Here is a 57,671-nt window from a genome sequence, read left to right on the forward strand (position 1 = left end):
GGGGCGTGGGTTTGTGGGGGGTGGGGGGGGGGGAAGAAAAGGAAAACAGGCCCCTCCCCCCCCCGAAACCCGGGGGGGTGGGGGGGGCCCAGCACCCCTTGGGAGGATCAGGGAGCGGCAGGGGACGGTGAGGGGTCGGCGTCGTCCAGCTTCTCGGCTATGGGGGCAGGAGCGGTGGCCTGGGCCGTCACCGCCTCGGGGGCCTTGGCGTCGGCCCCGGGAGTGTCGTGGGCGTTGTCCTTCGCCGGGCCGTTGAAGATGAGGTTGAGCACGATGGCGGCCGTGGCGCCGAGGGTGACACCGCTGTTGAGCAGCGACGACAGGTCCGCGTCCATGTGCTTGGTGAAGAAGACGGGGACAGTCGCGGGGAGCAGGGCGAAGGCGAGGGAGATGCCGACGATCAGCGCGTTCTTCTCCTCCTTGAGGTCCACCTTGCCCAGGGTCTGGATGCCGGCCAGGGCGACCATGGCGAACATGACGGTCGCGGCGCCACCGAGGACCCCGTGAGGGACGGCCGCGACGATCGCGGCGGCCTTGGGTAGAAGACCGAGGATGATCATGAAGACACCGGCGGCGACGACCACGAACCGGCTCTTCACCTTCGTCATCCGCACCAGGCCGACGTTCTCGGCGAATGCGACGTACGGGAAGGAGTTGAGGACACCGCCAAGGGCAGTGGCGGCGCCGTCGGCGCGCAGGGCGCGGGCCACGGTCTCGCTGTCGACATCCTTGCCGACGATGTCGCCGATGGCGTAGGTGTCGCCGGTCGTCTCGACCATGGTGATCAGCATGACGATGAGCATCAGGACGATGGGGAACCACTCGAACTTCGGGACGCCGAAGTGGAAGGGGGTGGTGACACCGATCCAGTCGGACTTGGCCACGTCGCTGAACTTCGCATCGCCGAGCACGAAGGCCACGCCGGTGCCGAAGACCAGGCCCAGGAGGATCGCGATGCTGGAGAGGAACGGCCTGCCGAGCTTCATGAGGACAAGGATGAAGAGCATCGTGCCGCCGGCGTAGGCGAAGTTCTTCGGCTCGCCGAAGTCGGGGCTGCCGAGGCCGCCTGCCGCGTCGTTGAGGCCGACCGGGATCAGGACGATGCCCAGCACGGTGATCACCGTGCCTGTGACGACCGGCGGGAAGAGCCGCATGACCATCCGGAACGCCTTGGCGGGCAGCCAGGCGAAGGCGAAGGTGGCGACACCGGCGGTGATGACCGCACCGTAGATGACCAGCAGGGCGGCCGTTCCGCCGCCCGCGCCGAGGCCGATGGCGATCATCGGGGACACGGCTGTGAAGGTCACACCCTGGATCAGCGGCAGTCGCGCGCCGACTCGGCCGATGCCCCACGCCTGGATGATCGACGCTATGCCGCAGGTGAAGAGGTCCGCGTTGATCAGGTAGACCAACTGTTCAGGGCTCAGCTTGAGTGCGCTGCCCACGATGATCGGGACGATCACCGCGCCAGCATAGAAGGCGAGTACGTGTTGGAAGCCGTACAGCGCGAGCTTGGGGACGGGGAGCACCTCGTCGACCGGGTGCGTGCTCTGCTTTCCGTCGGTGGAAAGCCAGGCGGCGACACGTGCCATCTCAGCCTTGCCCTTCAAGGTAGGTAAGTGAGAGGGGATCTGGTTATCCCTGGGCGAAGTGGGTCGTTGACCCGTTGGTTCGCCAGGGTTTTCAGTACGTTCACGTGGGTCGAAGTCTCGCAGTGCGGCGCGGTGGCTTCTCGGCGTGTGACCGGAATTGAACGCCTGTGGGAGGCCTCACAGATAGCGTCGGCTTCTACAAACTGTAGACCCTCCGAGGATCCCGATTTGTAGATTTCTCCAGTGGTGGAGGATCCGGTTGCAGGGGTATAAGCCCCCTGTTTCGGAGGGGAGCGTTCCGGCTCTGCGAGTGCGCAGCGCACCGGCCGTGAGCTGCCACGACAGGCTTTGCGGTCCGGCGACGACGCCGAAAGGCGAGCCCGTTCCGGCGACCCTGCGGGCGGGCGGAACGAGCTGGTATTCGTCGACTCCCGCGCCGATCTGGTCGCCGAGGGCACCCGGACGGTCAACCGTCTGCGGGCCCTGCCGGCCAGGATGTTCCCGCCCTGGAGCGAGCCTTGGAGGTCACCAATGCCGGTCCGCTGGTCCTGCTGAGCGGCTACCGGACGGCCGTCGCCGGAGCGCAGGCCATCGCAGTCGTGGTGCACAGCCTCGTGCTGGAGGTGATGGCCTCAAGGAGAAGGTCGCGGAGATCGACAAGCGTGTCGAGGGCCGGTTTCGTGATCACCGCCTCGCCGCGGTGATCGAGTCCATGCCCGGCATGGGACCTGTGCCCGGTGCCGAGTTCCTCGCCGCAACGGGAGGTGACCTGGCCGCCCTTCCCGACCCCGGACTGTCTGGCGGCCTTCGCGGGGGTGGCGCCGGCACCCCGGGGCTCGGGGAGGGTCAGCGGCAACCTGCACCGGCCCAAGCGGTATCACCGCAGTCTGCAGCGGGTGTTCTTCCAGTCCGCGCTCATCGGCGTCCGCGGAGCAAAGGACCCAGAGCCCGCTCCAAGTGGTCGACCGGATCGGTGGCGCTGCTCGGCCATGTCGTCGTCCGTCGTCCGTCGTCCGTCGGCCGGGAGAGCCGGAGGTGTATGCCGACACCGCCGATCTGCACGAGCGGTTCTGTCCCGGGAACCCTGGCTGGGGTCATCCGCCGGTGGAGGGGACATGCAGTGGTTCACGGTCAAGGCGATGAAGTCCGCTTTCATCACCTTTGGTGAACGTCTCCCGATCATCAACGACGTGATCAAGTCCGGCTACGCGGAGCTGAAGGCCGAGTGGCTGTTCCGGCAGACCGAGGCCGCCACGAGCGGAGGGCGTTCACACGTCGAAGGCTGAGCAGACGAGGGTGAGGGCAGGGCGTCGTGGCACGCCCGGCCCTCTGCTGGAAAAGGCGGGTGAAACATTCAGCAGGGGGTGGCGCGTCGAACAGATGGAGGACGTCGCCAGCGACACAAGCGACACCATGGAGCATGAAGGGGGAGGGCATGAGATCGGCCCGCGCGGACGAGTTCAGGGACTTCGCGGTCAGCCGCGCCGGACATCTCTACCGCTCCGCATGCCTGTTGACCAGCGGCGACACCCATCTCGCCGAGGACCTCGTCCAGGAAACACTCGGCCGGATGTACGCGATGGGGAGCCGGATCGCCCGGATCGACAACCCCGCTGCCTATGCCCAGACCGTCCTCGTACGGACCTTCCTCAGCCACCGCAGGCTGCGCTCCACAGGGGAGAGGCCGCTGGCGGAACTGCCCGACACCGCCTCCGGCCACGGCGACGACCCAGCGCTGAGGATCGCGCTGCTCGCCGCGCTGGCGGAGCTCGCGCCCAAGGACCGCGCCGTGGTGGTGCTCCGGTACTGGGAGGACCGCACCATCGAAGAGACCGCTGACGCGATGCACGTCAGCTCCGCCGCGGTGCGCACCCGTTCGACCCGGGCCCTGGCCCGGTTGCGTGAGCGGCTGGGCGACAACTACTCCGAGTTGGTCGCGGCTCTCTAGCCGGTCCGTCGTCCCTTGACCCCTTTTCATGTTCGGCACAGATCAGGAGCTGGTGGTTCCGCATGCCCTTTGAAGACGAACTCGGCAAGGTGCTCCAGAACACCGGGGGCACGTTCACCGCAGACCATCGCGCCCTCGTGGCAGGGGGTCTGACCCGGGGCCGGCGCCGGGTGGCTCGCCGGCGCGCGGGCATCGCGGTCGGCAGCACCCTGGCCGTGGCGCTGATCGCCACCGGTGGGGTGTATCTGAGCGGTGGCGAACGCGCCGACGAGTCCGCAGCAACGCCCAGGCTCCCTCGGGACTACGGCCACTTCGCGATCACCGCCGAGGAGATCGGCGGCATCCTGGAGAACGCCATGAACAGGTCCGGGATCGCTGTCATGAAACCCGATGTCGAGAGCTCAGGCAGCACCGACGCGGCCAGACCCGCGACCGCGTCCATCGTCTTCGACACCAGCTTCGGCGAGGAGAAGGTGACGCTGTCCGTACGCCGCGCCGACCCCGCGGACGCCGGGGTGAAGAAGCTGCTCGTCTGCCCGGACGTGAAGGGCTCACCGTACGAGGAGTGCACCAACCAGCCAGGCGACCGTGCCGTGAAGGGCTACACGGAAGCGGGCAAGGCCGGCGGTGTCAAGAAGTGGGCGGTCACCACGGTCTCCCCGAACGGCTACGTCATCGAGACCAGCACTCAGAACGTGCAGGTGGCGGGTTCTGTCCCACCCCAGGGCCACAACCCGCGCATGAACCCCGGCAAGCTGCGCCATCTGGCGATGTTCGTCGACGGCTCCCTCACCTCCGCCGGAGAGGCGAACGCCTTCGGCACGGTGGCGCCGGGCTCCGAGGCCGAACCGGGCGACATCCTGCCCATCCTCAAGTACCTGTTGCCCCCGCGGCTGAAGGTGGGCTCGGAGGGCGCTTCCTCCAGCGCCGAGGGGCATGTCGTGGTGTCGGACGGAAGCGGCGGAGAGACCTATATCGACGCGACCCGGTGGGCGGTCGCCACCATGGTGGACGCCAACGTGCTGCCCGACGGGACCAAGATCAGCACCCGGAGCCGGCCGGGCAGCCAGCCGGGGGTCATCGAACTGCAGGTCGGCGTGAACCGGGTGAACGGTCTGAGCATGATCTTCACGGCGTACAACGCCCCGACCCCGAAGTCCGCGAAGCGAGGAGCCGCTCCACTCATCACCCTGGACGAGCTCAAGACCATCGCCCTCAGCCGGACCTGGCTCACGGCCCGTTGACCCGACGGCCGTCCGACGTAAGCGGGGACCCCGACGGGGGTGGGGTCCCCGCACCTCTTCTGCTCTTGTTCACTGACCTCTTCAGCGGCGCCACCGATCGAGTGACGTACAGATGATGTCGCGCTCGCAGACCCCCCGAAAGTCCGGAAGATCTGGGCAGACCAGGGCTTCGCCGGCCGCCTGGTCGACTGGGTCGCGCAGACCCTCAGCCGCGTGGTGGAGATCGTCCGCAAGGACCCGGACAAGCGCGGATTCCAGGTCCCAAAAACCGATCGAGGCAGAGACCAGAGTGAGTCTGACGTCGCTCAGTCATCCCGGGTACAGGGTTTCCGGGACTTCGGATCGACAGGGAGCAGATCCACCTCGCTGCGGGTGAGTTCCCGGTCGCCGATGATGTCGCACAGCTCGCGGTACCACCGATCCGGCGCCAGGTGGAGAGGTCCGCCGGTGCCGTCGGGGGCGACGTGGAGCACGGTGCTGCCGTCCGCCGAGGCGGCCAGGAACGAGTGCTGCCCGTCGAGCGCGCTTTCGCGCGGGCCGGTGAACGAGTAGAACGACTCGTAGCCGGGCTCGCCGATCCGGTAGACGCGTACGGTGTTGTTCGCGGCGACGAGGTAGCGGCCCTCGCCCTCCAGGAATTCGACGGCGAACGGCGTGCCCGCCGACTCGGCGAGGCTGCGCAGAGGGCCGATCTCCTTGTGCGGCGGGTCGCTACGCCGCCACAGTTCCAACACCGAGCCCCTGCGCAGGATCGCGAAGTACTCGCCCTTGGCGTCGAACTGGGTGGCCAGGATGTCGTCGCCGGTCTTCACCGTCTCGGTGATGCGCCCGGTGGTGACGTCGACGATATGGATGCCGGGCCGGTCCAGGACGATGACGGCGACCCGGTTCGCCACCGGGTAGGGGCCGATCGTCACCTCCGCGTCCTTGGCTCCTCCGGCTCGGGAGCGGACCGTCGCGGCGTCGAAGCGCGCGAGTCGCCGGCCGGTGCGCGGTTCCCATTGCTCGACGATGTTTCCCGAGGCCGTGATCAGTTTCCCGCCGCGGTCGAAGAAGTAGCCGAAATCGTCGTTCGGGTGCTTGCTGCTGCCCTCGTTGTCGTCGATCTCGATGTCCCCGATCGACGGGGTGGAGTCGTCGAGTCGGGGAGGTTCGGCGGTGGTGACGGTGGTGGTGCGGCGCAGCGTGGTGGCGTCGCGAACGGTGACGATGTTCGCGCCCTCGCGGTCGGCGACGAGCCGTCCGGTGCGGTCGAGGGCGAGGGGTTCGGAGGCTTCGGGTACCCAGTAGGGCTTGCGGCGCGGTACGTCGGCGAGCACGCGGGCGCTGTCCTCGCGCGCGTGGTGCCGTTGCATGCGCGAGCCGTCCGTCAGGACGGTGATCGTGTACTTGCCGTCGTGCGTGAGGAGTCCCTGGGCGACCTCGACGAACCAGTTTCCGGGGCGCAGTTGGACGAAACCGATCAACGACTCGTTGTGGCGGACGTAGTAGAGCCTGCCGCCGGACTCCGCGAGCCATGGGCTGCTCTTGGCGAGCGAGGAGGTCGAGCCGGGCAGGCCGTTGCGGGACAGGACCTTGCCGTCGCGCATGTCGACGACGGTGAGGCCCTTGAGGGAGCTGAGAGCGACACGGAGGCCGGAGCTGTCGAGGGACTGCACGGAGCAGATGGTGGATGCGAAATCCTTGTCCTTCTCCCTGTAGGCGTAGCCTTCTCGCGAGCCGTCGCGGACCCGGTGGACGGTGACCTCGGTGGTCTCGCCCCGCACGTGGCACAGGACGGCTCGGGTCCGGTCGCCGGAGATGCGGATCTGGTCGGCGTCGGCGCGTACCACGAGCCAGCTCCTGCCGGTCTTGAGGTCGAGGGCGAGCAGGCTGCCCTTCTCGCCCTGACCGAAGTCGCGGAACCGCTTGTAGACGGGGACCAGCAGTGTCCGGTCGTCGGGGGCCGGCCACATCTTGAACTCGAGGCCCTTGGGCGCCGGAAGGTTCCCGGCGAGGACGCCGTGCGGGCCGCTGTTCAGGTTCCACCAGATAATGCGTTTGCGCACGTGGGCGACCATGATCGTGCCGTCGAGGGACATCGCGGGGGTTACGGTGTCGCTCCAGTTCGTGCCGATGCCGGGGGCGTCGGGGAGCCGGTGCAGCGGCCCGACGGGCTGCTTCGCGTCGGGGCGCACCTCGAACCACACGGCCTTGCCGTCGTACTGAACGTAGGCGGCGCGTCTCCCGTCTGCGGACACCATGACGTACTGGACCTTGTCGGTGGATGGCACCCGCACGGTGCGCAGCGGTCCGGTCAGGGAGTGCACGAACAGGGTAGCGCCGGAGCGCTTGGCCGCCCCGAGGACCACGTCGCCGTCACGGCTCTTGTCGAAGACGGTGTCGCCGAGCTCGCCGGAGAGCACCCGGTCGTAATCCTTGTACTGAAGGTACTGGCGCAGCAGTTCGTTCTTGGCCTCCTGTGTGGGGGACATGTCGTAGGCGGCGAGGGAGAGCAACGCGGCGCGGGCCGGGTCGGTGACCGTCGACTCCGGCGCGGCCTGGGCGAGGGCACGGGAGGCACCGAGGGCGGCACGTTCCTGGCTGCTGCGGCGTTCGACGACATAGAGCATGCTGAGCACCAGGACGAACGCCAGGGCCGTGGCCAGACCGGAGAACAGGGCCCGCCGCCGTCGGGCGCGGGCGCGGCGGTGGGCCCGGCCAGCCCTCAGGTAGTCCCGCTCAGCCTCGCTCAGGACCGCGGCACGCTCCGGGAGCCACTGTTCGGCGCCGGCCACCGCCGTGGAGGTCGGCAGGTGGTCGGGGGAACGGTCCGCCTCCTGCCAGCGCACCATTTCGTGCTGCACGGTCTCCCGCCAGCCGAGGAAGGACCTGTCCTCGGCCACCCACGCGGCGAGCTTGTCCCACTCACCGATCAGCGCCTCGTGCGTGAACTCCACGGTCTCGGTGCCCTCGGCGCTGCGGTCGGTGACGAGCAGCCGGGTGTGCGCGGCGAGGCGCTGGGCGATGCGCCACTGGTCCTCGCTGAGGTCGCCGCGCCGAGCGAGGCGCCGGGTGGCCGCAGCGGCACCGAGCGGCAACCGGACGAGCTGGGTGAACAGCCGGCGGGCGGTTGCCTCGTCGTCCGGAAGCACGTGTTCGGCCCAGACCCGGTCGGCGTGGTTGCCGAGCGCGCCGCTGACCCCGCCGAGTTCATCGTACGCGCGGTGGGTGAGCACGCCGTCCTCCTGCCCCTGCCACAGCAGGTCGAGGGTGAGGGCGAGGAGCGGCAGCGCGCCTGGTTCGGTGCCAGTGTCGGCAAGGATGCGCTCGGCGAGATGGGGCTCGTAGGAGACGCCGGGGAGGCGTTCGACGGGGGTGGCGACAATGTCGCGCAGGCCGTCCTCGCCGAGCGGCCCGAGGGCGTGCAGGTGCCGACCGGTAACGGGTCCGAGGTGTGGGTGACCGAGGACGGGTTCGAGGAAGTCGGCGCGCAGGGTGGCGAGTACGCGGACGGCGGGCGGCAGGGCGTCGGCGGCGAACAACACGTCGGCCAGTTCGCGCACCGCGTCTGGGGGCTGCGACAGCAGCTCCTCCAACTGATCGACGATCACGAGCAGTCGACTGCCACCCTGGACCTCGAGCAGGCGGTCGGTCGTGTCCGCGAGGCCGTGGTGGCGCAGTTGGTCGGACAGCGCGGGCAGGCGTGCCAGTCGTCGGGTCTCGGGCAGGTCGGGTTCCAGCAGCGGCAGCAGTGCGGAGGCGAGGGCCGCGAGGGGGCTGCTCCCGGACGCGGGTCGCAGGACGACGATGCAGGCGTCACGCGCTCGCAGCTGTGGCGCCACACCGGCGAGCGCCAGCGACGACTTGCCGGAACCCGATGGGCCCACGACGGTGACCCATTGCCGGTCGTCGAGCGCCCGGGCGATCGCGTCGCTCTCGTTCCGCCTGCCGTGGAAGACCGCCGCGTCGGTCTCCTCGAAGGCGGCGAGCCCGCGGAACGGCGCGGGAGGCCGCACGAGTGGGCCCAGTTCGGGCCAGGCGGCCACCAGACCGCTGGTGGGAATCAGATAGCTGATGGGCGGCTGACCGGACTCCGCCACCGTGACCATGCCGACCACGCCCGACAGACCGTCGTCCCACACCGGCCCACCGCTGAAGCCCCGCGACACCGGGTAACCGTCACCGGCGAGATCGGCCTGCATCCAGCCGTCGGCCTGCCGCCCCCGCAGCACCCCCGCGTGCCATACCCCGCCGGGGCGCCCGGCCGGCAGTCCGAAGGCCCGCACCCGATGTCCCCAGAGCTCGTCCGCGGCATCGTCGACGGTTGCGTCGGCCGGCTCGTCCGCGTCAACCAACCGCACGGGTCCCGCACCGGGCAGCGGAGCCGCGAACCGCAACACGGCGACATCGGCGGGAGCGGATGCCGCACCGCCCGGCACCCGGGGCGGCACCCACAGTTCGACGGTCGCGTCCGCTTGCGGCACGGTGGGCACGAGAGGCAGGTCGACCGAGAGCCGAGCGCCGGGTTCCGGTGGTGCGTCGGCCGACGTGCCGAGGGCGGCGGAGACCACGTGCGCGCAGGTCAGGGCGACCGTGTCGGACACCAGGAAGCCCACGCCGACGGGTTGCCTGCGTGCGTCCAGGATGCGTAGCAGCGCTCTGTCCAGGACCTTCGGGCCGATTGCCGCCGACTGGCGTTCCGGTCCCCGCGCCGACATCATCGCGCCGTCCGGTCCGACGGACGACGCCAGGTCTGGGGCACCGTGCAGCCGGGCTGCGCGGTGGTCCGGGAGACCCTCAGGTCTGCGCCGGCGGCGAGGGTCAGGCCGCGCGGGGCGGCACCCCCGGCGCCACCGGGCGCGGACAGGGGTGGTTCGACCGGATAAGCCATGCGTCCCCCTCGCTCGGACCTCGTCGTTCCTGCTCGCCGGACAACATCCGGCGCTACGGGCACAGTTGCCATGTCTTCGCCTCCGCCGGGAGGTCGTCGCGTTCGTCCGCCGTGAACGCGCGGTCTCCGACGATGCGGCACAGCTCCCGCTTCCACAGCTCCGGGTCGAGGACGAGGGCGCTGGCGGTCCTGTCAGAGGCGGCGTGGAGCACGGTCCTGCCGTCCTCGGACACGTCCGGGAACGAGTAGTCCCCCGTCCTGAGGGTCGAATCGGCGAACACGTACGTGTCGCCGTAGCTCCGCTCGCCGATCCGGTATGTGCGTACGGCATTGTCCGCGGCGATCAGGAAGCGGCCGTCGTCGAGGAAGACGGCGCGGTACGGGGTGACGCTGCTCTCGCCGACGGTGCTCAGCGGGCCGATCACCTTGCGCCCGGGGTCTCCGCGCTGCCACACCTCGAGTCCCGTCTCACGGCGCATGACCGCGAAGTACCGTCCGTCGGAGCTGAATTCGGCGGAGAGGACGTCCCCGTCCGTGGGCACGCGGGTTGTGACGCGTCCGTCCGTGATGTCGACGACGCGGATGCCGCGCTGCCCCCGCACGATCACGGAGACCTGGTTGCGGTCCGGGTACGGGGCGATCGTCACGAGCGCGTTCGGGTCGTCGCCGGAGCGCAGCGCGCCGGCGTCGAAGCGGGCGGTCTGCCGGCCCGTTCGTGGATTCCACTGCTGGACGACGGTGCCGGAGACCGTCAGCAGGCGGCCGGTGTGGTCGAAGAAGTAGCGGAACTCGTACTGCTGGAAGTGCCAGCTGAGCGCCCCGCTGACGTCCAGGTCCCGGACCCCATGGGTGCCGGGCCGGGTCTTCGGCGGCCGGACGGCGGTCACGGTGGCCACCTTCCGCAGCGTCGACGTGTCCCGGACGACCACCGTGTCGGCGGACTCGCGGTCGGCGACGAACCTGCCGGTGCCGTCGAAGACGGGCAGGTCGGGCTGGTCGGGCACCCAGTACGGCTTCGCCCGGGACGACTCCGCGAGGACCTGCCCTCTCCGCCTCGGGTCGGCCGGGCGCAGTTCCATGCGGGAGCCGTCCTCGAGGACGGTGATCGTCCGCTTCCCGTCGGCGGTGAGCCGCTGCTGAGCGGCCTCGGGCAGTTGTCTGCCCGGTGTCAGTCCCAGGAAGGTGATCATCGACTCCTGTTGGCTCACGTAGTAGAGCCTGCCGTGCGATTCCGCGAGGAGGGGGGTGGGCGTGGACTGCGCGCCGGATCGCGGCAGCGGCGACCAGGAGATCGTCTCGCTCCTGTTCAGGTCCACGACGCGCAGTCCTTCACCTCTGGGGATCGAGACGCGCCGCCCGGTCGCGTCGACGGCATCCATAGTGCATATGTCAGTGACATATGCCTTGTCTCGCTCGCGGTAGGGGCGACCGACCCCGGCGCCGTCGGAGGTCCGGTGGCGGCTGACGACGGTGTGCTTGCCCTCCGCTCGGCACACGACCGCGGTGCGGCGGTCACCGGACACGAGGATCTCCTTGGCCCCGGACAGGAGTTCGATGATGCGGCCGGTGCCCATGTCCACGGACTGCAGCGCCTGCGCGCCCGACGCCGTGTAGACCTTCGTCAGCAGCGTCCGCCCGTCCGGGCCGAGCCACAGGGCGGTGTTCATGTCGCGGGGCGCGGGCACCTCACCGGCGAGGGTGCCACGGTCCAGGTTCCACCACACCAGGCGGCCCCGGACGCGCGCCGCGAGGACACGGCCGTCTGCCGACATCGCGGGGCGCGCCGAGGATTCCCAGCCGACGTCGCTGCCGCCCGGCGCGTCGGGCAGCCGGTGCATCGGGCCGATCAGGCCTCCGGCGCCGGTGTCCACCTCGAACCACACGGCCCGGCCGTCCGCCTGGACGTAGGCGCCGCGCCTGCCGTCCGCGGACACCGCGACTCCCTGGACCTGCCCGGTCGAGGGCACCTGGGCGCTGCGCACCGGGCCGGAGGCGGCGCCGACGTACAGGGCGGCCCGGCCCAGTTTCGAGGTGGCCAGCACGACGTCGCCGGTTGCACTGCTGGTGACCTCCCAGACCGTGCCCAGCACGCCGGACAGCACCCGGTCGTAGTCCTTGAAGCGCAGGTACTGCCGCAGGAGCGCGTTGCGGGCCTCCGGCGTCGGCGCCGTGCGGTAGGCGGCAAGTGCCTTCAGCACGCCGAGAGCGGGTTCCGTGCGTACGTCGTCCCCCGCGGCTACCGCGAGAGCGCGGGAGGTGGCCTCCGCCGCGCGTTCCCGACTCTCCTCCCGCGTGGCGTAGAGCGACGACAGTGCCACCAGGACCAGTGCCACGACGAGACCGACGGCCGAGAGCACCGTCCGCCGACGACGGACCCTCGCGCGCCGGTGGGCGCGGCCGGCATCCAGGTAGCGCCGTTCGGCATCGGTCAGTTCTTCGCCGCGTTCGCTCAGCCACTGTTCGGACCGGGCGAGCTGCAGGGGCGTCGGAAGCAACTGCGAGGGACGCCCGGCGTGCTCCCAGCGGTCCATGTCCTGCTGCAGAGCGGCCCGCCACTCCAGGAAGGCACGGTCCCCGGTGGTCCAGTCGGCCAGTTTGCCCCAGTCCCTGATCAGTGCCTCGTGCGCGAGTTCCACGGTCTCGGTGCCGTCGACATCGAGGCCGGTCACCAACAGCCTGGTCCCGGCGAGCCGTTGCGCGACCCTCCACTCCTCGGCGCGCAGTTCGGTGCGCAACGCCATCCGCCGGACGGGTGCGGGCGTGCCGACCGGGACCCGGACGAGCCGGGTGAACAGCCGCCTGGCCGTCTCTTCGTCCCCGGGCGGCACGCACGCTTCCCAGACCCGGTCGGCGTGTTCGCCCAACGCGCCGGTCACGCCACCGAGTTCCTCGTACGCCCGGTGCGTCAGCAGGCCGCCCTGCTGCCGCTGCCACAGCAGGTCGAGGGTGAGGCCGAGGAGCGCCAGCCGACCCGGCCCCGGGTCGGTGTCGGCGAGGATGCGCTCGGCGAGATGGGGTTCGTAGGACACTCCCGGGAAGGCCTCCACGGGCACGGTCACGATCTCGCGCAGGCATTCCGGGGCCGGTGGGGCGAGCGCGTGCAGGTTTCCGCCGATCTCCGGGCCGAACCGCGGATGGGCCAGCACCGGCTCCAGGAAGTCGGCGCGCAACGTGATCAGTACGCGGACGGTGCCGGGCAGCGTGTCGCCCGTGAGCAGGTCGGCCAGCTCGTCGACGGCGTCCGCTTCCAGTCCGAGAACCTCCTCGAACTGGTCGACCACGAGGAGCAGTCGGCTGCCGCGCCGCAGCTGGAGCAGCCGGGCCACGAGGTCTGCCGGGCCGTGGCGGCGCAGCACGTCGACGAGTTCCGTGATCCGCTGGGGGCGCTCGTCCTCGGGCAGGCCGGGCTCCAGCAGTGGCAGCACCGCCGCCGCGAAGGCAGTGAGCGGGCTGCTGCCGGGAGTTGGCCTCACCACCACCACCTGGGCGCCTTCCGCTCGGAGCCGGGGCGCCACGCCGGCCAGGGCCAGCGACGATTTGCCGGATCCCGACGGTCCTACGACGGTGACCAGGCCCTCGGCGGCCAGTGCCCGCGCCACGTCGTCGCTTTCGGCCCGCCTGCCGTGGAAGATCGCCGCGTCCGTTTCCTGGAATGCCGAGAGAGCCCGGAACGGCGACGGCGGCAGCGTGACCGCGCGCAGCTCGGGCCGGGCGGCCAGCAGTCCGCCGGTGGGTATCAGGTAACTGACGGGCGGCTGTCCGGACTCGGCCACCGTGACCATGCCGACGACACCTGACAGCCGGTCGTCCCATACGGGGCCGCCGCTGAAGCCCCGGGACACCGGATACCCGTTGCCGGCGAGATCGGCCTGCACCCAGCCGTCCGCCTGCCGACCCCGCAACACCCCCGCGTGCCAGACCCCGCCGGGACGACCGACGGGCAGCCCGAACGCCCGCATCGGGTGCCCCCACAACTCGTGCGCGTCCACCAAACGCACCGGTGCCGCTCCCGGAAGCGGCGTCTGCAGCCGAAGCACGGCCACGTCGGCGAGCTCGACGACATCGTCGCGCGCGGAGGGCACCGAGGATCCCCCGCCGGGTGCCCGCGGCGGCACCCAGTGCTCGACACCGGCCGTCGTCGCAGGCGTGCCGCCGTCGGGCTGCGGGGCAGGCACGAGGGGAAGGTCGACCTGGATCCGGGCGGAAGCGGGAGGCGCCGCGTCCCCCGTCGTGCCCAGGGCCGCATGAACCACGTGCGCGCAGGTCAGGGCGAGCGTGTCGGAGACCAGGAAGGCGACGCCGACGGGTTGCCCACGGCCGTCGAGGACACGCAGTACGGCCGCGTCCAGGGACTGCGGGCCCGTACCCACGGTACGCTCGGGCGGCAACGCGGGCACTGTCATCCCGCGGCGTCCGCTGCCGGATCGCCGGACGATTCATTGCGCCAGGTCAGCGTGACCTTGAAGTTGGCCTGTCCGGTCGTCCGGGAGATCACCACGTCCGCCTCGGCCGACAGGGACAGGCCGAACTCGACGCCGATCTCGTCGGGTTGCCGTGTCATGTCGCGGAATCCGTCGACGAAGTTCTCCGCGACCGGCCGGATCCCGGCGAGCATGTCGCTCAGCGACCGGGTCGCCCGCGCCACGACCTGCCCCGGACGCGCGACCTGCACCAGCCCGTCCGCGACCTCGTCGATCTGGACCTTGACGATGCCGGTCGCATCCGACGGAGCGGAGTCTTCCGCCTCGCCACCCGCTCCCGCGCCACCCGCCCCGGAAACGGGCAACTCGACCAGGTACGCCATGCTTCCCCCTTCGCGACACCTGCCACACCGGCTCCGTACACTACCGATTCGACGGCCTGTCGGAACCGGACCGTCTTGAACTCTCCACGCAGGCTGCAGATATGACGGTGCGTCAGTAGAGTCATCGATGCCCTGGTTCCGCTCCCGCGTCCCGGAGGAGGTGATCGCAGGCCCGTGCGAGGACCGCCGTCTGCCGCTCGACGGGCACACTCGTTGCCACCTGGCGCTGCGCCGACTTGGCCGGAGGCGAACCCCGACCCGCTGTACAGCGACAAGCGCCACGAGCCCGCGCCGAACGGCAGGCCGTCGGCTGATCCACTGCCCGCACCCACTCGCCGCTACCGAGCGTTGGCGTTCCCGAGTTCGACAGCCAGCGCGGCCATGTCCCGCAGGCGCTTGTAGTACTCGGACGCGCCGTCCTCGTCATCGATCGACGGCAGGACCTTCTCAACGGCCGCAAGGCAGACGAGCAGGATCTTGCGACGCTTCTCATCAAGAGGTCCTGACAGCGACGAGACGACACAGCCGGCGATGTCCGCGTCGAGCAACACCATGTCTTCGCCTTCGATCTCTCGACCACGCATGTGTGGTGGGAAGGGCGCGCGCATGTGCTCTTCCCACATCCGTGAGAGCAGGGCCACTTCTGATTCGCTCATGTTCGCGATCATCCCTTTGAGGGCGAGGTTCCGCGGGAGAGGTCTCCCACAGAGCCGTCGGATGACCGCTCGACCGATTCCTCGGTCACGACAAGTCGGCCTGCCGACGCACTGGTGCTGCCGGATCTCGACAACAATGTCCCGGCGTCAGGCCGCCGTCTGCTCTCGCGATCCGGTTCCGGCACAGATCTTGGGGAGCCGTCGCGGAGCGTTGCCTCAGTGTTCGATTGTGGGAAGTCTGGCTCGTGCGAGACGGCGTACGCCTTGTCACCTGACAGCCGGAAGTGACGCTCCCTCAGGTTTTGCCCGTTTATTGCAGTGGTCGGCGGTGGACGGTGATGGTGCTGGTCATGCAGGCCGACGTACGACGTCGAAGCCAGCCGGCTACCCGGTCTTGCCGGCTTCGCACGGCACCTGCTCCGGGACCTCGACGCCGTAACTGCAGGCACCACGTCCGGCTGCGCGACTTGCAGGAGAGGGGCGGCGGCGACGTCATGCTTTGGCGTCGGCCATGCCACTGGTGACGACGATCGTGGCCACGTCGCCAGCCTTGGTGCGGCCCAACCAGACGACGCCACCCGATTCGGCCCCGAACGTGACCAGATCGGCTTGTTGTGACTCGTCGCGTACCCGCTCGCAACCGTCGGCCAGCTGTTCGGTGTCACGCGGTGCAGGAATGCCGTCTACGAACGTGCGAAACGGCGCGGACAAGGTGGTCCACGCGCCTGCGTCGGCGAAGCAGCCAACATTCGCGTCGGAGAAGAAACGGGGCTCATCATCGCCCGCCTGAAGCTGATCAATGTCCTCGTCGACACCCAGGCCCATTTCCCACTCGACCACAGGGTCGTCGCCAATGCACAGGCGCGTCGCGGCACACTCAACGCCGTCGAAGTGCTCGCCAAAGAACTCGTAGGGGCCCGCCGTCCACGCGATCTCCACTCGGTACACGCCTGGGGGAATGCTCACCGCCAGCTCACGTGGGGGCCTCGTCGGTAGCCCCTTCTCGTATCTCCAGGCGTCGTCGTCGTCCCACGGCGCATCGACGACGAGCCGGCCGCTGGGAACGCGGATGGTGGTCAGCTCCTCGACCCCTGTCACGACTACCGGCGTTGTCGGATCGTCGTACACCGTCCCCAGATGCGCACCGGGCGTGAAGGCCGCCTCCAAGTACCAGGCGGCCTCAGGCCCGGATGCCAGCCGAGCGTCCCCGACCCATTCCATGTCTCACCCCTCCTCACCGCCCGGCCGGGCAGTCAACCGAAAGGTACGTGGGCCCGCTGACATCGGCACACTTCGTGCATCGTCACGATGCGTGATCGCTCCCCAAGACCATGTGCCAGGACCCGCAATCCACCGACAAGCGCTCTCCGCTGTCACCTACGCAGGCATTGCACGGGCTGATGTCGAGACCGACGTGGCAATCGATCTTCGGCGCGTACCGGTGCCGGAGTTCCGCCCGGCCTCCAGTGCGCCGAGCGGGCCGTTCCGCCGCACCGGAGCCCCCAGGATTCAGGTCGACCAGGCACTTTTCGTCTCACCCTGTCTCAGGCATCTCTCACGAACGAGAGCGCACGGGAGCATGCGAGAACCTCTGACGTTGATACTCGCTGTCGCCACGGACCACGGTGGACCGGGCTGGACATTGCATAGGCTGGGGACCATGGCCTATGAGATTCCGGTGACGCAAGCACGGGCTGAGCTCGCCGAGCTGATCAATCGCGTCGTGTACGGCGGCGAGCGGGTGGTCGTCACCCGCCACGGAAAGCCACTCGTGGCCCTGGTGTCCGCTGCTGACCTGGAGCGTTTGGAGAGCCCCGGCGAGCAGGCCGACGAGTCCGTCATCCCGTCGGTGTCGACCCTGGGGACCTCGGTGGCGTCCGCTCCGGGCGAACGCGGGCGCTTCGGCCTCACCGCCGAACACCGGCCGCCGGGCCGGGACGGCCACGGCGTCTGACCTCCTTCGACCGGCCGGCGACCGGTGCCGGCCGCGGCGTCCGTTCGTCGGGTCCCCGAGGGTGAGGAACACCGGCGTCGCCGCGTCGTGAAGCGGCTCGGCGCCGCTGTGCCCGGAACGAGGACGTGCTCGCGGCCGCTGTTCCCGGGAATCCGGCGCGGTCGGGTGCTGGACCAGGGGCGACCGTCGAGGGCGTTCGGCGGGCCGCGCGGCCCGATGACCATGGAGCCGACAAAGATCAGTTAACGCGCCGGAAAAACTTCCGCCCTAACGTTCAAACCTTGGCAGCGGGACACCCGCGAATGAGTCAACAGACTGTTGACGTCGACTACTGTCCGCTGCACCCCGGATCCGTCCGGGCAGGACGACTGTGAGGTGGAAGCGTGCAACTGACCCCGCACGAACAGGAGCGGCTGCTCATCCATGTCGCTGCTGATGTGGCGGAGAGGCGCCGGGCCCGTGGCGTGAAGCTCAACCATCCCGAAGCGGTCGCCCTGATCACCACGCACGTCCTGGAGGGTGCCCGCGACGGGCGCACGGTCGCCGAACTGATGGTCTCCGGACGCAAGGTGCTCACCCGCGACGACGTCATGGAAGGCATACCCGAGATGATCCACGACGTGCAGGTCGAAGCGACCTTCCCCGACGGGACCAAGCTCGTGACCGTCCACGACCCGATCGTCTGAGGGGGAGGCCGCCGATGATTCCCGGAGAGGTCCTGTTCGCCGACGCGCCGGTTTCCCTGAACGAGGGCCGCGCCATCACCAGGCTCACCGTGCTCAACACCGCCGACCGGCCCGTCCAGGTCGGATCCCACTACCACTTCGCCGAGGTCAATCCCGGGCTCGACTTCGATCGCACCGCCGCCCGGGGCCTGCGGTTGAACGTCGCCGCCGGGACCGCCGTGCGCTTCGAGCCCGGCATCCCGGTCGACGTCGAACTGGTGCCCCTCGCCGGGCGCCGCGTGGTGCCCGGCCTGCGCGGGGAGACCCGAGGGGGCCTCGATGGCTGAGCTGGCCCGAGCCCTGTACGCGGACCTCTTCGGACCCACCACCGGCGACCGCATCCGGCTCGCCGACACCGACCTGTTCGTCGAGATCGAGGAGGACCGCTCGGGCGGTCCCGGGCGCGCGGGTGACGAAGCCGTGTTCGGTGGCGGCAAGGTGATCCGGGAGTCGATGGGACAGTCCCGTACCACCCGTGCGGACGGCGCCCCCGACACGGTCCTCACCGGTGCATTGGTCATCGACCACTGGGGCGTCGTGAAGGCCGACATCGGCATCCGCGACGGCCGGATCACCGGCATCGGCAAGGCCGGCAACCCGGACACGATGGACGGCGTCCATCCGGACCTGGCCATCGGCCCGGAGACCGAAGTCATCGCGGGCAACGGGAAGATCGTCACCGCGGGTGCCGTCGACGCCCACGTGCACTTCATCTCGCCGACCCTCGTCGACCAGGCGCTGTCGTCCGGCATCACCACGCTCGTCGGCGGCGGCACCGGCCCTGCCGAGGGCACCAAGGCCACGACGATCACCCCGGGACCCTGGCACCTGGCACGGATGTTCCAGGCACTGGAGGCATCCCCCGTCAACATCGGGTTGCTCGGCAAGGGCAACACGATGTCGCGGGACGGCATGCACTCGCAGCTGCGCGGCGGTGCCCTGGGTTTCAAGATCCATGAGGACTGGGGTGCCACGCCGGCCGTCATCGACGCCTGTCTCGCGGTGTGTGAGGAGACCGGCGCCCAGCTGGCCGTCCATACGGACACGCTCAACGAGGCCGGTTTCGTGGGCGACACCCTCGCCGCGATTGCGGGCCGTACCATTCACGCGTACCACACCGAGGGCGCGGGCGGTGGCCACGCTCCGGACATCATCACGGTCGTGTCGGAGTCGAACGTCCTGCCGAGCTCCACGAACCCGACCCGGCCGCACACCGTCAACACCATCGACGAACACCTCGACATGCTGATGGTCTGCCACCACCTCAACCCGGCCGTGCCGGAGGATCTGGCGTTCGCCGAATCGAGGATCAGACCCTCCACGATCGCCGCCGAGGACGTCCTGCACGACCTCGGCGCCATTTCCATCATCTCCTCGGACTCCCAAGCCATGGGACGCATCGGTGAGGTGATCATGAGGACCTGGCAGACGGCGCACGTCATGAAGCGTCGCCGCGGGGCGCTGCCCGGCGACGGCCGCGCGGACAACCTGCGGGTGCGCCGTTACGTCGCCAAGTACACGATCAACCCGGCGATCGCCCAGGGCCTCGACCACGAGATCGGTTCGGTCGAACCGGGCAAGCTGGCCGACCTGGTGCTGTGGGACCCGGCCTTCTTCGGCGTCAAGCCGCAACTCGTCATCAAGGGTGGCCAGATCGCCTATGCCCAGATGGGCGACGCCAACGCTTCCATCCCCACTCCGCAGCCGGTGCTGCCCCGGCCGATGTTCGGAGCGTGCGGGAAGGCTCCGGCCGCGGGATCGTTCAACTTCGTAGCCCGGGCGGCGATCGAGGACGGGCTGCCCGAACGCCTGGGCCTGGACAAGCGGTTCGTTCCGATCCGCAGCACCAGGGGCGTCACCAAGGCGGACATGCGGGAGAACGACGCCCTGCCGCGCGTCGAGGTCGACGCGGACACCTTCACGGTGACCATCGACGGCGAGGCGGTCGAGCCCGCCCCGGCCGCGGAACTGCCGATGGCCCAGCGCTACTTCCTCTTCTGACATGCGAGCCATCCCACACAGCCGCACGGCTGACACCAGCGGCGCCGGACGGACCGACGCGTCCGACACCCCGGCCCCCGACGGTGAGGTCCAGACGAGGCGGGAGACGGCGCGTCGGACCGGGCACGGCGTCCCGTCCGCAGGGTCGCCATCCGCCGTCCCCCCAGTGGCCGCGGCACCGGCCGGCAGCACACCGGCCGGCGGGGCCGCCGCCGGCCGGTGCGCCACGATCCCGCCTGCCGCTGTACCTCCCGGCCCGGCGGTGCCCGCGAACACGGACGACACGGGTGGCGCGCCGCGCCGCACCGTCGACGGGCCCCACGTGCCCACGACGCCGGGAACCGCGTCCGGGATGCCGTCCGGCGGCCGCACGTCGTCGCGGTCAGCCTTGCTCGTGCTCGCGGACGGGCGCTTCCCCGCGGGAGGACACGCCCACTCCGGCGGTGCCGAAGCGGCCGTCAAGGCGGGACGGATCCGCGACGCCGGGACCCTCCGGGAGTTCTGCAGGGGCCGGCTCCACACCGTCGGCCTGACCGCCGCCGGGCTCGCCGCCGCGGCGGCGAGCGGCCTCGACCCGCTCGTCCTCGATGCAGCCGCCGACGCCCGGACCCCCTCGCCCGCGCTGCGCGCCGTCGGACGCAGACTGGGCAGGCAGCTGATGCGGGCCGCCCGCGCCACCTGGCCGTCGCCCGAACTGGACGCACTGGCACGGGCCCTGCCCAAGGGCGCGCACCAGCCCGTCGTGCTCGGGCTCGCCGCGCGCGCCGCGGGGCTCGCACCCGGGGACGCCGCGCACTGCGCCGCCTACGAGACCGTCAGCGGACCAGCCACGGCTGCCGTACGCCTGCTCAGTCTGGACCCGTTCGACGCCACCGCAGTGCTCGCCGGGCTCGCTGCCGACATGGACGCGGTCGCCGACCGCGGCGTCCGGGCTGCGCAGGAAGCCGGGCACCTCGGCGTCGACGCACTGCCCGCCGCATCCGCCCCCCTGCTCGACATCAGCGCGGAACAGCACGCGTCCTGGCCCGTACGCCTCTTCGCGTCCTGAGCACGCCGACCCCTGGAGCCGCACCATGCACTTCGACCATCCCCGCACGAGCGACGCGCCCGCGGCCGTCGGTGCCGATGCCGTACGCCCCGACGGCGCCCGGCGCGCCCTGCGCATCGGGCTCGGTGGCCCCGTCGGTTCGGGGAAGACCGCGACCGTCGCCGCACTCTGCCGCGCCTTGCGGGACCGGTTGTCCATCGCCGTGGTCACCAATGACATCTACACGCGCGAAGACGCCGACTTCCTGCTGCGCAACGCCGTGTTGCCGCCCGAGCGGATCCAGGCGGTCGAGACGGGCGCATGCCCGCACACCGCGATCCGCGACGACATCTCCGCCAACCTCGAAGCCGTCGAGGACCTCGAAGACGCGGTCGGTCCCCTCGACCTCGTACTCGTCGAGTCCGGTGGGGACAACCTCACGGCCACCTTCTCCAAGGGTCTCGTCGACGCCCAGATCTTCGTGATCGACGTGGCGGGCGGCGACGACATTCCCCGCAAGGGGGGCCCCGGGGTCACCACCGCCGACCTCCTCGTCGTGAACAAGACCGACCTCGCCCCCTACGTCGGTTCCGACCTCGAACGGATGGCCCGTGACGCCGGGGAGCAGCGTGGCGAACTCCCCGTGGTCTTCACCTCGCTGACCGCCGAGGGCGGCGTCCGCCCCGTCGCCGACTGGGTACGCTCCCGGGTCGACGAGTGGACCGCTCCGTGATCGCCCCGTGAGCGTCCAGGCCACCGCACGCATCGTCGCCACCCGCGACGGCGGACTGCCCGTCCTCGAGAGCTCGGGTCCGCTCGCGCTCCGCCGAACGCGGGCGGCGGGCCCGTACACCCGGGTCACCGTCGTGGGTGCCATGAGCGCACCCTTGAACGGCGACCGGCTGGCCGTCGAGGCGGACGTGCGGGCCGGAGCCCGGCTGCACGTGGATACGGCGGCCGCGACCGTGGCGCTGCCCGGCCGCACGCCCGCAGCCGCGACGTACGACCTCGCGCTGACCGTCGGCGAGGGCGCCGAACTGCGCTGGCTGCCCGAACCGCTCGTCTGTGCCCGCGGTAGCGAGCTGCGCGCCACCACGCGCGTGGAACTCGCCCCCACCGCACGGTTGGTGCTGCGCGAGGAACAGGTCCTCGGCAGGCACGGGGAGGCGTCCGGAACGCTCGCCACCCGCCTCACCGTGCACCGTGCCGGACGCCCCCTGCTGGACCAGGAACTCGGTTACGGCCCCGGCGCCCCCGGCGGGTGGGACGGTGGTGCCGTCCTCGGCGAGTATCGTGCGGTCGGTCAACTCCTCGTGGTGGACCCGGACTTCGCGCGCCATCCCGTCGAGCCCCGACTGCTCGGCGACAGCGCCGCCCTCACACCGCTCGCCGGACCGGCCGTGCTGGTCACGGCCGTCGCCCCGGACGCGCTTCGGCTGCGCGGCATGCTGGACGGGGCGCGGTGCGTCCTCCCGTCGAACTGACCGGGTACCGCTGAGCGGACACCGGTAACCGCCTATGGGTTCGGCAAAGAAACACGAGTGCGGACTATCGCCCCCCGCGCCCTGACGAAAGGATCCTGCAGACGGACCACGACCCGCGCCACCGTGGCGGGCGGCGCGCACACGAGGGGGAGAAACGTGAGACGCACAGCGGTGCTCGGCTCGGCCGGCACTCTGATCGCAGGGACTCTGATCGCAGGCACGCTCACGGCAGGGGTGGTCGCCGCGCCCCCGGTGGCCGCCGAATCGGTCCTGGGGCAGGTGCCCGAGGACCACGGGGTTGCGGTAGCCGCCGGACGGGCGGCCCAGCAGGGCATCTCCTGGGCGGACTGCCCGGCCGACTGGGGCCTCGAGAAGCCCGTCCAGTGCGGTTGGGTGAGCGTCCCGCTCGACTACGCACGTCCCGACGGCCGGCAGATCCGCCTCGCCGTCGACCGGGTCGCTGCCACCGGCGCTGCCGACGAGCGCCAGGGCGCCCTCGTCTACAACCCCGGAGGCCCCGGCGGTTCGGGACTCCGTTTCCCGCGCCGGGTGACCACAAACAACGCCATCTGGGCCAGGACCGCCAAGGCGTACGACTTCGTGGGCTTCGACCCACGGGGGGTCGGCCACTCGTCGCCCCTGTCCTGCGTCGATCCGCAGGACGCCATCAAGGCACCCAAGCCCGACCCGGTCCCGGACTCCGAGGCCGACAAACTGGCGCAGCGCAAGCTCGCCGCGGAGTACGCCGCCGGCTGCGCCGAACGCAGCGGCGGCCTCCTGCCGCACATGAACACCCTCAACACCGCCCGCGACCTGGACGTGATCCGCGCGGCCCTCGGTGAGCGGAAGCTGAACTACCTCGGTGTCTCCTACGGCACCTACCTGGGCGCTGTCTACGGCACGCTCTTCCCGTCCCACGTCCGCCGCATGGTCATGGACAGCATCGTCAACCCGCGGACCGACAAGATCTGGTACGGCGTCAACCTCGACCAGGACGTCGCCTTCGAGGCACGACTCGCCGACTGGATGCGGTGGGTCGCCTCCCACGACGCCGTCTACCACCTCGGTGACACGGAGGCGGAGGTGCGCCGCCAGTGGGAGGAACTGCGCGCCGACGCCAAGAGGGAGCCGATCGGCGGGGTCGTCGGCCCCGCGGAGTTGGTGAACTTCTTCCAGGCCGCGCCGTACTACGACAGCCGGTGGGCAGCCGTCGCCCAGGTCTGGAGCGCGTACGCGGCCGGCGACACCGAGGTGCTCGTCGACGCCGCGGGGCCGCATCCGGACGACACCGTGGGCAACGCCGCCGCCGAGAACGGCACGGCCGTGTACACGGCGGTCGAGTGCGCGGACGCGCCCTGGCCGACCGACTGGGCGACGTGGAACCGGGACAACACCCGACTGCACACCAGGTACCCGTTCTTCACCTGGGCCAACGCCTGGCTCAACCTCCCGTGCGCTACCTGGCCCGCGCCGCGGCAGCAGCCGCTCCGCATCGGCACGGGCAAGGAGCTGCCGCCGGTGCTCCTGGTGCAGTCCGAGCGAGACGCGGCCACCCCCTACCAAGGGGCTCTGGAACTGCACGAGCGGTTCAAGGGGTCGCGACTCGTCACCGAACGGGACGCCGGTTCGCACGGCATCACCAACCTGCAGAACCCGTGCATCAACGGCAAGGTCGAGGCCTACCTGCTGAGCGGCGCGCTGGACCCGCACGACACGGCGTGCGCACCGCACGCCACCCCGACGCCCTGACGCGGACGGTCGTGACGGGCGGGGCCGGGGACCGCGCCTTGGGCCCCGCCCGGTCCCGCCCGCGGTCAGCGGGGCAGCCGGCGGAACCGCCTCGGCTGCTGCTCCCCGGCCTGCGCGGCCTTCACCTTGGCCGCGTACTCGTCGACGTACTCCTGCCCGGACAGCGCGAGGACCTCGTACATGATCTCGTCGGTCACCGCCCGCAGGACCGCCTTCTCGTTCTCCAACCCGGCGTAGCGCGAGAAGTCCAGCGGCTTCCCGAAGCGGATCGTCACCCGCTTGATCTTCGGCAGCACCTGCCCCGGCGGCTGGATCTCGAACGTCCCCACCATCGCGCAGGGCACCACCGGCACCTGCGCGGTCAGAGCCATCACGGCGACCCCGACCTTCCCCTTGTAGAGCCGTCCGTCGTGGGAGCGCGTGCCCTCCGGGTAGATGCCCAGCAACTCGCCCTTCCGCAACACTCCGAGGCCCTCGCGGATCGCCGCCCGGCCCGCGTCCTTGCCGGACCGGTCCACCGGGATCTGCCCGGCGCTACGGAAGAACGCGGCAGTCAGACGGCCCTTGACGCCCGGGCCCGTGAAGTACTCCGCCTTGGCGAGGAAGGTGATCCGTCGCTTCAGGATCGCAGGCATCAGGAAGTGGTCCGAGAACGACAGGTGGTTGCCGGCGATGATCGCTGCGCCCTCGTCCGGAACGTGTTCGAGCCCTTCGATCCTGGGCCGGAAGAGCAAGCGCAGGAGGGGCCCCAGGAGGACGTATTTGAGCACGTAGTAGAACACGCATTCTCCCACTCTCCCGGATCGGCTCCGGGGCCGCGTTCTTCCAGGTCACGGCACTTCGAAGAGCGTCAGTGTAGGGGCAGGGCGCAGTATCTGTAACCACGTCAGATCGGACGCGTGCCGAGACGCCCCCGACGGGGGAGTGCACGTGGCGGAAGAGGTCGCGGCGGACATGACGGACCATCAGTAATGCCTCCGTACGTCGCCGGAACCCCTGACCGCCTTCTCCCCATCCTCCCCCTCGGACGGCAACCGGAGCGAGGACGGACCATGGAAGACACGACGGGGACGGCAGAGCGACGTGGCGACGGGGCGGGCACGGGGACGAGTGCCGACGGGCGGACCCGGCTGACCCGTCGACGACTGCTGGGCGCGGGCATCGCCGTCGGAGCGGGCGTGGCCGGGGGCGCATGGGCCGCGGGTGCCACCGCGGCGCCCGGGCGGCCGGCCGGACCGGCCCGCGCCGCCGACTGGGCGGCACTGGGTCGCGGTCTCGACGGAACGCTGGTCCGGCCGGGGGGAGGCACCTACGACAGTGCGCGGAAGCTCTTCAACCCCCGCTTCGACGGGGTGCGCCCGGCCGGAATCGCGTACTGCGCCAGGCCCGAGGACGTCAGGAGTTGCCTGGACTTCGCGCGCAGGCACCAGGTCCCCGTCGCCGTCCGCAGCGGCGGCCACAGCTACGCGGGCTGGTCTTCCGGGCCCGGGCTGATCGTCGACGTGCAGAAGATGGCGTCCGTATCGCTCTCGGGAACCACCGCGACGATCGGCGCCGGCGCCAAACTGATCGACGTCTACGACCGGTTGACCGCACGCGGCCGGACCGTGCCCGCCGGGTCGTGTCCCACCGTGGGCGTCTCCGGGCTTGCCCTCGGCGGAGGGATCGGCGTGGTGAGCCGTGCCTACGGACTGACGAGCGACAGCGTCGTCGGCGCCCGCATCGTCACCGCCGACGGACGCATGAGGAACGTGGACGCGCACAGGGACCCCGACCTCTTCTGGGCCCTGCGCGGCGGAGGCAACGCCCAGTTCGGCGTGGTCACCGAACTGCGATTCCGAACCCACGCCGCGCCGCAGTGCACGACGTTCTTCCTGAGCTGGCCGTGGGCCAGAGCAGCTGCGGTGGTACGCGAGTGGCAGCGATGGGCGCCCACCGCACCGGACGCGATCTGGGCCAATCTGCACCTGTCCGCTCCGGTCGGCGGTCGGCCCGGATCGGTCCGCGTCGGAGGACTGTCGCTGGGCGGCCGGGCCGACCTCGAGAACCATCTCGACCGCCTCGCCGACGCCGTCGGCGCCCCGGCCCGGTCGGTGTCCGTACGCACCCGGCCGTTCATGGACGCGATGAAGGTGATGGGCGGCGTCTCGGGCTTCACGATCCCGGAGGCGCACCAGAAGGGCAGCCTGCCCGGCACCACCCCGCAGGGCCGGGTGGAGCGCGAGTCGTACGCGGCGCGCTCGGACTTCTACACCAGGGCCGTACCGGCCGACGGGATCCAGGCGCTGCTCGCCCGGGTGGAGCGGCTGGCCCAGGTCAGCGGCGGTGGCGCGGGCAGCATCGCCCTGGACGCCCTCGGCGGCGCGGTGGGACGCGTCCGGGCCTCGGACACGGCCTTCGTCCACCGGAACGCCCTGTTCCTGGCCCAGTACATCGTCTCCTGGCCGGACAGTGCCTCCCCGACCACCGTGGCGCGCCACGAGGCCTGGCTCGACGGCACGCACGCGGCGATGCGGCCCTGGGCGAGCGGCCAGGCGTACCAGAACTACACGGACCCGAAGCTGAGGGACTGGCGCCGTGCGTACTACGGGGCGAACGCCGATCGGCTCGCCCAGGTCAAGAGGACCTACGACCCCGGGCGGCTCTTCCGGTACCCGCAGGCCTTCTGAGGACGCAGGGGCCTCGCCTCCTCCCGCGGGTGGGGCGGGGTGCCGCGTCCGCGGCGCACGCCACGCCCCGGAGCCGCCCGCTTCCGGCGGCCCGCGCGCCGACCGGGCCGGTCACGTGGCTTGGACTCCACGCGACCGGGCCGGTCACGTGGGTTTGGACACCAACAACCCGAGCGTCACCAGGCCGAGCACCACCCAGCCGAACCACAGCCAGCCGTTGCTGCCGAGCGCGACCGTGTAGGCGGTCACGACCACCAGGGCCACGACGGTGATCATGCCCATCGCCTTCGTGGAACCGGACATACGCGTCCTCCTCCGGGCCGGCGCCGAGGCGGGGGGCCGCGACCGGGGCCGTGCAGCCATCGTGACCCCTGGACCGGGCAGGGCGCCACTCCCGTGCGCGGGCGCGTGTGCCGGACCGCGTGCGAACGAGGTGCCCGGGAGCGGTGCGCTGCCGCCCGCTCGAACAGGGGCCCCCGCGGGGGCACGGTCGGTGGCCTGGGGCCGGCGAACCCCCACGCGTCCGGGGCGGCGGCTCCCACGCGTCCGGGGCGGCGGCTCCCACGCGTCCGGGGCGGCGGCTCCTACCGTCCGCGAGCCTGGAGCGAGGCGAGGTACGCGTTGTACGCCTCCAGCTCCTTGTCGCCGTCCCGGTCGGCGGCACGGTCCTTGCGGACGGCCTGGCGCTGCTCGGAGCGGTACCACTGGTACACCAGCGCGATCAACACCAGGACGGACGGGATCTCGCTGAAGGCCCAGGCAATGCCGCCCGCGGCGTTCTGGTCGGACAGCGCGTCGATCCCGAGGGAGGCCGGTGGGTTCGCGTAGGTCTTCACCATCGGCTCGCTCGCCATCATCAGCGCGATGCCGAAGAACGCGTGGAACGGCATGCCGGCGAAGAGCTCCAGCATCCGCATCACGTATCCCGGGCGGTGCGGACCGGGGTCGACGCCCATGATCGGCCAGAAGAAGACCAGTCCGACGGCGAGGAAGTGCACCATCATCCCGATGTGCCCGGCCTTGGATCCCATCAGGAAGTCGAAGAGCGGGGTGAAGTACAGCGCGTACAGGCTGGCGATGAACAACGGGATCGTGAACGCCGGGTGCGTGATCACCTGCAGGTAGCGGCTGTGCAGCAGGGTCAGCAGCAGCTCGCGCGGCCCCCTGCGTCCGCGACCCGCCACCGGCAGCGCCCGCAGCGCCAAGGTCACCGGGGCGCCAAGAAGCAGCAGGATCGGCGAAAGCATGCTGATCACCATGTGCTGCACCATGTGCACGCTGAACATGACCATGCCGTAGTCGTTCAACTTGGTGCACATGACCAGGGCGACGGTCAGGACGCCGACCGTGAAGGATACGGTCCGGCCAGCCGGCCAGGCGTCGCCGCGCCGGCGGAGCCGGACGACGGCCCATCCGTAGAGCCCGAGGCCGAGGAGGCAGGCGACGAGGAAGAACGGATCCGCGGAGAACTCCAGGCCACGCCCCAGCGTGAACGGCGGCAGCTCCATCGGCATCCCGTGGTCGCCGTGCCCGCTGTGATCCATCTGCGTACTCCTGGAGCGTCCTGATTCGCGGTTGTTGTCCGCACAAGACTAGAACCGCCCCCGGCCGACGCATCGACCGGGGGCGGTTCCCTTCTCATGCTCCAGGTTCAGAGGACGCACTCGGCCTCGGCGTACCGCTCGGCGGGCACGGTCTTCAGCGTCTCCACGGCCTGCGCCAGCGGCACCATGGTGATGTCCGTGCCGCGCAGGGCCGTCATCATGCCGAACTCGCCGCGGTGCGCGGCCTCCACCGCGTGCCAGCCGAACCGGGTGGCGAGCACCCGGTCGTACGCGGTCGGCGTACCGCCGCGCTGGACGTGGCCGAGGATCACCGGGCGGGCCTCCTTGCCGAGCCGCTGCTCCAGCTCGACGGAGAGCTGCCGCGCGACACCGGCGAAGCGCTCGTGGCCGTACATGTCCTTGCCGCCCTCGTCGAAGTCCATGGACCCCTCGCGCGGCTTCGCGCCCTCGGCGACCACGACGATCGCGAACCGCTTGCCCGCCTCGAACCGCTCACCGACCCGCTTGGACAGCTCGTCGATGTCGAAGGGGCGCTCCGGCACGACGATGGCGTGGGCACCCGCGGCCATGCCGGAGTGCAGCGCGATCCACCCCGTGTGGCGACCCATGACCTCGACGATCAGCACCCGCTGGTGCGATTCGGCGGTGGTCTTCAGCCGGTCCAGCGCGTCCGTCGCGACACCGACGGCGGTGTCGAAACCGAAGGTCACGTCGGTCGACGCGATGTCGTTGTCGATGGTCTTCGGCACCCCGACGATCGGCAGGCCCGCCTGGGAGAGGAGGTTGGCCGCCTTGAGCGTGCCTTCACCGCCGATGGGGATGATCGCGTCCAGCCCGAGCTCGGCGACGTGGCCCTTGGCGCGCTCGACACCGTCGACGAGGTGCGCCGGCTGCACGCGGGACGAGCCGAGGATCGTGCCGCCGCGGGCGAGGATGCCGCCGACGGCGTCCAGGTCGAGCTTGCGGTAGTCGCCCTCCAGCAGGCCCTTCCAGCCGTCGTGGAAGCCGATGACCTCGTCGCCGTGGTCGACGACGGCTCGGTGCACGACGGAGCGGATGACCGCGTTCAGACCGGGGCAGTCGCCGCCGGAGGTGAGAACACCAATGCGCATAGCCCGAATACCTTTGCAAACGTGGGCCGACGACCGGACCACGTCGTCCGGTTGGATCCCCGCCACCCTACCGGCGCAAGGCGGTGGGGACCGAACCGGATGTCCGCACCGTGGACACCGTAGATTCGTACGAACGGGCCCGCGGGACGGACCGGGCCGTCAGCCGGTCGCCTCGGTGGCCGCCGCGATCCGCTCCGCGCGCAGCGCCTCGTACCACCGGTCGTCCGTCGGCGGCAGCGCGTTCACGTCGAGCGCCAGCTTCAGCAGCAGGTCCGCGATCTGCGGGTTGCGGGCCATCACGGGACCGTGCATGTACGTACCGAAGACGGTGTCGTTGTACGCGCCCTCGGTGCCGTCGCCGGTGCCGTTGCCCCTGCCGAAGACGGTGCGGGCGAACGGACGGGCCGTCGGCCCGAGGTGGGTGATGCCCTGGTGGTTCTCGAAGCCGGTGAGCTGGGGCAGGCCGAGACGCGGATCGATGTCCGCGAGGACGTCGCCCACGCAGCGCTCGCCCTCGCCCCGGGTGGAGACGACGTCGATCAGACCGAGCCCGGGCTCGCGCTCGCCGAGGTCGTTGATGAACTCGTGGCCGAGGATCTGGTAACCGGCACAGACCGAGAAGATGATCGCACCGTTGGACGCGGCTCGACTGAGGCCGCCGTCACGGCGCAGCCGCTCCGCCGCGAGCCGTTGCGGTCGGTCCTCCCCGCCGCCGATCAGATAGATGTCGCCGGAGGTCGGCACCGGCTGGTCACTGCGCACGTCGACGCGCATGACGTCGAGGCCGCGCTGGCGGGCCCGGCGCTCCACGACCAGGGCGTTGCCCTGGTCCCCGTACGTGCTGAGCAGGTCCGGGTAGACCCAGACCAGGCGCAGACTGCTGTCGCTCATGCTCGATTCCTCTGCGATCAGTTGCCGACGCGGCGGCGTACGTCCTGGAAGGCGGTGTAGTTGGCGATGAGCTCGATCCGTCCGGGTGGGGCGAGCTGCACGGCCTCTTCGACGGTGTCGCAGACCCGGAAGTCCAAGCCCGCGACCTCCAGCCGCACCGCCAGGTCCAGCCTGCGGTCGCCGATCACGAAGATCGGGTGGCCGGCGAGGCGGGTGTAGTCGACGTCCCACAGCCAGGAGGTGTCGGTGCCGTCCGCGCCCCGGGCGTTGACGGAGAGGATCACCGGGGTCGGCGGCGGGTCGATCAGCGAGAACGTCTCGAGCCAGCCGGCCGGGTTCTTCGCCAGCAGCAGGCGTACGTCGCGGCCGAGGAACGACACGACGTCGTAGCGGCCGGCCACCGCCTGCACCTGGTACATGCGCTCCAGGGCGACCTGCGGGGGGACCCCGAAGACCGCGGCGACCGCCGCGGACGTCGCCGCGTTCGCCTTGTTGGCCCGGCCCGGGAGTTGCAGGTGGATCGGCCACGCGGAGCCGTGCGGATCGAGCACGTGGTCACCGTTGAGCGCCCAGCTCACCGCGGGCCTGCGGAAGCCGCACTCCCCGCAGAACCAGTCGTCGCCGGGCCGCTGCATGACGCCGCCGCAGGCGGGACAGGACCATGCGTCGTCCTTCCACTCCTGGCCGGCGGCGACCCAGACGACGTTGGGGGAGGAGGACGCGGCCCACACGATCAGCGGGTCGTCCGCGTTGGCCACGACGACGGCCTTGGTGCCGGCCAGGCCCTCGCGCCACTTCTCCGCGAGCATCCGGGTCTCCGCCGCCCGGTCCAATTGGTCGCGGGAGAGGTTGAGCAGCGCGATGGCCTTGGGAGTGGTGTCGCGGGCGACGCCGGCCAGGTACTTCTCGTCCACCTCGATCACGCCGTACCTCGCGTCCGAGCCGCCGGCCAGGGCCGAGGTGATGCCCGCCGGCATGTTCGCGCCCAGGGCGTTCGACACGACCGGGCCGCTCGCGCGCAGCGCTTCGGCAATGAGGCGCGTGGTGGTGGTCTTGCCGTTCGTCGCCGACACCAGGACGACGTCGAGGTGCTGTGCCAGCGCGCTCAGCAGGTCCGGGTCGAGCTTGAGTGCCACCCGACCGCCGATCACCGATCCGCTGCCGCGCCCCGCCGCGCGCGACACTGCCGCCGCAGCCTTGCCCGCCGTCACGGCCAGCTTCGCCCGTGGCGACAGCGGCTCTGTGTTGCCAGGCTGTCCTGCCATCGTCCTTGATCCTCCTTGCGTCGGTCGGGGCTCAGCCTATCGAGATCCGGCCAGCAGCCCGAACGGCGGACCCGTCGTAAAAGCAGGAGGTCATCGCGCAGGTTCCGGGAACGTACCCTTACCGCCATGCGAAACCGGCCGATCCCCGGCAGTTCCGGACTCGTACGAGCCATGAGCCTGCTCGGAGATCCCGTGCTGCACACGCCCTGTGAACCCGTCACGGACTTCGGTCCGTCGCTGGCGAGGCTCATCGAGGACATGTTCGCGACGATGTACGCGGCCCAGGGTGTGGGTCTGGCGGCGAACCAGATCGGCGTCCCACTGCGGGCGTTCGTCTACGACTGCCCCGATGACGATGACGTCCGCCATCTCGGGCACGTGGTCAACCCGCGACTGGTCACCGCGGACGGCATCACCGTGCGGGGGTCCGAGGGGTGCCTGTCGCTCCCCGGCGTCGAGGCGGGCACGCCGCGGTTCGACCACGCGGTGGTCGAGGGAGTGACGTCGGACGGCGAGCCGGTACGGGTGGACGCTACGGGATTCTTCGCACGGTGCCTGCAGCACGAGTGCGACCACCTCGAGGGAGGCGTGTACCTGGACCGGGTCACGGGTTGGCGGCGTGCCCGCGCGGTGCGAGCGGTCCGCCGCACGCCCTGGGGGCGCGGCGCGGACGTCCCGCCGCCGCACCCCCGCGCGTAGTCCACGTCGGCCTTCCCCGGTCGGGAACCGCCGGATCCGCCCGCGATCGCGGGACTTTGACCCGGTGCGCGCGGCGACGCGCGTCCGGTCCCCGCCACGGGCTCGGGCCCCAGGTCAGAACCCGGGGCTTCCCGGGCGGTCCTCCGCCAGGGAGAGTCTGCCCCACAGCAGGTCCGCCAGGCTGGTGACCAGCTGGGCGCGTGTGCAAGGGCGTTCGCCGAGCCACCAGTCGCCCGCACCGTGCATCATGCCGACGATGCCGTGGCCCCAGATCCGGGCCAGTTCGTCGCCGCCGGGACCGAGGTCCACCCGTTCGGCGATGACCGTGGCGAGTTCTTCGCCGAGTCGGCGGAGCAACGGGACGGAGTGGCGGCCGACGTCGAAGCCCTGCTCGGACTGCTGGGAGTCCTCGGCGGGGTGCATGAGGAAGCGGTAGACCTGCGGGCGGGCCTCGATGGCCGCGAGGTAGGTGTCCAGTGTGTGCTCGACCCGCTCGCGCCGGTCGACGCTGGCGTCGATCGCGTTGCGCAGAGCGGCCAGCAGGCCGTCCGTGTGGCGCTTGGCGAGGGCACGGTACAAGCCGCTCTTGTCGCCGAAGTGGCGGTAGAGGATCGGCTTGGTGATGCCGGCCTCGGCGGCGATGGCGTTCATGGAGGCCTTCGGGCCCTCCCGGAGCACCACGCGGTCCGCTGCTTCGAGCAGCTCCCGCCGCCGCTGGTCGGCCGACCGCTGCTGCTCGGTCTGCTGAGTGGTGGTCTCCATAGGTGTCTCCCCGCCCGTGCGATATCCGTGAGGCCAGCGAAACGTAACACTCCGCAGGGGATGGTCGTGGGGTGCAGGGGGGATGGTTGACACGGCCTACTAACCAGTAACAGACTGCGGTTACCGCCAGTAACAAGCGTGGGGCAAGCACTTCAGGAGGGGACATGACCGAGTTCGCGCTCGATCTCAACGACGATCAGAAGCAGGTCCGGGACTGGCTGCACGGATTCGCCAGGGATGTGATCCGCCCGGCCGCCGCGGAGTGGGACGAGCGCGAGGAGACGCCCTGGCCGGTCATCCAGGAGGCCGCGAAGGTCGGCATCTACTCGCTGGACTTCTATGCCCAGCAGTACTTCGACCCCACGGGGCTCGGCATCCCGGTGGCCCTGGAGGAGCTCTTCTGGGGGGACGCCGGCATCGCCCTCTCCATCGTCGGCACCGGCCTGGCCGCCGTCGGGGTCCTCGCCAACGGCACCGAGGAGCAGATCGGCACCTGGATCCCCCAGATGTACGGCGACGTCAACGACGTGAAGGTCGCGGCGTTCTGCTCGTCCGAGCCCGACGCCGGGTCCGACGTGGGATCGATGCGCACCCGCGCCGTCTACGACGAATCCAAGGACGAATGGGTCCTGAACGGGACCAAGACCTGGGCGACCAACGGCGGGATCGCAGGCGTCCACGTCGTCGTCGCCGTGGTCGACCCCACACTCGGCACCAAGGGGCACGCCTCCTTCATCGTGCCCCCGAACACGCCGGGCCTCTCGCAGGGGCAGAAGTTCAAGAAGCACGGCATCCGCGCCTCGCACACCGCCGAGGTCGTCCTGGAGGACGTCCGCGTCCCCGGCCACTGCCTCCTCGGCGGCAAGGAGAAGCTCGACGAGCGGCTCGCGCGCGCCCGTGAGAACGCCAAGTCGGGCGGTGCGGGTACGAAGAACGCCGCCATGGCCACCTTCGAGGCGTCCCGCCCCGCGGTCGGGGCCATGGCCGTCGGCACCGCGCGGGCCGCGTACGACTACGCGCTCGAGTACGCCAAGGAGCGCCGCCAGTTCGGCCGCCCGATCGTCGACAACCAGGGCGTCGCCTTCCAGCTGGCCGACATGCGTACGCAGATCGACGCCGCCCGGTTGTTGGTGTGGCGAGCCTCCTGGATGGCGGTGAGCGGCAAGCCCTTCACGGCCGCCGAGGGGTCGATGTCCAAGCTGTTCGCCAGTGAGGTGGCCAAGAAGGTCACGGCCCAAGCCGTCCAGATCCTCGGAGGCAACGGCTTCACCCGGGAGTACCCCGTGGAGCGCATGCACCGGGACGCCGCCATCTACACCATCTTCGAAGGCACCAGCGAGATCCAGCGCCTGGTGATAGCCCGCACGCTGGCCGGCGTGCCGATCCGCTGACGCAACGACGGGCGCGCCGGTCCAACGCAGGACCGGCGCACCCGCAGGCCACGGCTCAGACGGGCAGCCGGGCCTCGATCTCCGCGACGAGCTCCGGGGCCTCCGGCTCCACGCGCGGCCGGAACCTGCCCACGACCTCGCCCTCCGGCGAAACGAGGAACTTCTCGAAGTTCCACTGGACGTCACCGGCCTCGCCGTCGGCGTCCGCGAACCGGGTCAACTCGGTGTAGAGCGGGTGTCGGTGCTCCCCGTTCACCTCCGCCTTCTCCAGCAGCGGGAAGGTGACGCCGTAGGTCGCCGAGCAGAACGTGCCGATGTCCTCCGCGCTGCCGGGCTCCTGGCCGGCGAACTGGTTGCAGGGTACGCCGAGCACCGTGAAACCCCGCTCGCCGTAGCTCTTCTGCAGCCGTTCCAGACCCTCGTACTGCGGTGTGAGGCCGCAGCGGGACGCGACGTTCACGACGAGCACCACCTTGCCGCGGTGGTCGCCGAATGATGTCTCGTCACCGGTGAGGGTGCGCAGCGGAAGTTCATACAGGGACATCTGGGACTCCTTCGTGCCTCGTGTTTATGTGTCTCTTATTCTTCGTGTAGCGTGCGCGCGTTCGAATCAGATCGCGATCCCGAGGATGCCGTACATGACCGCACCCACGCCCCCCGCCGCCCCGCAGGACCCGAACTTCCCGCAGGGGCAGCCGATGCCGGGCGCAGCCCCGGAGCCGGCGCCCGCCAAGAAGGGCAAGGTCAAGAAGATCATCGGCGTGGTCGCCCTCCTCATCATCGCCGCCGTGGTGAAGTTCGGCATCGGCTACGCCTTCAACGGCCCGGTCCACGCCGAGGCCGGCGAGTGCGTCTCCGTCACCGGGTCGGAGAACGACCCCGACGTCAAGACGAAGGACTGCGGCGACAAGGACGCCAACTACAAGGTGAGCAAGGTCGTGGAGAACACCTTCGACACCAACTCCTGCGGTGCGAACGAGGACGCCCTCGCGCAGCAGTACGGCTCCGAGAAGTTCGTGCTCTGCCTCCAGCCGCTGAAGAAGTAAGGGCGACGCGGGCCGGGCGCTCAGCCGCCCAGCCTGCGGAAGAGTCCCTCCTGCACGACCGAGACGAGCAACCGGCCACGCCGGTCGTAGATCCGGCCGCGCGCCAGTCCCCGGCCGCCCGCGGCGACCGGGGACTCCTGGTCGTACAGGAACCACTCGTCCGCCCGGAACGGCCGGTGGAACCACATCGCGTGGTCCAGAGACGCCATGTCGAAGCCCCGCCGCCCCCAGAGCGGCTCGACCGGGATGCGGACCGCGTCCAGGAGGGTCATGTCGGAGGCGTACGTCAGCGCGCACGTGTGCACCAGCGGGTCGTCGCCCAGCGGTCCCACCGCGCGCATCCACACCGCACTGCGTGGATCGGCGTCCTTGACCTCTTCCGGGGTCCAGCGGAGTCGGTCGACGTACCGGATGTCGAAGGGCTGCCGGCGCGCCATCCGCTCCAGCGTCTCCGGAAGCGCCCCCAAGTGCTCGCGGATCTCGTCCGATAGCGTCGGCAGCGTTTCCGGGGCGGGGAAGTCCAGCCGCGGCGGCAACTGGTGATCGAACCCCGCCTCCTCCGGCTGGTGGAACGACGCCGTCAGATTGAAGATCGTGCGGCCCTGCTGGACGGCGGTGACCCGCCGGGTCGTGAACGACCGGCCGTCCCTGACCCGTTCGACCTGGTAGACGATCGGCACGCCGGGCCGCCCGGGCCGCAGGAAGTACGCGTGCAGGGAATGGACCGGACGTGCACCGTCGACCGTCCTGCCCGCCGCGACCAGGGCCTGTCCCGCCACCTGCCCGCCGAAAACCCGCTGCAGCGATTCGTCGGGACTCAGCCCGCGGAAGATGTTGACCTCGATCTGCTCCAGGTCGAGCAGGTCGACGAGCCGCTCGGCGGGATTGGTCATGGTCCGTCCTTTCACCAATGTCCGACCGATGTGACCCGGACGACAGCCCTGCCCTCTTCGTCGGATGCCGCCAGGTCGACCTCCGCGCTGATGCCCCAGTCATGGTCGCCCTCGGGGTCGGCGAACGTCTGCCGCACCCGCCACAACCCGTGCTCCGGGTCCTCCTCGATGGACAGGAGCTTCGGCCCGCGGGCGTCAGGACCGGTGCCCAGGTCGTCGTACTCGTCCCAGTACGCGTCCATCGCCTCGCCCCAGGCGTCCTCGCCCCACCCGGACTCCCCGTCCAACTCGCCCAGCTCGGCGACGTGGTCGAGCGCGGCCAGCTCCACGCGGCGGAACATCGCGTTGCGCACCAACACCCGGAACGCACGGGCGTTCGCCGTGACCGGCTTGACCTGGTCGGCCTTCTCCTGGGCCTCCTCCGCGGTCTCCACCTCGGGATTGGCCAGCTGTTCCCACTCGTCCAGGAGGCTGGAGTCGACCTGCCGGACCATCTCACCCAGCCAGGCGATCAGGTCCTGGAGGTCCTCGGTCTTCTGGTCGTCCGGGATGGTGTGGTCCAGGGCCTTGTAGGCGCTCGCCAGGTACCGCAGCACGATGCCCTCGGTACGGGCCAGCTCGTAGAAGGACGTGAACTCCGTGAAGGACAGCGCCCGCTCGTACATGTCGCGGATGACGGCCTTCGGCGACACCGGATGGTCACCGACCCAGGGGTGCGACTTCCGGTAGAGGTTGTACGCGTGCCACAGGAGCTCCTCCAGCGGCTTCGGGTAGGAGATGTCCTGGAGCCGCTCCATGCGCTCTTCGTACTCCACCCCGTCCGCCTTCATCGCGCCGACCGCCTCGCCGCGGGCCTTGTTCTGCTGGGCCGCCAGGATCTGACGGGGGTCGTCCAGCGTCGACTCGACCACGGACACCATGTCGAGGGCGTACGAAGGGGATTCCGGGTCCAGCAGGTCGAAGGCCGCGAGGGCGAAGGTGGACAGCGCCTGGTTCAGTGCGAAGTCCTGCTGGAAGTCGACGGTGAGGCGGACGATCCGGCCCTGGGCGTCGGGCGTTTCGAGCCGCTCCACGATGCCGCCGTCGAGGAGGGAGCGGTAGATCGCGATGGCCCTGCGGATGTGCTTCAGCTGCTGCCTGCGCGGCTCGTGATTGTCCTCCAGCAGCGTGCGCATCGCGTCGAAGGCGTTGCCCGGGCGGGCGATCACCGACAGCAGCATGGCGTGGGTGACCTTGAAGCGGGAGGTCAGCGGCTCCGGATCGGAGGCGATGAGCTTCTCGAAGGAATTCTGCGTCCAGCCGACGAAGCCCTCCGGAGCCTTCTTGCGGACCACCTTCCGCTTCTTCTTGGGGTCGTCCCCGGCCTTGGCCAGGGCCTTCTCGTTCTCGATGACGTGTTCGGGTGCCTGGGCGACGACGAATCCGGCGGTGTCGAAGCCGGCCCGTCCCGCACGGCCCGCGATCTGGTGGAACTCGCGGGAACGCAGGACTCGCACCCGGTTGCCGTCGTACTTGGTGAGGGCGGTGAACAGCACCGTGCGGATGGGGACGTTGACTCCGACGCCCAGCGTGTCCGTACCGCAGATGACCTTCAGCAGGCCGGCCTGCGCGAGCTTCTCCACGAGCCGACGGTACTTCGGCAGCATACCGGCGTGGTGCACCCCGATCCCGTGCCGGACGTAACGGGAGAGGTTGCGGCCGAACTTGGTGGTGAAGCGGAAGTTTCCGATCAGTTCGGCGATCTGGTCCTTCTCCTCGCGGGTGCACATGTTGATGCTCATCAGCGACTGTGCCCGTTCGACCGCCTGCGCCTGGGTGAAGTGCACGATGTAGACCGGGGCCTGCTTGGTCTCCAGCAGCTCGGTCAGCGTTTCGGTGATCGGCGTCGTGCGGTACTCGTACGACAGCGGTACCGGGCGGGTGGCCGAGCGCACGACGGCCGTGTCGCGCCCGGTGCGACGGGTCAGGTCCTTCTCGAACATCGAGACGTCACCGAGCGTCGCCGACATCAGCACGAACTGTGCCTGCGGCAGCTCGAGCAGCGGGATCTGCCAGGCCCAGCCGCGGTCCTGCTCCGCGTAGAAGTGGAACTCGTCCATCACGACCTGGCCGATGTCCGCGTCCTTGCCGTCACGCAGCGCGATGGAGGCCAGCACCTCCGCGGTGCAGCAGATGACGGGCGCGTCCGCGTTGACGGAGGCGTCCCCGGTGAGCATGCCGACGTTCTCGGTGCCGAACAGCTTGCAGAGGTCGAAGAACTTCTCCGAGACCAGTGCCTTGATCGGCGCCGTGTAGAACGTGACCTCGTCGCGGGCCAGCGCTGCGAAGTGCGCACCCGCCGCGACCAGGCTCTTTCCGGACCCTGTGGGGGTGGAGAGGATCACGTTGGCCCCGGAGACCACTTCGATCAGTGCCTCCTCCTGGGCCGGGTAGAGCGAGATCCCCCGGTCCTGCGCCCAGGACGAGAAGGCTTCGAAGAGGGTGTCGGGGTCGGCGTCCGGCGGGAGCTGATCGATGAGGGTCACGCCCCCATCTTGCCTGGCTTCCGGCACGGACCGGGAACCGGCTGCCCGCCCGAAGATCGCTACCGCTACGCTGTCCCGTCAACTGGTTCGTGGGAAACAGCAGATGGGGCGGGAACGAGCATGATGGGACCGGCACACTCCCTGTCCGGGGCGGCAGCCTGGCTGGGGGTGGGTGCGGCGGCCGCCGCCGCGGGGCATCCGATGCCGTGGCCCGTCCTCGTCGTCGGAGCACTGATCTCCGCGGGTGCGGCGCTCGCGCCGGACCTGGACCACAAGGCCGCGACGATCTCCCGCGCCTTCGGGCCGGTCTCGCGCGGACTGTGCGAGGTCGTCGACAAGCTCTCGTACGCGGTCTACAAGGCGACGAAGAAGCCGGGCGACAAGCGGAGGACTGGCGGCCACCGCACGCTCACCCACACCTGGCTGTGGGCCGTGCTGATCGGTTCGGGAACGTCGGCACTGGCTTTGGTCGGCGGTCGTTGGGCGGTCCTCGCGATCCTCTTCGTGCACCTCGTGCTCGCGGTGGAGGGCCTGCTGTGGCGGGCCGCCAGGGTCAGCAGTGATGTGCTCGTGTGGCTGCTCGGTGCGACGAGCGCCTGGATCCTGGCCGACATATTGGACAAACCGGGCGGTGGTGCCGGGTGGTTGTTCACCGGTCCCGGCCAGGAGTACCTCTGGCTCGGCCTGCCGGTGGTCCTCGGTGCCCTGGTGCACGACATCGGTGACGCGATCACCGTCTCCGGTTGCCCGATACTGTGGCCGATCCCGGTCGGCAACAAGCGCTGGCACCCGGTGGGCCCTCCGAAGGGCATGCGTTTCAGGGCCGGGAGCTGGGTGGAGCTGAAGGTGCTGATGCCGGTGTTCATGTTGCTCGGGGGAGTGGGCGGAGTAGCGGCGCTCAACGTGATCTGAAGCGGTCGGCGCCGGGTGGACGACCCCGGAGTGCCGAAGGGGCGTCCGCGTCCCCCGTACGTCGTGCGGTCGTCCGGGCCCTCGAGCCCCGAGCACCCCAGGACAGAGCGGGCCACTCGCTCAGGACGATGCCCGGTGTTGCCAGGACGGTGCCCGGTGCTGCGCCCTCGAGCCGCGGCGCCGGGTGAGTCGGCTGCCGTCGCCGACCGTGTGCGGCGTTCCCGCGCCCTCCTCGTCGGGGACGGCGGCCTCCCTCCCGAGGCGCCGTCCCCTGTGCGTCGTCGGGCCTAACCGTGCCAAGACCTCCACAGCGCCGCGTACGCCCCGCCCGCCGCCACCAGCTCGGTGTGACTGCCCCATTCGCTGATGCGCCCGTTCTCGACGACCGCGATGACGTCGGCGTCGTGCGCAGTGTGCAGTCGGTGGGCGATCGCCACGACCGTCCTTCCGTCGAGGACGCGGGCCAGCGAGCGCTCCAGGTGCCGGGCGGCACGCGGATCCAACAACGACGTCGCCTCGTCGAGCACCAGGGTGTGCGGGTCGGCGAGGACCAGCCGTGCCAGCGCGACCTGCTGGGCCTGAGCAGGCGTCAGCGCCTGACCACCGGAGCCGACCTCGGTGTCGAGGCCGCCGTCCAGCGCCCGCGCCCAGCCGTCCGCCTCCACCGCGCCGAGCGCCGCCCACAGCTCCGCGTCCCCGGCCCCCGTCCGCGCGAGCAGCAGGTTGTCACGCAGCGAGCCGACGAAGACGTGGTGCTCCTGGTTCACCAGCGCCACGTGCGCACGCACCCGCTCCGCGGGCATCCGGGACAGCTCGGCGGACCCGAGGGTGACCCGACCGGCCCGCGGGGCGTAGATCCCCGCGAGGAGCCGTCCCAGCGTCGACTTGCCCGCGCCGGACGGCCCGACCAGCGCCAGCCGGGTGCCCGGCGCGACGTCCAGCGAGATCCGGTGGAGCACGTCGACGCCGTCTCGGTAGCCGAAGCGCACCTCGTCCGCGCGGACCGCGCGACCCTCGGGCCGCACCCGCCCGTCACCGGCGTCCGGTGCGACCTCCCGGACGCCCACCAGTCGCGCCAGTGACACCTGCGCCACCTGGAGCTCGTCGTACCAGCGCAGGATCAGGTTCACCGGGTCGACCATCATCTGGGCCAGCAGCGCGCCCGTCGTGAGCTGACCGATGCTGATCCAGCCCTGCAGGACGAACACGCCGCCGATCATCAGGACCGAACCGAGCACCGTCGCGTGCGTGGCGTTGATGACGGGGAAGAGCACGGACCGCAGCCACAGCGTGTAGCGCTCCCAGGCCGTCCACTCCTTGATCCGCTGGTCCGACAGGGCCACCCGACGTGCGCCCAGCCGGTGCGCCTCCACCGTCCGCCCGGCGTCGACCGTTTCGGCGAGCACCGAAGCGACGGCCGCGTACCCCGCGGCTTCCGAACGGTACGCCGACGGCGCCCGCTTGAAGTACCAACGGCACCCGACCACCAGGACCGGGACGGCCACCAGGACCGTGGGCGCCAGCGGCGGGGCGGTGACGGTCAGCCCACCGAGCAGCAGCACGATCCACAACACGCCGATCGTCAGCTGCGGGACAGCCTCGCGCATGGCATTGGCCAGCCGGTCGATGTCCGTGGTGATACGGGACAGCAGGTCTCCCGTACCGGCCCGCTCCAGCACCCCGGGCGGCAGCGCCACCGACCGCACGAGGAAGTCCTCGCGCAGGTCCGCCAGCATCCGTTCGCCGAGCACCGCACCGCGCAGCCGCACCAGTCGGACGAACACGGCCTGGACCAGCAGGGCCGCTCCGAATACGGCGACGGCGCGTCCGAGACGGAGCTCCTGCACACCGTCGGCGGCGCCCTCCACCAGCGATCCGAGCAGCCAGGGACCCACCATCGACGCCACGACGGCGACCGTGTTGACCCCGATCAGCAGGACGAAGGCACGGCGGTGCCGCCGCAGCAACTCGCGCACGTACGACCGCACGGTCGTCGGCGAACCCACCGGCAGGGTCGCCGCCGCACGGGGAGCCGCCGGGTCGTACTGCGGGGGTGCCACACCGATCATGCCGTCTCCTCGAAGTCGACCGCGTCGACGGCGGTCCCGTCCACGTCCCGTTCCAGGGCTGCTCGTTCCGACCTCGCGGACAGTTGTTCCACGTGGGGATCCCGGGTCACGACCGCCCGGTACCGGGGCTCGCCGCGCAGCAGTTCGCGGTGCCGGCCGACGGCCGTGACCGCGCCCTCGTGGACCAGCACCACCCGGTCGGCACGGTCGAGCAGCAGCGGGGAGGACGTGAACACGACGGTCGTGCGGCCCGTGCGCACCTCCTGCAGGCCGTCGGCGATCCGGGCTTCCGTGTGGGCGTCGACCGCCGAGGTCGGCTCGTCGAGCACCAGCACCTCCGGATCGGCGACCAGCGAGCGGGCCAGTGCGAGCCGCTGTCGCTGCCCGCCGGACAGCGACCGGCCGCGTTCGGTGATGGCCGCGGTCATCGGATCGCCTTCCGGCGAGGCCTGCGCGAGCGCGTCGAGCACATCGCCGCACTCGGCCGCGGCCAGTGCGACCGAGGCGGGAACGACCCCCGAGGAAGGCACGTCGAGCAGCTCGGTCAGCCGTCCCGACAACAGCACCGGGTCCTTGTCCTGGACCAGCACCGCCGACCGCGCGGCGGACAGGGGCAGGTCGTCGAGCGCCACCCCGCCCAGCAGGACGGACGGGACGCCGTCCGGCTCCGCCGGATGGCCGCCGAGGCGTTCCGCCATCCGACCCGCCGCGTCGGGATCACCACACACCACGGCGGTCAACAGCCCGCCCGGGGCGAGGAGCCCCGTGACCGGGTCGTACAGATCGCCCGTGAGCGCCCCGTCCGGTGTGCCCCCTGCCCCGGCCGTCACGCGCTCGAGCGAGAGCACGCGCGCTGCCCTGCGCGCCGACGGCCGGGAGAACGAGTAGGCCATGGAGATCTCCTCGACGTTGCGCAGCGGATACGTCAGCAGCATCACCGCGCTGTACACGGTGACCAGTTCGCCCACGCCGATGCGTCCTTCGCCGACCAGCCCGAGGCCGTACCAGACGACGCCGACCAGCAGCAGCCCCGGCAGCAGCACCTGCAGCGCCGAGATCAGCGACCACATCCGGGCGCTGCGCACGGCCGCCCTGCGCACCTCCTGCGAAGCCAGCCGGTAGCGCGTGAGGAACAGCTCCTCGCCGCCGATGCCGCGCAGCACGCGCAGACCGGCGACCGTGTCCGAAGCCAGCTCGGTGGCCCGGCCCGCCTTCTCCCGCTGGACGTCCGCGAGCCGAGTGGCCCGGGGCAGCAGCGGGAGCACACCGAGCGCCAGTACCGGGACGCCGAGGGCGACCACGACACCGAGTGCCGGCTGGTACACCAGCAGCGCCGCACAGACGAGGAGGAGGGTCAGGGCCGCCGCGAGGAACCGTGACACCGCCTCCACGAACCAGCCGATCTTCTCGACGTCTCCGGTGGACACGGCGACGACCTCACCAGCCGCCACCCGCCGGGTCAGCGCGGAGCCCAGCTCGGCGGTCTTTCGGGCCAGCAGTTGCTGCACCCGGGCCGCGGCGGTGATCCAATTGGTCACGGCCGCCCGGTGCAGCATGGTGTCGCCGATCGCGGTGCCGATCGTGGCGAGCGCGATGAGCCCGCCCGCGCGGGCCAGCCCGGAGCCGGAGCGATCCACCACGGCCTGCACGGCGAGACCGACCCCGTACGGCAGTGCCATCACGCAGACGAAGTGCGCCATGCCCCAGGCGAGGCACTTCAGCTGGCCGCGGAGCTGCCGCCTGCCCAGCCAGAACAGGAACCTGAGTCCTGACCGGACGTCCGGAATGCCCGGATCGGGAAAGGGGAGATCGCGAATCTGCATGGGGTCCCAGATCGTTCGGAACGAGCGCTCGGAGCTGCAAGGTTTGCTCTCCGCAGTCGTTCGTAGCAACCGGTTTTCCGGCACCGTCGGACAGAACACGCCATGATCGCCCCTCACCCGTGGTGCCCGCCCCGTCCCACCGCTTCACTCCCGACGCGTGGGACGACGACGCGTCACCTCGGCGCTCGCGGTGCTGGGGATCGCCACCGACACGTCGGTGCACCGGTGGGGGAGAACGAGCGGGGGCCGCGCGGTTGGTTCGCCGGGGAGGGCCGCTCGTGCGCGTCGCGCAGCGTGAGGACGTAGGTCGCCGTGAGCGCAACGGCACGGTCCTCGTCATGTGACAGATCGTCAAGGCACGTGACGCCGGGTTCCCCGGGATGTCCGCGAGCGCCTGCGTCAGCCGTTGACGTGCGGACGCCTCCAGGTTGCCGTGGGTGAGGCGGTCGACGAGCCCGGCAGCGATCGGCCCGCCAGCGCGGGATCAGTCGCCGGTGCGGCCAGTGCGTCGGCCGCGTCGGCGTCGTTCCTCTCCTCGACGATCATGTCGACGAGGGTGGGGACGGCGTCGAGCACTCCCCGCGCCCCGAGCGCCGGGGCCGCCACGGTGTCGGGGCTGGTGAGGGCGTCGTGCAGCAGTGCGGTCGCCCCACCGTTCGTCATGGGAACCACCTCCTGGGCCGCACTGAAGACCGTGTCACCGTGTGAAGGTCAAGCAGAGCCAGTGGCCTCCGGCCGGCGGTGATCGTCCACCCACCCACTCCCGTCGCTTCGCCGAAGGACCGCTGTCCCTCCGAGCAGCGCGCCTTCTGCGACGGACGCCGGCGGGCGGGGCGATCACCGGGCCTTGGACCTCGGGTACCCGGCGTCCGCCACCGCGACGGCAGGTCGTCGTCGGTCCGCAACCGTCGACGGAAGGACCGGCGTCCGAGGTCGTGCGTCACCCTCCTGGCAGGGGTGACGCACCGTCGGACACGGCGGGAGAGTGTCGTTTTCAGCCATGTGGGACCCGGGCGTCCGAGGCGCAGCGGACCGCGGGCGGGCGCTGCCGCGGCTGACACCAGGGCTCAGCAGGGCTTCACGGCTGTGCGTGATCGACGACAAATGGGTTCGGGCGGTGATGGCGTCGAATCCAGTCAGATGAACAGCCCTTGCGTCATTCGCTCGATCGTGGGCACTAGAGTGATCACGGGCCCGGATACTGTCACCCCCGTCGGTATCCGGGCCTCCTCATGGCTTCCTCCGGTTTGTGCTGCACGGCCGTCGAACGATGCGCCGGCACGGCACGGCGGACGTCACGGAGGGCCCCAGGCCAGGGCGGGCGAATTCCTGGGGCCCTCGTGTCGTGCGGGCTCGCCCTGCCCCACCCCCGTGGGGGCTGGACGAGCCCGGTCCGTGGTGCTCGCTGCCGCGGCGAGCGGTGGCGACGCCTTGCACCGCCGTCACCAGGTCACGGGAAGTGATGCGAGACCGCGCCGGTGGAAGGAGCGCACCCACGTCAGCTCGTCGGCGGGGACGGCCGGCGTCAGGCTGGGGAAGCGCTCCAGCAGGCTGGTCAGGGCGATCTCTGCCTCGATCCGGGCGAGCGGTGCTCCGAGGCAGTAGTGGATGCCGTGGCCGAAGCCGAGGTGCGCAGGCGTACGCGCAGGGTCGAAAGCGTCGGGGTCGTCGAACTGGGTGCCGTCGCGGTTGGCCGAGATCAGGGAGACCCAGACCCGGGCGCCGGCCGGGACGGTCACTCCGCCGATGCAGAGCTCTTCGAGGGCGAAGCGGCGCACCCCCAAGGTGAAAGGGGCGTTCCAGCGCATGGTCTCTTCGATGACTGCCTGGACCGGGGTCTTCCCGTCGAGCACGGCCTGCCGGTGTTCCGGGTGGAGCAGCAGGGCGAGGGCGGTGGACCCGATCAGGTTGACCGCGTTGTCGTAGCCGGCGAACAGGATCAGGAACGCCATGGCCAGCAGCTCGGCTTCGGTGAGGCCGTCGCGTTCGTCACGGGTCTCGATCATCGCCGAGAGCAGGTCGTCCGTGGGCCGGGCGCGCTTGCCGGCGATGACCTCGGCCAGGAAGTGGTGCATCTTCCGCATGGCGGTGCGGGAGTCCACCGCAGCGGTCGGCTCCGGGGAGAGCAGGGTGTCGGTCCACGTCCGGAAGTCCTGTCGAGCTTCGCCGGGAATGCCGAGGATTCCGCATATGACGGCCATCGGCAGCGGGTAGGCCAGGGCCGTCATGAGGTCGGCCGGACGATCGACGACCGCGTCCAGAAGCGCATCGGCGTGTGCCCGGATGCCGTCGCGGAGTACGTCGAGCCGGCGCGGGGTGAACGCCTTCGAGACCAGGCGGCGAAGCCTCGTGTGGTCCGGCGGGTCCATGTTCAACAGGTGGGCGTCAAGCTCCGGCGGCATCGAGGACCGGTAGCGGCCGGTGGTGTGTGCGTTGGCCTTGTCCAGCGACAGCCGCGGGTCGTTCAGAGCCTCGCGCACGTCCTGGTAGCGGGTGACCAGCCACACGTCGGCTTCGTCCGGCGTGGTGGTGCGGTGGACCGGGCCGGCTTCCCGCAGTGCGGCGTAGACCTCGTGGGGGCTGGTCATGAGCCGGTCGGTGAAGAGCGTGGGCGTGGTGGTCATGTTCGCGCGGCTCCCGTGCTCTGCCGTCGTCCGGGGCGTTGGGCGACCACGTGCCGAACGACGTCGTCGCGCCGGAAGGCGTCGGCCACGCGGATGAGCCAGTCCCGTTCGCCGGCCAGGTCTCCGGCCGCCGGGTCGTGGGGGACGGCTGCCGCATGGGAACGGTCCTCTCCGTCCGCGAGCGCCTGCAGGGCCGTTTTGATGCGGGCGGCCTCGATGACCGCCTGGGCCTGACCGGGCGGGACCTTCCTCGCCGTGCACGCGTCGCGTGCGGCGTGGGCAACGGCGGGGTCGACGTACGGCTGGAGGGCCAGTTGCCCGTCGCGGATCTCGATGACCTGACGGTTGACCAGGAACGCCAGGTCATCGTGGCCGAGGGCCCGTCGCGGGTTCTCCGGATACAGGTCGGGCAGGAGGACGACCTCGGGGAAGGCGCGGGTCAGAGCCGACCACAGGGGTTCCAGCCGCCGGTAGGCCAGGTAGTTCCTGGCCCGCTCGCGAGCACGGTCGAGACCGACGCCCCAGGCCGGCATGGTGAATCCGAGGGAGAACGCCCATGCCGAGACGCTCGCCGACATGGGAGCCACGACGTTGTTCACCGTGTCGAGGGGGGAGGTTCCCACGAGGTCCCAGACCAAGGTGATGATCTTGATGGGGCCGTAGCCGAGTCCGGCGACGGCACCGACGGCGATGGTCTTCAGCCCGCGTCGCAGCCAGACCCGGTCGACGACCTTGGCGTAGCGCCAGCACATCCTGAACAACCCCACCATCCCGACGGTGTAGAGGATCTGGTGGGCCAGCAGGAATTCGACGATGTACGGGGTTTCGGCGTAGTGCGTATCGAAGTCGACGTGGTGCTCGCCGTCGCTGACGTCGCCGAGGGAGAAGAAGGTGATCATGGCGGCCACGGTGATGACCGCGTACGAAACGATCAGCCGGTGCCACATCCTGACCCGGTTCTGAGCGGACGACCAGCTCACCAGCAGGGCCAGGAAGCACGTGATGCACACCGCGACGGAGCAGTACACGATCAGGGTGGCGATGTTCGTGACGCCCAGCAGCCTGTCGATGCGCACGTAGAGCCAGGGCGACGCCACGACGAAGGGCGTGGCGAACGTGGCGATGGCCAAGCACACCCATCTCAGTTCGCGGTTCTTCCAGTCCCGCAACAGATCGCGGAACTTGTAGAAGAACGCGCTCCAGGAGATCACAGCCAGAACGCCGTACACGAGGTTGAACAGAAGCATCCCGTCAGTGTTTCCCATGTCAACTGCGCTCCAGCGAACGCCCGATGTGGGTGATGAGGTTCGCCATGCCCGGTGACGCGTTCGTCGACGGGCGGCGGACGACCGCGTCGCCCTGCATGGGCATCAGGGAGGCGACCAGCTCGGCCGCGCGCTCTTCCTCGTTCGAATACTGGGTCCGGCCGAGCACGCTGCGCACCAGGTCCGGTGCCAGCCGGGGCATCAACAGTCGGATCACCTCGTCGGGCATCACCGGTGCGGCCTCGTGCCCGCACATCATGTGCCCGAGCTCGTGACGGATGATGTGCTGCTGGTGGGCTTGCGTCGTGAACTTCTGGTAGCCGATGTAATCCACGTCGTCGGTGGACAACCACAGTCCGCAGGGCTTGCCGACACCCGTGGGCATCGGGAGCTCCATCAGCGAAATGGGGCGCCCGCGAAGCTCTTCCATGCGGTCGCACAGGACGTTGACATCGGCCCGTTCGGGGATGTCGAGGGACTTGACGATATCGGCGCAGTACCGACGGAGCTCCTTGTTGTTCACCCCCTCACCCCCCGGGTGGCTGGTCGACCGATGCCATGTCACGTACTCCACTGAGCCCCCGTCGTGTCCGGGCGTCCGGGGCGGGGTTCATGTGCCGGCGGGGGTGTCAGGGCCGTCACTCGCGGCGGTGTGCCGTGGCCGCATCCGTCCGCGCGTTCCGTCGGACTTGCCCAGGTGCTCCAGCATCGGCACGAGGGCGCCGAGTGCTTCATCGGGCAGGGACGCAACGGTGCGCAGGGCTATCTGCCGGACCCCGGCTTCCTTGAGCGCGCCGAGGAGGTGGAGGTTGCGCCTGACCTCCTCGCCCTCTTCGCCGTCGAAGAACGCGGCCACGGGCACCTTGAAGAAGTCCGCGAGGTCCTTGATGAGTTCGTACCCCGGGTTGGTGCTCCTGCCCTTGCGCAGGTTGCCGATGTAGGTCTTCGACACGTCGACCGCACGGGCCACTTCGGCGTCGGTGTACGGGGAGCCGCGCTCGATCGGGTAGACGGTCTCGAAGAGGTGGTTCAGCCTGTCGGCGAAGGTGTTCCCCCCGGACCCGGCCGGCTGGTCGGCCGGAGCGGTGTCGGCGTCCGCCACGCAACCCCCTCACTCGATCATTCGAAGGACTGGCGAGCGGAGGTGCGTCGCTCACACGGGCGGGGGTGCTCGGACGAGGCGCCGACCAGTCCCCCGAGTGGTCAACTCGTGGTGAGCGTACCAGACCTGATGGTCCATCTGAGTTGACCGAGATCTTCGGCACGCGCAGAACGGTCGTCGCCGTCAGGGACCGTCACGGAAGGCGCGGGCCTCGTTGAGCACCTCCCTCCGCCGGGTGTGCAGTGCACGGTCGGAGGGAGGAGGGGTGTCGATCCTCAGGGCGACTCCCCGGATCGACAGCCCGGCCGCGGCTCCGGTTCCACGAGTGCCGTGAGCAGCCCACCGAGGAGTACGCGCTGCTCCGGGGTCAGTGGTGCCAGGATGTCCTCCGCGGCCGCCCGGCGCGCCTTGCGCAGCCGTCCCAGTGTGGCGCGGCCGTCGTCGGTGAGTTCGATCCGGACCACCCGCCGGTTCTCCGGGTCCGGTGCGCGGCGCACGCGGCCGGATGCCTCCAGTCCGTCGACCAGGGTCGTCACCGCGCGCGGCACCACCTCCAGGCGGTCGGCCAGATCGGCCATGCGGGGGGCTCCGTCGTAGTGCGCGAGTACGCGCAGCAGTCGATCCTGTGCGGGAGTGACGCCGACCGGCTCCAGGTGCCGTTTCTGGATGCGGTGCAGGCGGCGCGTCAGTCGCAGCAACTGCTCGGCCAGTAGGCCGTCCGCGTCGGACGCTGAAGAACGGGAGGTCATGCCGGGAACAATATCAGGACCACGTTCATTGTGAGTATAGGTAACAGTGAGCTATGCTCCTCAAACTCGCTCGTCGCGCACCTCGGAAGGAGCCCATGCGCCCCCACGACGGTCCTTCATGGACACCACCGGATCGCCCGCTCGATCCCACGCGGCCCGAGCAGCCCGCCCAGGTGCGGCGCATCCTCCGCCTCTTCAGGCCGTACCGCGGACGGCTTGCCCTCGTCGGGCTGCTCGTCGGCGCCTCCTCGCTCGTTTCCGTCGCGTCCCCGTTCCTCCTCCGGGAGATCCTCGACACCGCGATCCCGGAGCGCCGTACCGGCCTGCTCTCGCTGCTCGCCCTCGGCATGATCGTCACCGCCGTGATGACGAGCGTGTTCGGCGTCCTCCAGACCCTCATGTCGACGACCGTCGGCCAGCGTGTCATGCACGACCTGCGCACCGGCGTCTACGCCCAGCTGCAACGGATGCCGCTCGCCTTCTTCACCAGGACCCGCACCGGAGAGGTCCAGTCGCGCATCGCCAACGACATCGGCGGCATGCAGGCGACCGTCACCTCCACCGCGACCTCGCTGGTCTCCAACCTCACGGCCGTCGTGGCCACGGTCGTCGCGATGCTCGCGCTCGACTGGCGACTCACGGCCGTGTCGCTCGTCCTGCTGCCGATCTTCGTCGCGATCAGCCGCCGGGTCGGCCGCGAGCGCAAGCAGATCACCACCCAGCGCCAGAAGCAGATGGCCGCGATGGCGGCCACGGTCACCGAATCGCTGTCCGTCAGCGGCATCCTGCTCGGCCGCACGATGGGTCGCGCCGACTCGCTCACCCGGTCCTTCGCCGACGAGTCCGAGCGACTGGTGGACCTGGAGGTGCGCTCCAGCATGGCGGGGCGCTGGCGGATGGCCACCATCGGCATCGTCATGGCGGCCATGCCCGCACTCCTCTACTGGGCCGCGGGTCTGACGCTGCAGACCGGGGGGCCCGCGTTGTCGATCGGCACGCTCGTCGCCTTCGTCTCGCTCCAACAGGGCCTCTTCCGACCTGCGGTCAGCCTGCTCTCCACGGGAGTGCAGATCCAGACGTCGCTCGCCCTGTTCCAGCGGATCTTCGAGTACCTGGACCTGTCGGTCGACATCACCGAGCCGGAGCAGCCGGTCCGCCTGGAGGAGATCCGCGGCGAAGTGCGGTTCGAGAACGTCGACTTCAGTTACGACGAGAAGAGCGGGTCGACCCTCGACGGCATCGACGTCGCCGTCCCCGCGGGCGGCAGTCTGGCGGTGGTCGGTCCCACGGGATCGGGCAAGTCCACGCTCAGTTACCTCGTGCCCCGGCTGTACGACGTGACGGCCGGCCGGGTGACCCTCGACGGGGTGGACGTCCGGGACCTCGATTTCGACACGCTCTCCCGGGCGGTCGGCGTCGTCTCCCAGGAGACCTACCTCTTCCACGCCTCCGTGGCGGACAACCTCCGCTTCGCCAAGCCGTCGGCCACCGACGAGGAGATCGAGGCGGCCGCGCGTGCCGCGCAGATCCACGACCACATCGCCTCGCTGCCGGACGGCTACGACACCTTGGTCGGAGAGCGCGGGTACCGCTTCTCGGGCGGGGAGAAGCAGCGACTGGCCATCGCGCGCACGATCCTGCGCGATCCGCCGGTGCTGATCCTCGACGAGGCGACAAGCGCCCTCGACACCCGGACGGAGTACGCCGTACAACGGGCCATCGACGCGCTCTCCCAGGGGCGCACCACCATCACCATCGCCCACCGGCTCTCCACCGTGCGGGACGCCGACCAGATCGTCGTCCTCGACGCAGGGCGGATCGCGGAGCGCGGTTCGCACGAGGAACTGCTCGACCAGGACGGCCGCTACGCCGCCTTGGTGCGCCGGGATGCGGAATTGGCGCCGGTCACGCCCTGACGGGCCCCGCGCGGGGCGACGGGCGTGCGCGAGGCCCTGGTGATGGCCGGGGGGCGGCCACGAGCAGTTTCTCCGGCCACACCCGTACGCGCCGGACGGTTGGGCGGACTGCCCTCCCCGAGGTTGACCGCCAACGGGAGGACTCCGAGTTCCCCGACCCGCCGTGTCGGTTCCGCCGCGCCGCCGGGGGGCCGGCCGTGTCGGTTCGGTCCGCCATCGAGTTCGCGCCGATGCCGCCGTCCGTCCGCTGCGTCGCGACCGCCGCCGTCGCTCCCGCGGGGGAGTGGCGGCGCGGGTACCCTTATGTGCGATTTGTTGGAGTTAGTGTGCCTATGTGAAGCGCCAGTTCCCGAAGGTCGGACGTCCGGGCGGGGTGCGCCTGACGCGCCGCGGTCGCCTGGTGGTGGTCGCGGGTGTGGTCGGTGTGGTGGCGGTGGCCGTGTCCCTGTTCCTCCCGTCGTTCCGTGAACAGCCGCGTCCCCCCAAGCAGGTGACGAGGCCCAAGGCCCTGGTCATCCCGGAGGGATGGCGGTCCTCACAGGTCTACGCGGCGGTCGACACGGCCCTCGGCCTGCGCCCGGGCAGCACACGCAGGGCCGCGGTCGCCCACGGGCCGCACCTGAGGCTCCCCGTCGTGGCCCGGGGCAACCCCGAGGGCTTCCTCTTCCCCGCCACGTACCCCCTCGACGAGGAGACGACGCCGGCGGGACTGCTCAGTTACATGGTCAACACGGCCGGACACCGCTTCGGCACCTCGCCGGTGAACGCAGGGGCGCAACGCCACGGAATGACGCTCTACCAGGCCGTGGTCGTGGCCAGCATCGTGCAGGCGGAGGCCGAGACCGTCGCGGAGATGGGCAAGGTGGCCCGCGTCATCCACAACCGGCTGGACCAGGGCATGCCGCTCCAGATGGACTCGACGCTCAACTACGCGCTGAATCGTTCCACCCTGGACACCACACACGAGGACACGAAGATCGAGAGCCCCTACAACACCTACGGGCACAGGGGGCTGCCGCCCACGCCGATCGGCAATCCCGGTGAAGCCGCCATGAAGGCGGCGATCAGCCCCCCGCCGGGTGACTGGCTCTACTTCGTCACGGTGGCTCCCGGTGACACGCGTTTCACCGCTGACTTCGACGAACAGCGAGAGAACGTCGACGAGTTCAATGCCCGGCGGAGGTCGGCGGCGGAGGACTCCGAGGAGCGAACGACAGAGGAGTGAGCGACGTGGTGCGGGCGCTCCGCCACGGTGCACCCTGCTGCCACACTCCGGCGATGGCGGTCAGTGTGCTGCGCCCACCGCCTCCGGGTGCGGTACCGGCGACGGGGCCGGGTCGACCGGCAGCGCCACCGGGGTGCGGTGCAGCAGGCGTACGATCTCCCGGACCGCTGCCCTGCCCGCCCGGTTGGCTCCGACGGTGGACGCGGAAGGGCCGTAGCCGACGAGGTGGACGCGCTCGTCGCGGACGGCACGCGTGCCGTCCACCGCGATGCCGCCGCCCCGTTCGCGCAGCCGCAGCGGCGCCAGGTGGTCGATCGCGGCGCGGAAGCCCGTCGCCCAGAGGATCACGTCGGCCCCGACCGTCGTACCGTCGTCCCACGCGACACCGGTTGGGGTGATGCGGTCGAACATCGGCCGGCGATCGAGGACGCCTTCGCTCCTGGCTCGGCGCACCGCGTCGTCGAGCGGCAGGCCCGTCACCGAGACGACGCTCAGCGGAGGAAGGCCGCGCCGCACCCGCTCCTCGACCAGCGCCACGGCTTCACGGCCCTGTGCCTCACCGAAGGGGCCGTCCCGGAACACCGGCGGTCGACGGGTCACCCAGGTGGTTTCCGCCGCCACCGCGGCGATCTCCATCAGGTGCTGCGTCCCCGAGGCGCCGCCACCGACGACGACGACGCGCTGTCCCGCGAACTCCTCCGGTCCCGGGTAGTCCGCCGTGTGCAGTTGCCGTCCGCCGAACGTCCCCTGCCCCGGGTAGCGCGGCCAGAACGGGCGGTCCCAGGTGCCCGTGGCGTTGATCAGGGCGCGCGCGGCGTACCCGCCCTCCGAGCTCTCCACCCGCAGCCGTTCGTCCGCGCCTCCGCGTACCGCCCGCACGTGTACGGGCCGGTGCACCTGCAACGCGAAGGTCTCCTCGTAGGAGGCGAAGTACCCGCCGATGACCTCGGAGGACGGGCGGGCGCCGTCGGTACCGGTGAGCTCCATCCCGGGCAGTGCGTGCATGCCGTGGACCTTGCCGTAGGTGAGCGAGGGCCAGCGGAACTGCCAGGCGCCGCCCGGTCGTGGGGCGTGGTCCAGCACCACGAAGTCGGCGCCCGGGCGCAGTCCCGCCCGCCGCAGGTGGTAGGCGCCGGAGAGCCCGGCCTGCCCGGCGCCGATGACGACGACGTCCACGTTCTGCACACCAGTGTCGTTCACATTTCTACTAACTCTTGGGGTGTCGTGGATCTTCCCGACCGGCACGATGCCTATGCGCCGGTGCCGGGGAGGCGCGCCGATGCAGGGCCGGACGGCGAGGGGCCGACCGGGCGGCGGATGCCACAGGATCAGAGGAAGGTGACGCCCTGCGCCAGCGGCAGCCCGTCCGAGTAGTTCACGGTGTTCGTCGCCCGGCGCATGTAGCCGCGCCAGGCGTCCGAGCCCGACTCTCGCCCACCGCCGGTCTCCTTCTCGCCGCCGAACGCGCCCCCGACCTCGGCGCCCGACGTCCCGATGTTGACGTTGGCGATGCCGCAGTCGGAGCCGTCCGCGGACAGGAACCGCTCGGCCTCGCGCTGGTCCCGGGTGAAGATCGCCGACGACAACCCCTGTGGCACGCCGTTGTGCAGCCCGATCGCCTCCTCCAGCGTCCGGTACGTCAGGACGTAGAGGATCGGTGCGAAGGTCTCCTCACGCACGATCCCGGTCTGCGCGGGCATCCGGACCACCGCCGGGCGCACATAGGCGGCCTCCGGGGCCTCGGCCCGCAACAGCCGGTCACCGCCCGTCAGCACCGTGCCACCGTCCGCCCGCGCCGCCGCCAGTGCCTTCGTCATCGCGTCGTACGCCGCGGACGAGATCAGCGGGCCCACGAGCGTCTCGGCCGCGAAGGGATCGCCCACATGGAGCCTGCCGTAGGCGTCGACGACCTTCGCCACGAGCTCGTCGGCGACGTCCTCGTGCACGATCAGCCGTCGCAGGGAGGTACAGCGCTGCCCTGCGGTCCCGGCCGCAGAGAACACGATGCCCCGCACCGCGAGCGAGAGGTCGGCCGACGGGGTCACGACGGCGGCGTTGTTCCCACCCAGCTCCAGCAGGCAGCGGCCGAACCGGGCGGCCACCCGCGGCGCCACCTCGCGCCCCATCCGCACCGACCCGGTGGCGCTGACCAGGGCCACGCGCGGGTCGCCGACCAGGAGCTCCCCGCCCTCCCGCCCGCCGATCAGCAGCCGATGCACATCGGCGGGGGCACCGCAGTCGGCGGCCGCGCGGCGCAACAGCGCGTCACACGCCAGCGCGGTGAGGGGCGTCGCCTCCGACGGCTTCCACACCACCGTGTCACCGCAGACCAGCGCCAGCGCCGCGTTCCACGACCACACCGCCACCGGAAAGTTGAACGCCGAGATGACCCCCACGACACCGAGGGGGTGCCAGCTCTCGGAGAGCCGGTGCCCCGGTCGCTCGGAGGCCATCGTGCGGCCGTACAGTTGCCGCGAGAGACCGACGGCGAAGTCACAGACGTCGATCATCTCCTGTACCTCGCCGACCGCCTCCGAGTGGATCTTCCCGGCTTCGACGGTGACCAGCTCCGCCAGGTCCTCCCTGTGCGCGGTGAGCAACTCTCCGAGCCGCTTCACCAGCGCTCCCCGGCGCGGCGCCGGGACCGTGCGCCATTCGCGGAAGGCGGCGTCGGCCGCGGTGATCGCCCCGTCGACCTCCGTGGCAGATGCGGCGGCCAGGGAGAAGAGCGTTCCCCCGGTCAGCGGTGTCCGGGACACGAGGTCGTCCCCCGTCGGCAGTCGGCCGCCGCAGCGGCGCAGGGCGTCCCCGGCTCGTTTCCGCAGCGAGTCCGTGTCGGGGAGTGCGGTGGTGGTCATGCGTGGCGCTCCTCGGTTCGTGCCGGCAGCGGGCGAGCCCGGTCCAGGGAGTCGGCCTGCTGCGCGGCGTAGAGGTCGAAGGGGTCGTGCACCGTGCGCCCGATCGCCTCGGACAGCCAGTGCCGGTCGTAGTGGGCCCCGGCCCGGGCGGAATCACGCGCGCCGGGGCCGCTGAGGTTCGACTGGAAGATCCCGGCCGCGGAACGCGGCAGGAAGTCCTCGTAGACGACGGGCCGGGCGGTGAGCCAGCCGCCGTCCAGGAGTCCGGCGAGGTCGTGCGGCGGGTGCCGGCCGTCGCGCGGCCGGCCCCGCACGGCCTCGTAGCTGAAGAAACCGAGGCCGTCCTCGGCCAAGCGGCGCTCGGTGCGCGGGAAGTGCGCGGCCCACTGGTCGACCGGGCCGTCGACCAGCCTGTCGTAGAGCGCTCGGCCCTCACGGGTCAGCGCGATGCCGCGCGCCTCGACCTCCCCGAACCGCACGCGCAGCGAGCCGCGGGTGAGGCCGCCGTCCGCTTCCCGGAACGTGCGGGGCTCCGCCAGCGCCCGGAACGACGTCTGGCGCAGCAGGACGTCGGGGCCGTCCCAGCGCGGCGGACCCTGGATGCGGTCGATCATCGCGATCCCCCGGTCCTGCATGCGCCGGTAGAGGTCGTCGATGTCGAGCACCCGCGGTGTGAGGTGGTTGATGTGCGTGCTGGTCACCCCGCCGATGTCCGCGGCGACCGCAGAGACCCGCTCCAGTTCCGTGTACCAGGCGCGGTCCACCGGTTCCGGCGACAGCGCGAACGCGGCGACCGCGAGCGTGAGGAACCGCTCGGCCGCTTCCCGGTCGAGCCCTTCCTCGCGTTCGGCGACCTCTGCCAATTCCAGCAGTTCGCGAGGGAACAGCCGGCGTCGCCCGAGGAACGCCCCGAGCCGCCGTTCCAGGTCCGCGTCGAAGAACCGCCGGTCCGCCGTCGTCAGCACCGACGTGAAGACCCTGAAGGGGTTGCGTGCCAGCTCCTCGGTCCGCACCGGCCGGAATGCCGTCGAGACCACGGGAACCGCGGCCGAGGCGTCCCGCAGGTCGTAGAAGCCGACCGGCTCCATGCCGAGCGCTGCGAAGACCCCCGCCACCTGACGGAGTTCGGCGGACGTGCCGACCCGGATCGCGCCGTGCCGCTCCGCCGTGACCCGCTCGATGCTGCCGAGGCGTTCGGCCTCCGGTCCGGCCCTGCGGAGCACGGCATCGTTCACCCGACCCGCCACCTCGACCAGGGTGGTGTACGCGGGCACCTCCGTCCCGTACATCGCGGAGAGCCTGCGGGCGAACGCGGCGCGCAGCCGCCAGGTGGGGATCGTATCCGCCATGTGAACCTCCTGGCCTGGTCAGATGATGTGGGCCTCGGGCCGGGCGGGCGTGGCTCCGCACCCGTGTGCGAAGCGGCTCGCGGACAACGGGCCCACGTCGATCACGGGTTCCCTGCCGAACCAGAGATCGCGTACGACCTCGCCGACCGCGGGCGCCTGGAGGAAGCCGTGCCCGGAGAAACCCGTGGCGTACAGAAACCGGGACACGCCGGGCGCCTCGCCGATGAGTGCGTTGTGGTCCGGAGTCATCTCGTACAGTCCCGCCCAGCCGCCCGAGGGCTCCAGCCCCGCGAGCCCGGGGGCGAGGCGCGCCGCGGCAGCACGGAACAGCTGCAGCCACTCCGTGCTGCACTCGCGCCCGAACCCCGGACGTTGGTACGGATCCGAGAAGCCGAGCACGAGCCCGGTCGCGCCGTCGTTGTGGAAGTACAGCGAGGAATCGAAGTCGAGGGTGAACGGGATGCGCGGTGGCGATGGGACGAGCGGACCGGTGAGGGCGATCTGACGGCGCAGCGGTGTCACCGGGAGGCGGACCCCCACCAGGTCGCCGATCGCCGCCGACCAGGGCCCCGCCGCGCAGATCACCGTCCCGGTCCGCACCGTCCCGGCCGTCGTGTGCACGGCTCGCACCTCGCCGCCCACCCGGTCGATGCCGGTGACCGCGCAGTGGGTGCGGACGGTGGCGCCGAGGGCACGGGCGGCCCGCAGGTATCCGAGGACGGCCGCACCGGGCAGGGCGTAGCCGTCCCCCGGGGAGTAGGCCGCGGCCTCGATCCCGGACGGATTGACGTAGGGGCACAGGTCGTGCGCCTCGTCAGCCCCGATGATGCGGCTCTCCACACCGAGCCGGCCCTGGAGTGCCGAGGCTTCGCGGAACGCCGCCACGTCCTCGTCCCGGCCCAGG

The 57,671-nt window shown here is 70.7% G+C and carries 44 protein-coding genes and 3 pseudogenes (1 of these 47 only partly in view); 19 read left to right on the top strand and 28 right to left on the bottom strand.

Going from position 1 to position 57,671, the window contains the following annotated elements:
• Window positions 1-107 precede the first annotated feature (107 nt).
• Complete coding sequence (locus ACFXOM_RS23655) at window positions 108-1,592, bottom strand: nucleobase:cation symporter-2 family protein (protein WP_385039133.1); 1,485 nt, start codon at window positions 1,590-1,592, stop codon at window positions 108-110.
• A gap of 417 nt (window positions 1,593-2,009) precedes the next feature.
• On the opposite strand from ACFXOM_RS23655, the pseudogene ACFXOM_RS23660 reads away from it, so the two are divergent.
• From ACFXOM_RS23660 to ACFXOM_RS23675, 4 genes and pseudogenes are all read left to right on the top strand, one after another.
• Window positions 2,010-2,521: pseudogene (locus ACFXOM_RS23660) on the top strand (transposase); the annotation flags it as partial.
• A gap of 183 nt (window positions 2,522-2,704) precedes the next feature.
• Window positions 2,705-2,878: pseudogene (locus ACFXOM_RS23665) on the top strand (adenosine deaminase); the annotation flags it as partial.
• Between the two features lie 149 nt (window positions 2,879-3,027).
• Window positions 3,028-3,540: a SigE family RNA polymerase sigma factor gene (locus ACFXOM_RS23670; protein ID WP_385039135.1), complete on the top strand. Its 513-nt coding sequence runs from the start codon at window positions 3,028-3,030 to the stop codon at window positions 3,538-3,540.
• Window positions 3,541-3,602: 62 nt separating this feature from the next.
• Window positions 3,603-4,784 carry a hypothetical protein gene (locus ACFXOM_RS23675; RefSeq protein ID WP_385039138.1) on the top strand — a complete coding sequence of 394 codons (1,182 nt, stop codon included), beginning with the start codon at window positions 3,603-3,605 and terminating at the stop codon, window positions 4,782-4,784.
• A gap of 305 nt (window positions 4,785-5,089) precedes the next feature.
• Here ACFXOM_RS23675 and ACFXOM_RS23680 read toward each other — a convergent pair whose 3' ends face one another.
• The 5 genes from ACFXOM_RS23680 to ACFXOM_RS23700 form a co-directional block, all read right to left on the bottom strand.
• Window positions 5,090-9,487 carry a trypsin-like peptidase domain-containing protein gene (locus ACFXOM_RS23680; protein WP_385039141.1) on the bottom strand — a complete coding sequence of 1,466 codons (4,398 nt, stop codon included), beginning with the start codon at window positions 9,485-9,487 and terminating at the stop codon, window positions 5,090-5,092.
• 223 nt (window positions 9,488-9,710) lie between these two features.
• Entirely contained in the window at window positions 9,711-14,045 is a 4,335-nt protein-coding gene (locus ACFXOM_RS23685; protein WP_385039143.1) for a trypsin-like peptidase domain-containing protein, read from the bottom strand.
• An 11-nt stretch (window positions 14,046-14,056) separates the two neighbouring features.
• A complete protein-coding gene (locus ACFXOM_RS23690; RefSeq protein WP_384934678.1) occupies window positions 14,057-14,461 on the bottom strand; it encodes a CU044_2847 family protein in 405 nt (134 codons plus the stop codon).
• Window positions 14,462-14,799: 338 nt separating this feature from the next.
• Window positions 14,800-15,117 (bottom strand): hypothetical protein, encoded by a 318-nt coding sequence (locus tag ACFXOM_RS23695; protein WP_384934681.1) that lies wholly within the window; start codon window positions 15,115-15,117, stop codon window positions 14,800-14,802.
• A gap of 492 nt (window positions 15,118-15,609) precedes the next feature.
• Window positions 15,610-16,338: a DUF4241 domain-containing protein gene (locus tag ACFXOM_RS23700; protein ID WP_384934683.1), complete on the bottom strand. Its 729-nt coding sequence runs from the start codon at window positions 16,336-16,338 to the stop codon at window positions 15,610-15,612.
• Window positions 16,339-16,777: 439 nt separating this feature from the next.
• On the opposite strand from ACFXOM_RS23700, the gene ACFXOM_RS23705 reads away from it, so the two are divergent.
• From ACFXOM_RS23705 to ACFXOM_RS23740, 8 genes are all read left to right on the top strand, one after another.
• Window positions 16,778-17,071: a type II toxin-antitoxin system Phd/YefM family antitoxin gene (locus ACFXOM_RS23705; RefSeq protein WP_384934686.1), complete on the top strand. Its 294-nt coding sequence runs from the start codon at window positions 16,778-16,780 to the stop codon at window positions 17,069-17,071.
• A gap of 383 nt (window positions 17,072-17,454) precedes the next feature.
• On the top strand, window positions 17,455-17,757 hold the full coding sequence (locus ACFXOM_RS23710; protein ID WP_384934689.1) for an urease subunit gamma: 303 nt from the start codon (window positions 17,455-17,457) through the stop codon (window positions 17,755-17,757).
• 14 nt (window positions 17,758-17,771) lie between these two features.
• Window positions 17,772-18,083 carry an urease subunit beta gene (locus ACFXOM_RS23715; protein ID WP_384934692.1) on the top strand — a complete coding sequence of 104 codons (312 nt, stop codon included), beginning with the start codon at window positions 17,772-17,774 and terminating at the stop codon, window positions 18,081-18,083.
• On the top strand, window positions 18,076-19,797 hold the full coding sequence (locus ACFXOM_RS23720) for an urease subunit alpha (RefSeq protein ID WP_384945162.1): 1,722 nt from the start codon (window positions 18,076-18,078) through the stop codon (window positions 19,795-19,797). The genes ACFXOM_RS23715 and ACFXOM_RS23720 overlap by 8 nt, the downstream gene beginning before the upstream one ends.
• 352 nt (window positions 19,798-20,149) lie before the next feature.
• Window positions 20,150-20,845 carry an urease accessory protein UreF gene (locus ACFXOM_RS23725; RefSeq protein WP_384945265.1) on the top strand — a complete coding sequence of 232 codons (696 nt, stop codon included), beginning with the start codon at window positions 20,150-20,152 and terminating at the stop codon, window positions 20,843-20,845.
• A 25-nt stretch (window positions 20,846-20,870) separates the two neighbouring features.
• A complete protein-coding gene (gene ureG, locus ACFXOM_RS23730) occupies window positions 20,871-21,557 on the top strand; it encodes an urease accessory protein UreG (protein ID WP_384934697.1) in 687 nt (228 codons plus the stop codon).
• 7 nt (window positions 21,558-21,564) lie between these two features.
• The gene (locus tag ACFXOM_RS23735; RefSeq protein ID WP_384934699.1) at window positions 21,565-22,308 is read left to right on the top strand and encodes an urease accessory protein UreD; all 744 of its coding nucleotides are present in this window, start codon (window positions 21,565-21,567) and stop codon (window positions 22,306-22,308) included.
• Window positions 22,309-22,464: 156 nt separating this feature from the next.
• Window positions 22,465-24,057 carry an alpha/beta hydrolase gene (locus ACFXOM_RS23740; RefSeq protein ID WP_384934702.1) on the top strand — a complete coding sequence of 531 codons (1,593 nt, stop codon included), beginning with the start codon at window positions 22,465-22,467 and terminating at the stop codon, window positions 24,055-24,057.
• Window positions 24,058-24,122: 65 nt separating this feature from the next.
• Here the strand turns inward: ACFXOM_RS23740 and ACFXOM_RS23745 are convergent, their stop codons facing one another.
• Entirely contained in the window at window positions 24,123-24,839 is a 717-nt protein-coding gene (locus tag ACFXOM_RS23745) for a lysophospholipid acyltransferase family protein (RefSeq protein WP_384945167.1), read from the bottom strand.
• A 270-nt stretch (window positions 24,840-25,109) separates the two neighbouring features.
• Between ACFXOM_RS23745 and ACFXOM_RS23750 the strand changes: the two genes are divergently transcribed.
• Window positions 25,110-26,726 (top strand): FAD-binding oxidoreductase, encoded by a 1,617-nt coding sequence (locus tag ACFXOM_RS23750; protein WP_385039146.1) that lies wholly within the window; start codon window positions 25,110-25,112, stop codon window positions 26,724-26,726.
• Between the two features lie 144 nt (window positions 26,727-26,870).
• On the opposite strand, the gene ACFXOM_RS23755 is transcribed toward ACFXOM_RS23750, so the two are convergent.
• The 5 genes from ACFXOM_RS23755 to ACFXOM_RS23775 all read right to left on the bottom strand — a co-directional run bounded on the left by ACFXOM_RS23755 (window position 26,871) and on the right by ACFXOM_RS23775 (window position 31,559).
• On the bottom strand, window positions 26,871-27,029 hold the full coding sequence (locus ACFXOM_RS23755) for a hypothetical protein (RefSeq protein ID WP_384934708.1): 159 nt from the start codon (window positions 27,027-27,029) through the stop codon (window positions 26,871-26,873).
• Window positions 27,030-27,310: 281 nt separating this feature from the next.
• Window positions 27,311-28,270: a cytochrome c oxidase assembly protein gene (locus ACFXOM_RS23760; RefSeq protein ID WP_384934711.1), complete on the bottom strand. Its 960-nt coding sequence runs from the start codon at window positions 28,268-28,270 to the stop codon at window positions 27,311-27,313.
• A gap of 107 nt (window positions 28,271-28,377) precedes the next feature.
• Complete coding sequence (locus ACFXOM_RS23765) at window positions 28,378-29,403, bottom strand: 6-phosphofructokinase (protein WP_384934713.1); 1,026 nt, start codon at window positions 29,401-29,403, stop codon at window positions 28,378-28,380.
• A gap of 159 nt (window positions 29,404-29,562) precedes the next feature.
• A complete protein-coding gene (locus ACFXOM_RS23770) occupies window positions 29,563-30,294 on the bottom strand; it encodes a type 1 glutamine amidotransferase (RefSeq protein ID WP_384934716.1) in 732 nt (243 codons plus the stop codon).
• Window positions 30,295-30,311: 17 nt separating this feature from the next.
• Window positions 30,312-31,559, bottom strand: coding sequence for a MurT ligase domain-containing protein (locus ACFXOM_RS23775; protein ID WP_384934719.1), 1,248 nt, complete (start codon window positions 31,557-31,559; stop codon window positions 30,312-30,314).
• Window positions 31,560-31,685: 126 nt separating this feature from the next.
• Here ACFXOM_RS23775 and def point away from each other — a divergent pair, with 126 nt between their 5' ends.
• Complete coding sequence (gene def / locus ACFXOM_RS23780; protein WP_384945169.1) at window positions 31,686-32,258, top strand: peptide deformylase; 573 nt, start codon at window positions 31,686-31,688, stop codon at window positions 32,256-32,258.
• A 114-nt stretch (window positions 32,259-32,372) separates the two neighbouring features.
• Here def and ACFXOM_RS23785 read toward each other — a convergent pair whose 3' ends face one another.
• Window positions 32,373-33,020, bottom strand: coding sequence for a TetR family transcriptional regulator (locus ACFXOM_RS23785; RefSeq protein WP_384934724.1), 648 nt, complete (start codon window positions 33,018-33,020; stop codon window positions 32,373-32,375).
• 164 nt (window positions 33,021-33,184) lie between these two features.
• Between ACFXOM_RS23785 and ACFXOM_RS23790 the strand changes: the two genes are divergently transcribed.
• Window positions 33,185-34,411 (top strand): acyl-CoA dehydrogenase family protein, encoded by a 1,227-nt coding sequence (locus ACFXOM_RS23790; RefSeq protein ID WP_384934727.1) that lies wholly within the window; start codon window positions 33,185-33,187, stop codon window positions 34,409-34,411.
• Between the two features lie 55 nt (window positions 34,412-34,466).
• On the opposite strand, the gene ACFXOM_RS23795 is transcribed toward ACFXOM_RS23790, so the two are convergent.
• Window positions 34,467-34,955: a glutathione peroxidase gene (locus ACFXOM_RS23795; RefSeq protein WP_384934730.1), complete on the bottom strand. Its 489-nt coding sequence runs from the start codon at window positions 34,953-34,955 to the stop codon at window positions 34,467-34,469.
• A 94-nt stretch (window positions 34,956-35,049) separates the two neighbouring features.
• Here ACFXOM_RS23795 and ACFXOM_RS23800 point away from each other — a divergent pair, with 94 nt between their 5' ends.
• Entirely contained in the window at window positions 35,050-35,457 is a 408-nt protein-coding gene (locus ACFXOM_RS23800) for a hypothetical protein (protein ID WP_384934732.1), read from the top strand.
• 20 nt (window positions 35,458-35,477) lie between these two features.
• On the opposite strand, the gene ACFXOM_RS23805 is transcribed toward ACFXOM_RS23800, so the two are convergent.
• Together ACFXOM_RS23805 and ACFXOM_RS23810 are read right to left on the bottom strand one after the other, a co-directional pair.
• Complete coding sequence (locus tag ACFXOM_RS23805; protein WP_384934734.1) at window positions 35,478-36,350, bottom strand: acyl-CoA thioesterase; 873 nt, start codon at window positions 36,348-36,350, stop codon at window positions 35,478-35,480.
• An 11-nt stretch (window positions 36,351-36,361) separates the two neighbouring features.
• Window positions 36,362-38,875 carry a DEAD/DEAH box helicase gene (locus tag ACFXOM_RS23810; protein WP_384934737.1) on the bottom strand — a complete coding sequence of 838 codons (2,514 nt, stop codon included), beginning with the start codon at window positions 38,873-38,875 and terminating at the stop codon, window positions 36,362-36,364.
• A 120-nt stretch (window positions 38,876-38,995) separates the two neighbouring features.
• On the opposite strand from ACFXOM_RS23810, the gene ACFXOM_RS23815 reads away from it, so the two are divergent.
• On the top strand, window positions 38,996-39,787 hold the full coding sequence (locus tag ACFXOM_RS23815; RefSeq protein ID WP_384934739.1) for a metal-dependent hydrolase: 792 nt from the start codon (window positions 38,996-38,998) through the stop codon (window positions 39,785-39,787).
• Window positions 39,788-40,074: 287 nt separating this feature from the next.
• Here the strand turns inward: ACFXOM_RS23815 and ACFXOM_RS23820 are convergent, their stop codons facing one another.
• The 8 genes and pseudogenes from ACFXOM_RS23820 to ACFXOM_RS23855 form a co-directional block, all read right to left on the bottom strand.
• Complete coding sequence (locus ACFXOM_RS23820; RefSeq protein ID WP_384934742.1) at window positions 40,075-41,856, bottom strand: ABC transporter ATP-binding protein; 1,782 nt, start codon at window positions 41,854-41,856, stop codon at window positions 40,075-40,077.
• The gene (locus tag ACFXOM_RS23825; protein WP_384934745.1) at window positions 41,853-43,679 is read right to left on the bottom strand and encodes an ABC transporter transmembrane domain-containing protein; all 1,827 of its coding nucleotides are present in this window, start codon (window positions 43,677-43,679) and stop codon (window positions 41,853-41,855) included. The genes ACFXOM_RS23820 and ACFXOM_RS23825 overlap by 4 nt, the downstream gene beginning before the upstream one ends.
• Window positions 43,680-43,852: 173 nt before the next feature.
• Window positions 43,853-44,333 (bottom strand): annotated as a pseudogene (locus tag ACFXOM_RS23830) (hypothetical protein); the annotation flags it as partial.
• A gap of 788 nt (window positions 44,334-45,121) precedes the next feature.
• Window positions 45,122-46,303: a cytochrome P450 gene (locus tag ACFXOM_RS23835; protein ID WP_384934747.1), complete on the bottom strand. Its 1,182-nt coding sequence runs from the start codon at window positions 46,301-46,303 to the stop codon at window positions 45,122-45,124.
• Window positions 46,300-47,550, bottom strand: coding sequence for an MAB_1171c family putative transporter (locus ACFXOM_RS23840; RefSeq protein ID WP_384934750.1), 1,251 nt, complete (start codon window positions 47,548-47,550; stop codon window positions 46,300-46,302). The genes ACFXOM_RS23835 and ACFXOM_RS23840 overlap by 4 nt, the downstream gene beginning before the upstream one ends.
• Window positions 47,551-47,569: 19 nt before the next feature.
• Window positions 47,570-48,091: a toxin gene (locus ACFXOM_RS23845; protein ID WP_384934753.1), complete on the bottom strand. Its 522-nt coding sequence runs from the start codon at window positions 48,089-48,091 to the stop codon at window positions 47,570-47,572.
• Window positions 48,092-48,178: 87 nt separating this feature from the next.
• A complete protein-coding gene (locus ACFXOM_RS23850) occupies window positions 48,179-48,670 on the bottom strand; it encodes a helix-turn-helix transcriptional regulator (protein ID WP_384934755.1) in 492 nt (163 codons plus the stop codon).
• Window positions 48,671-48,945: 275 nt separating this feature from the next.
• Window positions 48,946-49,419, bottom strand: coding sequence for a MarR family winged helix-turn-helix transcriptional regulator (locus ACFXOM_RS23855; protein ID WP_384934758.1), 474 nt, complete (start codon window positions 49,417-49,419; stop codon window positions 48,946-48,948).
• A gap of 95 nt (window positions 49,420-49,514) precedes the next feature.
• Between ACFXOM_RS23855 and ACFXOM_RS23860 the strand changes: the two genes are divergently transcribed.
• Together ACFXOM_RS23860 and mltG are read left to right on the top strand one after the other, a co-directional pair.
• Window positions 49,515-51,335: an ABC transporter ATP-binding protein gene (locus ACFXOM_RS23860; protein WP_384934761.1), complete on the top strand. Its 1,821-nt coding sequence runs from the start codon at window positions 49,515-49,517 to the stop codon at window positions 51,333-51,335.
• Window positions 51,336-51,669: 334 nt separating this feature from the next.
• Window positions 51,670-52,560, top strand: a complete 891-nt coding sequence (gene mltG, locus ACFXOM_RS23865; protein WP_384934764.1) for an endolytic transglycosylase MltG — start codon at window positions 51,670-51,672, stop codon at window positions 52,558-52,560.
• A gap of 60 nt (window positions 52,561-52,620) precedes the next feature.
• On the opposite strand, the gene ACFXOM_RS23870 is transcribed toward mltG, so the two are convergent.
• The 4 genes from ACFXOM_RS23870 to ACFXOM_RS23885 all read right to left on the bottom strand — a co-directional run.
• A complete protein-coding gene (locus tag ACFXOM_RS23870) occupies window positions 52,621-53,745 on the bottom strand; it encodes an NAD(P)-binding domain-containing protein (RefSeq protein ID WP_384934985.1) in 1,125 nt (374 codons plus the stop codon).
• A gap of 143 nt (window positions 53,746-53,888) precedes the next feature.
• Window positions 53,889-55,418, bottom strand: coding sequence for an aldehyde dehydrogenase family protein (locus ACFXOM_RS23875; protein WP_384934767.1), 1,530 nt, complete (start codon window positions 55,416-55,418; stop codon window positions 53,889-53,891).
• Window positions 55,415-56,767, bottom strand: coding sequence for a 2-oxoadipate dioxygenase/decarboxylase family protein (locus ACFXOM_RS23880; protein ID WP_384934770.1), 1,353 nt, complete (start codon window positions 56,765-56,767; stop codon window positions 55,415-55,417). Before ACFXOM_RS23880 ends, ACFXOM_RS23875 begins: the two co-directional genes overlap by 4 nt.
• A gap of 18 nt (window positions 56,768-56,785) precedes the next feature.
• Window positions 56,786-57,671: the 3' portion of an NAD(P)/FAD-dependent oxidoreductase gene (locus tag ACFXOM_RS23885; RefSeq protein WP_384934772.1), read on the bottom strand. 314 nt of this gene lie beyond the right edge of the window; only the last 886 of its 1,200 coding nucleotides appear in the window; its start codon lies beyond the right edge, outside the window — the gene reads right to left on this strand; the stop codon is at window positions 56,786-56,788.

The organism is Streptomyces sp. NPDC059169 (assembly GCF_042755225.1).
In the GTDB taxonomy this organism is placed as follows: Bacteria; Actinomycetota; Actinomycetes; order Streptomycetales; family Streptomycetaceae; genus Streptomyces.

Bases quoted from the DNA above. Each gene is read 5' to 3' on its own strand.
- ACFXOM_RS23655 (WP_385039133.1), bottom strand. From the start codon at position 1,592: ATGGCACGTGTCGCCGCCTGGCTTTCCACCGACGGAAAGCAGAGCACG.
- ACFXOM_RS23670 (WP_385039135.1), top strand. From the start codon at position 3,028: ATGAGATCGGCCCGCGCGGACGAGTTCAGGGACTTCGCGGTCAGCCGC.
- ACFXOM_RS23675 (WP_385039138.1), top strand. From the start codon at position 3,603: ATGCCCTTTGAAGACGAACTCGGCAAGGTGCTCCAGAACACCGGGGGC.
- ACFXOM_RS23680 (WP_385039141.1), bottom strand. From the start codon at position 9,487: ATGATGTCGGCGCGGGGACCGGAACGCCAGTCGGCGGCAATCGGCCCG.
- ACFXOM_RS23690 (WP_384934678.1), bottom strand. From the start codon at position 14,461: ATGGCGTACCTGGTCGAGTTGCCCGTTTCCGGGGCGGGTGGCGCGGGA.
- ACFXOM_RS23695 (WP_384934681.1), bottom strand. From the start codon at position 15,117: ATGAGCGAATCAGAAGTGGCCCTGCTCTCACGGATGTGGGAAGAGCAC.
- ACFXOM_RS23700 (WP_384934683.1), bottom strand. From the start codon at position 16,338: ATGGAATGGGTCGGGGACGCTCGGCTGGCATCCGGGCCTGAGGCCGCC.
- ACFXOM_RS23705 (WP_384934686.1), top strand. From the start codon at position 16,778: ATGGCCTATGAGATTCCGGTGACGCAAGCACGGGCTGAGCTCGCCGAG.
- ACFXOM_RS23715 (WP_384934692.1), top strand. From the start codon at position 17,772: ATGATTCCCGGAGAGGTCCTGTTCGCCGACGCGCCGGTTTCCCTGAAC.
- ACFXOM_RS23720 (WP_384945162.1), top strand. From the start codon at position 18,076: ATGGCTGAGCTGGCCCGAGCCCTGTACGCGGACCTCTTCGGACCCACC.
- ACFXOM_RS23725 (WP_384945265.1), top strand. From the start codon at position 20,150: ATGCCGTCCGGCGGCCGCACGTCGTCGCGGTCAGCCTTGCTCGTGCTC.
- ureG (WP_384934697.1), top strand. From the start codon at position 20,871: ATGCACTTCGACCATCCCCGCACGAGCGACGCGCCCGCGGCCGTCGGT.
- ACFXOM_RS23750 (WP_385039146.1), top strand. From the start codon at position 25,110: ATGGAAGACACGACGGGGACGGCAGAGCGACGTGGCGACGGGGCGGGC.
- ACFXOM_RS23755 (WP_384934708.1), bottom strand. From the start codon at position 27,029: ATGTCCGGTTCCACGAAGGCGATGGGCATGATCACCGTCGTGGCCCTG.
- ACFXOM_RS23760 (WP_384934711.1), bottom strand. From the start codon at position 28,270: ATGGATCACAGCGGGCACGGCGACCACGGGATGCCGATGGAGCTGCCG.
- ACFXOM_RS23765 (WP_384934713.1), bottom strand. From the start codon at position 29,403: ATGCGCATTGGTGTTCTCACCTCCGGCGGCGACTGCCCCGGTCTGAAC.
- ACFXOM_RS23770 (WP_384934716.1), bottom strand. From the start codon at position 30,294: ATGAGCGACAGCAGTCTGCGCCTGGTCTGGGTCTACCCGGACCTGCTC.
- ACFXOM_RS23775 (WP_384934719.1), bottom strand. From the start codon at position 31,559: ATGGCAGGACAGCCTGGCAACACAGAGCCGCTGTCGCCACGGGCGAAG.
- def (WP_384945169.1), top strand. From the start codon at position 31,686: ATGCGAAACCGGCCGATCCCCGGCAGTTCCGGACTCGTACGAGCCATG.
- ACFXOM_RS23785 (WP_384934724.1), bottom strand. From the start codon at position 33,020: ATGGAGACCACCACTCAGCAGACCGAGCAGCAGCGGTCGGCCGACCAG.
- ACFXOM_RS23790 (WP_384934727.1), top strand. From the start codon at position 33,185: ATGACCGAGTTCGCGCTCGATCTCAACGACGATCAGAAGCAGGTCCGG.
- ACFXOM_RS23795 (WP_384934730.1), bottom strand. From the start codon at position 34,955: ATGTCCCTGTATGAACTTCCGCTGCGCACCCTCACCGGTGACGAGACA.
- ACFXOM_RS23800 (WP_384934732.1), top strand. From the start codon at position 35,050: ATGACCGCACCCACGCCCCCCGCCGCCCCGCAGGACCCGAACTTCCCG.
- ACFXOM_RS23805 (WP_384934734.1), bottom strand. From the start codon at position 36,350: ATGACCAATCCCGCCGAGCGGCTCGTCGACCTGCTCGACCTGGAGCAG.
- ACFXOM_RS23815 (WP_384934739.1), top strand. From the start codon at position 38,996: ATGATGGGACCGGCACACTCCCTGTCCGGGGCGGCAGCCTGGCTGGGG.
- ACFXOM_RS23820 (WP_384934742.1), bottom strand. From the start codon at position 41,856: ATGATCGGTGTGGCACCCCCGCAGTACGACCCGGCGGCTCCCCGTGCG.
- ACFXOM_RS23825 (WP_384934745.1), bottom strand. From the start codon at position 43,679: ATGCAGATTCGCGATCTCCCCTTTCCCGATCCGGGCATTCCGGACGTC.
- ACFXOM_RS23835 (WP_384934747.1), bottom strand. From the start codon at position 46,303: ATGACCACCACGCCCACGCTCTTCACCGACCGGCTCATGACCAGCCCC.
- ACFXOM_RS23840 (WP_384934750.1), bottom strand. From the start codon at position 47,550: ATGCTTCTGTTCAACCTCGTGTACGGCGTTCTGGCTGTGATCTCCTGG.
- ACFXOM_RS23855 (WP_384934758.1), bottom strand. From the start codon at position 49,419: ATGACCTCCCGTTCTTCAGCGTCCGACGCGGACGGCCTACTGGCCGAG.
- ACFXOM_RS23860 (WP_384934761.1), top strand. From the start codon at position 49,515: ATGCGCCCCCACGACGGTCCTTCATGGACACCACCGGATCGCCCGCTC.
- ACFXOM_RS23875 (WP_384934767.1), bottom strand. From the start codon at position 55,418: ATGACCACCACCGCACTCCCCGACACGGACTCGCTGCGGAAACGAGCC.
- ACFXOM_RS23880 (WP_384934770.1), bottom strand. From the start codon at position 56,767: ATGGCGGATACGATCCCCACCTGGCGGCTGCGCGCCGCGTTCGCCCGC.